Origin of the sequence: Actinokineospora enzanensis DSM 44649, assembly GCF_000374445.1 — a bacterium.
GTDB classification, from domain to species: domain Bacteria; phylum Actinomycetota; class Actinomycetes; order Mycobacteriales; family Pseudonocardiaceae; genus Actinokineospora; species Actinokineospora enzanensis.
In genome coordinates, this window is sequence record NZ_KB894415.1 from 113,214 (window position 1) to 169,873 (window position 56,660).

Annotated in this window: 53 protein-coding genes and 1 tRNA gene (1 of these 54 only partly in view); 26 read left to right on the top strand and 28 right to left on the bottom strand. The window is 71.5% G+C overall.

Annotated elements, in window-relative coordinates; genetic code table 11:
- Together coaA and C503_RS0117285 are read left to right on the top strand one after the other, a co-directional pair.
- On the top strand, nucleotides 1-321 hold the final stretch of the coding sequence (gene coaA / locus C503_RS0117280) for a type I pantothenate kinase (RefSeq protein ID WP_018683473.1). Its footprint begins 615 nt before the window's first position; only the last 321 of its 936 coding nucleotides appear in the window; its start codon lies off the left edge, out of view; it ends in the stop codon at nucleotides 319-321.
- A gap of 6 nt (nucleotides 322-327) precedes the next feature.
- Nucleotides 328-954, top strand: a complete 627-nt coding sequence (locus tag C503_RS0117285; RefSeq protein ID WP_026316405.1) for a response regulator — start codon at nucleotides 328-330, stop codon at nucleotides 952-954.
- A gap of 6 nt (nucleotides 955-960) precedes the next feature.
- On the opposite strand, the gene C503_RS0117290 is transcribed toward C503_RS0117285, so the two are convergent.
- From C503_RS0117290 to C503_RS0117305, 4 genes are all read right to left on the bottom strand, one after another.
- Nucleotides 961-2,091: a GAF domain-containing sensor histidine kinase gene (locus C503_RS0117290; RefSeq protein WP_018683475.1), complete on the bottom strand. Its 1,131-nt coding sequence runs from the start codon at nucleotides 2,089-2,091 to the stop codon at nucleotides 961-963.
- A 145-nt stretch (nucleotides 2,092-2,236) separates the two neighbouring features.
- The gene (gene cydD / locus C503_RS0117295; RefSeq protein WP_018683476.1) at nucleotides 2,237-5,344 is read right to left on the bottom strand and encodes a thiol reductant ABC exporter subunit CydD; all 3,108 of its coding nucleotides are present in this window, start codon (nucleotides 5,342-5,344) and stop codon (nucleotides 2,237-2,239) included.
- Nucleotides 5,345-5,418: 74 nt separating this feature from the next.
- Nucleotides 5,419-6,426 (bottom strand): cytochrome d ubiquinol oxidase subunit II, encoded by a 1,008-nt coding sequence (gene cydB / locus C503_RS0117300; protein ID WP_018683477.1) that lies wholly within the window; start codon nucleotides 6,424-6,426, stop codon nucleotides 5,419-5,421.
- Nucleotides 6,427-6,435: 9 nt separating this feature from the next.
- Entirely contained in the window at nucleotides 6,436-7,911 is a 1,476-nt protein-coding gene (locus C503_RS0117305; RefSeq protein WP_018683478.1) for a cytochrome ubiquinol oxidase subunit I, read from the bottom strand.
- A gap of 320 nt (nucleotides 7,912-8,231) precedes the next feature.
- On the opposite strand from C503_RS0117305, the gene C503_RS0117310 reads away from it, so the two are divergent.
- Together C503_RS0117310 and cutA are read left to right on the top strand one after the other, a co-directional pair.
- Nucleotides 8,232-8,831 (top strand): TMEM165/GDT1 family protein, encoded by a 600-nt coding sequence (locus C503_RS0117310; RefSeq protein WP_245572505.1) that lies wholly within the window; start codon nucleotides 8,232-8,234, stop codon nucleotides 8,829-8,831.
- A 35-nt stretch (nucleotides 8,832-8,866) separates the two neighbouring features.
- Nucleotides 8,867-9,187 carry a divalent-cation tolerance protein CutA gene (cutA, locus tag C503_RS0117315; protein ID WP_018683480.1) on the top strand — a complete coding sequence of 107 codons (321 nt, stop codon included), beginning with the start codon at nucleotides 8,867-8,869 and terminating at the stop codon, nucleotides 9,185-9,187.
- Nucleotides 9,188-9,218: 31 nt separating this feature from the next.
- On the opposite strand, the gene C503_RS0117320 is transcribed toward cutA, so the two are convergent.
- Genes C503_RS0117320 through C503_RS0117330 form a run of 3 tightly spaced genes read right to left on the bottom strand, consistent with a single transcriptional unit; the run spans nucleotide 9,219 to nucleotide 11,957 of the window.
- Nucleotides 9,219-9,896 (bottom strand): helix-turn-helix domain-containing protein, encoded by a 678-nt coding sequence (locus C503_RS0117320; RefSeq protein ID WP_018683481.1) that lies wholly within the window; start codon nucleotides 9,894-9,896, stop codon nucleotides 9,219-9,221.
- 1 nt (nucleotide 9,897) lies between these two features.
- Nucleotides 9,898-11,094: a fumarylacetoacetase gene (gene fahA / locus C503_RS0117325; protein ID WP_018683482.1), complete on the bottom strand. Its 1,197-nt coding sequence runs from the start codon at nucleotides 11,092-11,094 to the stop codon at nucleotides 9,898-9,900.
- Nucleotides 11,091-11,957: a DUF488 family protein gene (locus tag C503_RS0117330; protein ID WP_281170515.1), complete on the bottom strand. Its 867-nt coding sequence runs from the start codon at nucleotides 11,955-11,957 to the stop codon at nucleotides 11,091-11,093. Before C503_RS0117330 ends, fahA begins: the two co-directional genes overlap by 4 nt.
- 70 nt (nucleotides 11,958-12,027) lie before the next feature.
- Here C503_RS0117330 and C503_RS0117335 point away from each other — a divergent pair, with 70 nt between their 5' ends.
- Together C503_RS0117335 and C503_RS43385 are read left to right on the top strand one after the other, a co-directional pair.
- Nucleotides 12,028-13,203 carry a homogentisate 1,2-dioxygenase gene (locus C503_RS0117335; protein WP_018683484.1) on the top strand — a complete coding sequence of 392 codons (1,176 nt, stop codon included), beginning with the start codon at nucleotides 12,028-12,030 and terminating at the stop codon, nucleotides 13,201-13,203.
- A gap of 216 nt (nucleotides 13,204-13,419) precedes the next feature.
- The gene (locus C503_RS43385) at nucleotides 13,420-13,914 is read left to right on the top strand and encodes a hypothetical protein (protein ID WP_018683485.1); all 495 of its coding nucleotides are present in this window, start codon (nucleotides 13,420-13,422) and stop codon (nucleotides 13,912-13,914) included.
- On the opposite strand, the gene ligD (C503_RS0117345) is transcribed toward C503_RS43385, so the two are convergent.
- The gene (gene ligD, locus C503_RS0117345; protein WP_018683486.1) at nucleotides 13,915-14,832 is read right to left on the bottom strand and encodes a non-homologous end-joining DNA ligase; all 918 of its coding nucleotides are present in this window, start codon (nucleotides 14,830-14,832) and stop codon (nucleotides 13,915-13,917) included.
- The gene (ligD, locus tag C503_RS0117350) at nucleotides 14,822-16,273 is read right to left on the bottom strand and encodes a non-homologous end-joining DNA ligase (RefSeq protein ID WP_018683487.1); all 1,452 of its coding nucleotides are present in this window, start codon (nucleotides 16,271-16,273) and stop codon (nucleotides 14,822-14,824) included. Before ligD (C503_RS0117350) ends, ligD (C503_RS0117345) begins: the two co-directional genes overlap by 11 nt.
- Before the next feature lie 81 nt (nucleotides 16,274-16,354).
- Between ligD (C503_RS0117350) and C503_RS0117355 the strand changes: the two genes are divergently transcribed.
- A complete protein-coding gene (locus C503_RS0117355; RefSeq protein ID WP_018683488.1) occupies nucleotides 16,355-16,768 on the top strand; it encodes a hypothetical protein in 414 nt (137 codons plus the stop codon).
- A gap of 5 nt (nucleotides 16,769-16,773) precedes the next feature.
- Here the strand turns inward: C503_RS0117355 and C503_RS0117360 are convergent, their stop codons facing one another.
- The gene (locus C503_RS0117360; RefSeq protein WP_018683489.1) at nucleotides 16,774-17,580 is read right to left on the bottom strand and encodes a CPBP family intramembrane glutamic endopeptidase; all 807 of its coding nucleotides are present in this window, start codon (nucleotides 17,578-17,580) and stop codon (nucleotides 16,774-16,776) included.
- A 42-nt stretch (nucleotides 17,581-17,622) separates the two neighbouring features.
- Nucleotides 17,623-18,429: a DUF2470 domain-containing protein gene (locus C503_RS0117365; protein WP_018683490.1), complete on the bottom strand. Its 807-nt coding sequence runs from the start codon at nucleotides 18,427-18,429 to the stop codon at nucleotides 17,623-17,625.
- A gap of 115 nt (nucleotides 18,430-18,544) precedes the next feature.
- Between C503_RS0117365 and C503_RS0117370 the strand changes: the two genes are divergently transcribed.
- The 3 genes from C503_RS0117370 (at nucleotide 18,545) to C503_RS0117385 (ending at nucleotide 21,970) form a co-directional block, all read left to right on the top strand.
- Nucleotides 18,545-19,660, top strand: a complete 1,116-nt coding sequence (locus C503_RS0117370; RefSeq protein ID WP_018683491.1) for a hypothetical protein — start codon at nucleotides 18,545-18,547, stop codon at nucleotides 19,658-19,660.
- A 236-nt stretch (nucleotides 19,661-19,896) separates the two neighbouring features.
- Entirely contained in the window at nucleotides 19,897-21,081 is a 1,185-nt protein-coding gene (locus C503_RS0117375) for an arginine deiminase (RefSeq protein ID WP_018683492.1), read from the top strand.
- Nucleotides 21,082-21,439: 358 nt separating this feature from the next.
- Entirely contained in the window at nucleotides 21,440-21,970 is a 531-nt protein-coding gene (locus tag C503_RS0117385) for a ferritin (RefSeq protein ID WP_018683494.1), read from the top strand.
- Between the two features lie 59 nt (nucleotides 21,971-22,029).
- Here the strand turns inward: C503_RS0117385 and C503_RS0117390 are convergent, their stop codons facing one another.
- Together C503_RS0117390 and C503_RS0117395 are read right to left on the bottom strand one after the other, a co-directional pair.
- Nucleotides 22,030-22,371, bottom strand: coding sequence for a DUF952 domain-containing protein (locus C503_RS0117390; protein WP_018683495.1), 342 nt, complete (start codon nucleotides 22,369-22,371; stop codon nucleotides 22,030-22,032).
- Entirely contained in the window at nucleotides 22,368-23,324 is a 957-nt protein-coding gene (locus C503_RS0117395) for a DUF5926 family protein (protein WP_026316407.1), read from the bottom strand. Before C503_RS0117395 ends, C503_RS0117390 begins: the two co-directional genes overlap by 4 nt.
- 93 nt (nucleotides 23,325-23,417) lie before the next feature.
- Between C503_RS0117395 and C503_RS0117400 the strand changes: the two genes are divergently transcribed.
- From C503_RS0117400 to C503_RS0117420, 5 genes are all read left to right on the top strand, one after another.
- Nucleotides 23,418-24,626, top strand: a complete 1,209-nt coding sequence (locus C503_RS0117400; RefSeq protein ID WP_033400699.1) for a cytochrome P450 — start codon at nucleotides 23,418-23,420, stop codon at nucleotides 24,624-24,626.
- A 61-nt stretch (nucleotides 24,627-24,687) separates the two neighbouring features.
- Complete coding sequence (locus C503_RS0117405; RefSeq protein ID WP_018683498.1) at nucleotides 24,688-25,182, top strand: SigE family RNA polymerase sigma factor; 495 nt, start codon at nucleotides 24,688-24,690, stop codon at nucleotides 25,180-25,182.
- Nucleotides 25,182-25,970 carry a hypothetical protein gene (locus C503_RS0117410; protein WP_018683499.1) on the top strand — a complete coding sequence of 263 codons (789 nt, stop codon included), beginning with the start codon at nucleotides 25,182-25,184 and terminating at the stop codon, nucleotides 25,968-25,970. The genes C503_RS0117405 and C503_RS0117410 overlap by 1 nt, the downstream gene beginning before the upstream one ends.
- 52 nt (nucleotides 25,971-26,022) lie before the next feature.
- Entirely contained in the window at nucleotides 26,023-26,361 is a 339-nt protein-coding gene (locus tag C503_RS0117415; protein ID WP_018683500.1) for a rhodanese-like domain-containing protein, read from the top strand.
- Nucleotides 26,362-27,258, top strand: coding sequence for a DUF4328 domain-containing protein (locus C503_RS0117420; protein WP_018683501.1), 897 nt, complete (start codon nucleotides 26,362-26,364; stop codon nucleotides 27,256-27,258).
- Between the two features lie 13 nt (nucleotides 27,259-27,271).
- Here the strand turns inward: C503_RS0117420 and C503_RS0117425 are convergent, their stop codons facing one another.
- The 7 genes from C503_RS0117425 to C503_RS0117455 all read right to left on the bottom strand — a co-directional run bounded on the left by C503_RS0117425 (nucleotide 27,272) and on the right by C503_RS0117455 (nucleotide 34,562).
- On the bottom strand, nucleotides 27,272-29,065 hold the full coding sequence (locus C503_RS0117425; RefSeq protein ID WP_018683502.1) for a sodium/solute symporter: 1,794 nt from the start codon (nucleotides 29,063-29,065) through the stop codon (nucleotides 27,272-27,274).
- Between the two features lie 36 nt (nucleotides 29,066-29,101).
- Complete coding sequence (locus tag C503_RS39720; protein WP_018683503.1) at nucleotides 29,102-29,503, bottom strand: hypothetical protein; 402 nt, start codon at nucleotides 29,501-29,503, stop codon at nucleotides 29,102-29,104.
- Entirely contained in the window at nucleotides 29,500-30,309 is an 810-nt protein-coding gene (locus C503_RS0117435) for a LytR/AlgR family response regulator transcription factor (RefSeq protein ID WP_018683504.1), read from the bottom strand. The genes C503_RS39720 and C503_RS0117435 overlap by 4 nt, the downstream gene beginning before the upstream one ends.
- Before the next feature lie 171 nt (nucleotides 30,310-30,480).
- Nucleotides 30,481-31,359 (bottom strand): S49 family peptidase, encoded by an 879-nt coding sequence (locus C503_RS0117440; protein WP_018683505.1) that lies wholly within the window; start codon nucleotides 31,357-31,359, stop codon nucleotides 30,481-30,483.
- Nucleotides 31,360-31,440: 81 nt separating this feature from the next.
- Nucleotides 31,441-32,676, bottom strand: a complete 1,236-nt coding sequence (locus C503_RS39725; RefSeq protein ID WP_018683506.1) for a sensor histidine kinase — start codon at nucleotides 32,674-32,676, stop codon at nucleotides 31,441-31,443.
- A gap of 51 nt (nucleotides 32,677-32,727) precedes the next feature.
- The gene (locus tag C503_RS0117450) at nucleotides 32,728-33,591 is read right to left on the bottom strand and encodes a DNA-formamidopyrimidine glycosylase family protein (RefSeq protein ID WP_018683507.1); all 864 of its coding nucleotides are present in this window, start codon (nucleotides 33,589-33,591) and stop codon (nucleotides 32,728-32,730) included.
- An 895-nt stretch (nucleotides 33,592-34,486) separates the two neighbouring features.
- Nucleotides 34,487-34,562 (bottom strand) — tRNA-Gly (locus tag C503_RS0117455).
- Between the two features lie 254 nt (nucleotides 34,563-34,816).
- Between C503_RS0117455 and C503_RS47315 the strand changes: the two genes are divergently transcribed.
- Nucleotides 34,817-36,493, top strand: coding sequence for a sigma-70 family RNA polymerase sigma factor (locus C503_RS47315; protein WP_051114851.1), 1,677 nt, complete (start codon nucleotides 34,817-34,819; stop codon nucleotides 36,491-36,493).
- Between the two features lie 141 nt (nucleotides 36,494-36,634).
- The gene (locus C503_RS0117465; RefSeq protein WP_026316409.1) at nucleotides 36,635-37,072 is read left to right on the top strand and encodes a hypothetical protein; all 438 of its coding nucleotides are present in this window, start codon (nucleotides 36,635-36,637) and stop codon (nucleotides 37,070-37,072) included.
- Here C503_RS0117465 and C503_RS0117470 read toward each other — a convergent pair.
- Nucleotides 37,042-38,673 (bottom strand): Eco57I restriction-modification methylase domain-containing protein, encoded by a 1,632-nt coding sequence (locus tag C503_RS0117470; RefSeq protein WP_026316410.1) that lies wholly within the window; start codon nucleotides 38,671-38,673, stop codon nucleotides 37,042-37,044. The genes C503_RS0117465 and C503_RS0117470 overlap by 31 nt on opposite strands.
- A gap of 133 nt (nucleotides 38,674-38,806) precedes the next feature.
- Complete coding sequence (locus C503_RS0117475) at nucleotides 38,807-40,162, bottom strand: DUF2252 domain-containing protein (protein WP_018683510.1); 1,356 nt, start codon at nucleotides 40,160-40,162, stop codon at nucleotides 38,807-38,809.
- A gap of 170 nt (nucleotides 40,163-40,332) precedes the next feature.
- Between C503_RS0117475 and C503_RS0117480 the strand changes: the two genes are divergently transcribed.
- Together C503_RS0117480 and C503_RS43395 are read left to right on the top strand one after the other, a co-directional pair.
- Nucleotides 40,333-41,427 carry a UDP-N-acetylglucosamine 2-epimerase gene (locus C503_RS0117480; protein WP_018683511.1) on the top strand — a complete coding sequence of 365 codons (1,095 nt, stop codon included), beginning with the start codon at nucleotides 40,333-40,335 and terminating at the stop codon, nucleotides 41,425-41,427.
- Between the two features lie 46 nt (nucleotides 41,428-41,473).
- The gene (locus tag C503_RS43395) at nucleotides 41,474-41,932 is read left to right on the top strand and encodes a hypothetical protein (protein WP_018683512.1); all 459 of its coding nucleotides are present in this window, start codon (nucleotides 41,474-41,476) and stop codon (nucleotides 41,930-41,932) included.
- Nucleotides 41,933-42,615: 683 nt separating this feature from the next.
- Here the strand turns inward: C503_RS43395 and msrA are convergent.
- Nucleotides 42,616-43,284, bottom strand: coding sequence for a peptide-methionine (S)-S-oxide reductase MsrA (gene msrA, locus C503_RS0117495; RefSeq protein WP_018683514.1), 669 nt, complete (start codon nucleotides 43,282-43,284; stop codon nucleotides 42,616-42,618).
- Nucleotides 43,285-43,371: 87 nt separating this feature from the next.
- Here msrA and C503_RS0117500 point away from each other — a divergent pair, with 87 nt between their 5' ends.
- From C503_RS0117500 to C503_RS0117515, 4 genes are all read left to right on the top strand, one after another.
- Nucleotides 43,372-44,181 carry a hypothetical protein gene (locus C503_RS0117500; RefSeq protein ID WP_018683515.1) on the top strand — a complete coding sequence of 270 codons (810 nt, stop codon included), beginning with the start codon at nucleotides 43,372-43,374 and terminating at the stop codon, nucleotides 44,179-44,181.
- Nucleotides 44,182-44,336: 155 nt separating this feature from the next.
- Nucleotides 44,337-45,323, top strand: a complete 987-nt coding sequence (locus tag C503_RS0117505) for a hypothetical protein (RefSeq protein ID WP_018683516.1) — start codon at nucleotides 44,337-44,339, stop codon at nucleotides 45,321-45,323.
- 55 nt (nucleotides 45,324-45,378) lie between these two features.
- A complete protein-coding gene (locus C503_RS0117510) occupies nucleotides 45,379-46,773 on the top strand; it encodes an MFS transporter (protein ID WP_018683517.1) in 1,395 nt (464 codons plus the stop codon).
- 349 nt (nucleotides 46,774-47,122) lie between these two features.
- A complete protein-coding gene (locus C503_RS0117515) occupies nucleotides 47,123-48,892 on the top strand; it encodes a gamma-glutamyltransferase family protein (protein ID WP_018683518.1) in 1,770 nt (589 codons plus the stop codon).
- Between the two features lies 1 nt (nucleotide 48,893).
- Here the strand turns inward: C503_RS0117515 and C503_RS0117520 are convergent, their stop codons facing one another.
- A complete protein-coding gene (locus C503_RS0117520; protein WP_018683519.1) occupies nucleotides 48,894-49,427 on the bottom strand; it encodes a DUF1697 domain-containing protein in 534 nt (177 codons plus the stop codon).
- 21 nt (nucleotides 49,428-49,448) lie between these two features.
- A complete protein-coding gene (locus C503_RS0117525; RefSeq protein WP_018683520.1) occupies nucleotides 49,449-50,396 on the bottom strand; it encodes an oxidoreductase in 948 nt (315 codons plus the stop codon).
- 126 nt (nucleotides 50,397-50,522) lie between these two features.
- Here C503_RS0117525 and C503_RS0117530 point away from each other — a divergent pair, with 126 nt between their 5' ends.
- Both C503_RS0117530 and C503_RS0117535 read left to right on the top strand, forming a co-directional pair.
- Nucleotides 50,523-51,485, top strand: coding sequence for an aldo/keto reductase (locus tag C503_RS0117530; RefSeq protein WP_018683521.1), 963 nt, complete (start codon nucleotides 50,523-50,525; stop codon nucleotides 51,483-51,485).
- A gap of 70 nt (nucleotides 51,486-51,555) precedes the next feature.
- The gene (locus tag C503_RS0117535; RefSeq protein ID WP_018683522.1) at nucleotides 51,556-52,314 is read left to right on the top strand and encodes an SDR family NAD(P)-dependent oxidoreductase; all 759 of its coding nucleotides are present in this window, start codon (nucleotides 51,556-51,558) and stop codon (nucleotides 52,312-52,314) included.
- Nucleotides 52,315-52,375: 61 nt separating this feature from the next.
- Here the strand turns inward: C503_RS0117535 and C503_RS0117540 are convergent, their stop codons facing one another.
- From C503_RS0117540 to C503_RS0117550, 3 genes are all read right to left on the bottom strand, one after another.
- Nucleotides 52,376-53,002, bottom strand: a complete 627-nt coding sequence (locus C503_RS0117540) for an MBL fold metallo-hydrolase (protein WP_018683523.1) — start codon at nucleotides 53,000-53,002, stop codon at nucleotides 52,376-52,378.
- A complete protein-coding gene (locus C503_RS0117545; protein WP_018683524.1) occupies nucleotides 53,002-54,087 on the bottom strand; it encodes an S-(hydroxymethyl)mycothiol dehydrogenase in 1,086 nt (361 codons plus the stop codon). The genes C503_RS0117540 and C503_RS0117545 overlap by 1 nt, the downstream gene beginning before the upstream one ends.
- Nucleotides 54,088-54,162: 75 nt before the next feature.
- Nucleotides 54,163-55,806, bottom strand: coding sequence for a TM0106 family RecB-like putative nuclease (locus C503_RS0117550; RefSeq protein ID WP_026316412.1), 1,644 nt, complete (start codon nucleotides 55,804-55,806; stop codon nucleotides 54,163-54,165).
- Between the two features lie 94 nt (nucleotides 55,807-55,900).
- On the opposite strand from C503_RS0117550, the gene C503_RS0117555 reads away from it, so the two are divergent.
- Nucleotides 55,901-56,359: a DUF6474 family protein gene (locus C503_RS0117555; RefSeq protein ID WP_018683526.1), complete on the top strand. Its 459-nt coding sequence runs from the start codon at nucleotides 55,901-55,903 to the stop codon at nucleotides 56,357-56,359.
- Nucleotides 56,360-56,660: the final 301 nt, after the last annotated feature.

Below are 56,660 nucleotides of genomic sequence, written 5' to 3' on the forward strand. Positions count from 1 at the left end.
CAACCCGCCACCCGCCTGGCGGTCTCCGACCTGTTCGACTTCTCGATCTACGTCGACGCCCACTCCGACGACATAGAACGCTGGTACATCGACCGCTTCCTCGCCCTACGCGGCACCGCGTTCGCCGACCCGGCCTCACACTTCCACCACTACGCCGAACTGACCGACGAGCAAGCACGGGCCGAGGCGACCCGGCTGTGGCGGCAGATCAACGAGCCGAACCTGGTCAGCAACATCCTGCCCACCCGCCCCCGAGCCACCCTGGTCCTGCGCAAGGGCCCGGACCACCGGATCAGCCGCGTCCGACTCCGTAAGCTCTGACCCGTGATCCGGGTACTGCTGGTCGACGACCACGAGGTCGTCCGCAGAGGCCTGCGCGACCTACTCGACGGCGAGAAGGGCATCGAGGTCACCGCCCAGGCAGGCTCGGTCTCCGAAGCCCTGGTCCGCGCCAACGCCACCCCGATCGACGTGGCAGTGGTGGACGTCCGCCTCCCGGACGGCGACGGCGTATCCCTGTGCCGCTCCCTGCGCGCCCTCCCGACTCCCCCGGCCTGCCTGGTCCTGACCGCCTTCGACGACGAGCAGGCCCTGGTTGAGGCCATCATGGCAGGCGCGGCTGGCTACCTGCTGAAACAGGTACGCGGCCAGGACCTCGTCAACGCGGTCCGTGAGGTGGCGGCGGGTCGTTCCCTGTTGGATCCGGTGACCACGGCCCGGGTGCTGGAACGCATGCGGCGCAAGGATGAACTGGCTTCGTTCACCGAGCGAGAGCGGGAAGTGCTCTCGCTGATCGGCGAGGGATTGTCCAACCGGGAGATCGCGGAACGGATGTTCCTGGCCGAGAAGACAGTGAAGAACTATGTGACGTCGGTCCTCGCCAAACTCGGTCTGGCCCGCCGCACCCAAGCTGTCGCCTGGATCGCCCGCAGACAACAGGGCCAACAACGCTGAGCCCGCTCAACCCGACAGCGGGACCTGCCAGGTGACGGTGGTGCCGCTGCGTGGGGAGGAGCGGACCTCACAGGTCCCACCCGCCTGTTCGGCTCGTTCGTGGAGGTTCTTCAGCCCGCGCTGGGTGACGCCCTGCGGGATCCCGCACCCGTCGTCAGCCACGGTCAGCCGGAGCAGCTTTCCGTCCCGTCTCAGATGGACAGCTACCCGCAGCGCTCCCGCGTGCCTGACCACATTGGACAGGGCTTCCCGAAGCGCGGCGCGGAGGTGATCGGCGACGTCAGCTGGCACATCATCGATATCCGGCGCAAGATCAATAGACGGTTCGAAGCCGAGCAGCTCACGAGCGGTGGCAACCTCAGCGAGTACCGACTCCGCGAGGCCCATCACGGGCTGCACCGGATCAGGATTGCGCAAGGTCCGAACCACCGAGCGAACATCCGCAATAGCGGCATCGAGCTGATCGACGGCGTCGCCGAGACGAGTCGCGTCCGGCTTGGCGAGTTTGCGGGAAGGCCGACGTGCCAACAGGTCCAGCTGCATCCCCGCCGCATAGAGCCGCTGCACGATGACGTCGTGTAGATCGCGAGCGATGCGCTCACGTTCCTCGTACAGATCAACTCGCTGCCGGGCGGTATGCCCCTCAGCCAGCACGAGCATCAACCCGGCCTGAGCCGCGAACGCGGTGAGCACATCAACCGTGGCGCTGGTGAACGCCTTCGCGCCACGTCGGCGATAGACGGTCAATGCACCAAGCCGGGTCTCGCGAGTGCCGAACGGCGCGGCAGCAAAGGGGCCGTAGTGGCGGAGTTCGCGTGGCACATAGGGCGCGGTGCGCGGGTCGGTAGTCACATCGTCCGCGACGATTGGCACCCCACCACGCGCTACCCGAGCGGCAGAGGAACGCGGAGACAGCACGAGACCAAGCGGATCACTGTCACGGGCACCATGAGCAGCCTCAATGGTCAACGAGCCGTCGGGCCCACCAGCCATCACCAACCCAAGATCAGCCTCGGCCAACTCTGCCGCCGCGCGCACGACCAAGTGCAGCACCGCATCCGGGTCTTCCCCGGACAACGCCGCCGTGGCGATCTCGGTAGACGCGGTGAGAGTGCGCGCCGCAAGTGTTGGATCCATAGGCCGCATTCAGCCTAAGCCCCCGTGTCTATTTCCTCCCACCACCCGCCCCCTCATCCCCGCCCGGCATCGTCCCCGACCTGGCAACCGCACCACCACCACACCCCCAGAACCGTCGCGGAAACCGCCGCTATGGTCACGCGGTCTACGCCCTGGTGATCGCCCGTCCAGCGACATGGACGCAGCCGTCGACGACCTCCAGCACCACATCGGCGTCCGCCGCCTCGGCAGGCCGATGGGTCACATGGACCACGACCCGATCGGCAAGCACGGCACGCAGGTTGGTGAGGACGCGGTCCGCTGTTGGCACGTCCAGGTGCGCGGTCGGCTCGTCGAGCAGCACGAGGTCCGCATCGGCGAGCAGCGCGCGGGCCAGTGCGATCCGTTGGGCTTCGCCGCCCGAGGTGGCGGTGGCGCGAGCATCCAGGTCGAGCCCGGACAGACCTGCCGTGACCAGCGCGGCGCGGAGTTCGGCGTCGAGAGCGTCCGGTGCAGCGAGGCGCAGGTTTTCCCGGATGCTCGTCGACACCAGCATCGGGTCCTGCGGGCACCACGCGACCTGGTCCGGACGGCTGATCAAGCCGCGCTCCGGCGTCAGGAAGCCGAGCAGCAACGCGACCAATGTCGACTTACCCGCGCCGGACGGCCCGACCACCGCGACGTGCGTACCCGGAGCAAGCACGAGATCGACCCCGCGCAATGCCGGTGACATCGCCCCTGGCCAGCGCGCATCCACGCCTGCCAACCGGACCTCGCTCGAATGGAGCAGCGGCGTCCCAGTCGGAGTGGGACGAGCCGATTCCAGGGTCATCACGCGGGCGTGCGCCGAGCGCAGGGCCGACAGGTGGGTCACGGCCGGAGGCACCAGCGCCAGCGCCTCTGCCAGGGCCAACGGCACCAGTGCGACGATCGGGACCAGCACCGGGTCCAGGCCCGCCCGGATCGCAACCACCGTGCTGACCAGCGTGGCCATCCCCAGCGCCAGCGTGATCAGGGCGTGGCCCGCGCCTGCTCCGAACGCCTGTCGCCGGGTGCGGCTGGCGAGATCGGCGTCGGCCGCAGCAAGGACTTCCCGATGCGCGGTGTGCTTGCCGAACGCGATCAGGTCGGCCGCGCCCGCCACCAGCGTCAACACCCCGGCCGCCACGGTCCGCTTCCCCTCGGCAAGAGCGAGGCTCGCCCGACGCTCGGCCACCAAGGCCAGCAGCGGAGCGCCCAGTCCGGCAATCACCACCGCCACGGCCAGCACAGCCCCAGCCGCAGGCAGGATCGCGGTCTGGATCGCCACGGCGGCGACGCTCGCGCCCAGTGCCACCAGTGGCGGCACCAGTACCCGGGGCGTCAGGTCGCGCACGGTGTCGACGTCGTCCACCAGCCTGCGCAGGCCCTCACCCCGGCGCAGCCCGAGCGTGCGCGCCGGGCCGAGCCGGACCAGCGCCTCCCACAGCCGAACCCGCAGGTCGGTCGCGGTGCGGAAAGCAGCGTCATGCACGACAAGCCGCTCGCCATAGCGCAGACCGGCGCGGGCGAGGCCGAACGTCCGCACGCCGACGACGGCTACCGACAGGGTCAGGATCGGTGGCTGCTGGGCCGCCTTGGCGATCAACCACGCTGACAGCGCCGACAGCACCACCCCGCACACCAGCGCGGCTGCCCCCAGTGCCGCGCCCGCGAGCAACCGGGGCGTGACGAGCCCGCGCAGGCCTCGAATCGGCGTCTCGCGCTCCCCCGCGACCTCGACCGCCGCCCGCTCCCCGACCGCCCCGGGCACGTCGTCGACGGTCCGGTGGGTGGCCAGCACGACCGCGACCCCCCGGTGCGCGGCGTGCTGGACCACCCCCATCACCCGCGCGGCCGTCGCCGGATCGAGGTGCGCGGTGGGCTCGTCGAGCAACAACAACCTGGTCCCCGGCCTGCACAACGCGCGCAGCAGCGCCACCCGCTGCCGTTCCCCGGCCGAGAGTTCGACGATCCGCCGCCCCAGCAGATGCGCGATCCCCAGGTCGCTCGCCAGCGAATCGTCCAACTGCGGGCCGACCTCCGCAGCGACCGTCTCCTCGGCGAAGGTGGGTCGCTGCGGCACCCAGGTGACAGTTTGTCGCCACGACGACATATCGACATCAGCCAGCGGCACACCGTCGACCAGGACAGAACCGCTGGTCGGGACAACGAACCCGAGCAGCACACCGAAGGCCGTCGACTTGCCGCTGCCGCTCGGCGAGTCCAGCCGGACGATCTCCCCCGGGCGCACGACCAGCGACAACCCGTCTGGCGCGAACCCGTCACGCCGCCGCACCCGCAGGTCAGCGACCCGCAGCTCGGCGAAGCCGTCGACGACCCGACCGCCGGTCGACCCGGCAGGCACGGGCACGTCGGCGATCCGGCGGACCGCCTCCAACCCGTCCTCGCTCGCGTGGTGCGCCGCCCCCGCCGCGCGCAGCGGGAGGTAGCACTCGGGCACCACGATGAGCACGAACAACCCCACCGCCAGCGTCAGGTCACCTGAGACCAGCCGCACCCCGATCACCACCGCGACCAGCGCGACCGACAGCGTGGCGATCAGCTCCAGGGCGAACGCCGAGGAGAACGCCACCCGCAGCACGCCCAGCGTCCCCCGCCGGTGCGCCTCCGACACCGCCCGCACGGTCTCCCCCTGCGTGGACGCCCGCCGGAACGCGGTCAGCACCGGCAGGGCGCGGACCAACTCCAGCAGGTTCCCCGACAGCCGCTCGGTCGCCGCGGCCGCAGGACCCACCTTGTCCTGGGTGTAGCGGCCGATCACGATGGCGAACAACGGGATGAGCGGCACGGTCAAGGCGACCACCACCGCCGACGGCCAGTCCACGAAGAGGATCACCGCACCCACCCCGAGCGGGGTGATCGCGGCGGTCACCAGCGCGGGCAGGTAGGTGCCGAAGTAGGCGTCGAGCGCGTCCAGGCCCTTGGTGGCCAACGCGGTCAGCTCGCCCGGTCCGCGCTCGTCGATCCACTCCGGACCGTTCGCCAGCGATCGGTCCAACAGCAGTCCGCGCAACTCGGCCTTCGCGCAGGCCGCCGCGCGGGCCGCGACCACCTGGGTTGCCCAGCCGAGCAGCGCCCGAGCCACGACCGCCCCGGCCAGGACGGCCAGCGCCGTCCCGGTGAAGTCGGTCAGCGCCTCGGCGAGCGCCCAGGCCTGGACGACGACGGCGAGCGCGGTGGCCGCGGCGAGGAGGCCGCAGCAGGCCAGTGCCCGGCGCGCCGACGGGGACAACCCCGGCAGCGCGCCGAGCGGGCCCCTCCCGGGCCGACTGGCGGGTCGAGACCGCCCGGGAGAGCTTGCGGTGTTCACGGCACCCGCACCGACGGGATGTGCGCACGGCTGATGCGCTTGCGGAACACCCAGTACGTCCAGCCCTGGTAGATCAGCACGGCCGGGGTCCCGAACAGCGCCACCCAGCTCATCACCGTGAGCGTGTACGGGCTCGACGCGGCGCCCGCGACCGTCAGCGAGTTCGCCGGGTCCAGGGTGGACGGCAGGACGTCGGGGTAAAGCGAGCCGAACAAGGTCACCACCGAGGCCGCGACGGCCACGCCGAGCGCCGAGAACGCCTGCCCCTCCCGGCCCGCCGCCAGCCGCCACAACGCCACCGCGGCAGCGACCAGCACCAGCACGAGCGGCACCCACGTCCAGCCCGATCCCGAGCGGAGCTGCACGATCACCAGCAGCGCGGCCAGCGGCGCCAGCGCGACCGGCGCCACCCGCAGCGCGAGTCGGCGGGCACGGACACGCAGGCCACCGTCGGTCTTCAGGGCCGTGAACACCGCGCCGTGCACGAGCGCGAACCCGGCGACGGCCAGCGCGCCGAGCAGCGTCTGCCACCCGATCGCGGCGAACGGCGAGCCGACCCGGTCACCGCGCGCGTCCAGCGGCAGGCCGAGCACGTTCCACGACAGCACCAGGCCGACACCCAGCGCGGCCACCCAGGACGCGCCGCAGATGACGCCGTCCCACCAGCGCCGCCAGCGGTCCGAGTCGACCTTGCCGCGGTACTCGAACGCCACGCCTCGGCCGATGAGCGCCACCACGAACAGCAGCAACGGCAGGTAGGCGGAGCTGAACAGCGACGCGTACCAGCCGGGGAAGGCGGCGAAGGTGGCACCGCCCGCGACCAGCAGCCACACCTCGTTGCCGTCCCAGACCGGGCCGATGGTGTTGACCATGACCCGCCGGTCGGTGTCGTCCTCGGCGAGCACCGGCAACAGCATGCCCACACCGAAGTCGAAACCCTCAAGGAAGAGGTAGCCGAGCCAAAGCGTGGCGATAATGCAGAACCAGAGATCCGCGAGTTCCATTATGGACTCCTAGTACGCGAACGCGAGCTGGTCGGCGGTCTTGGTCTCGTCGGGTTTCTCGTCCGGTGGCATGACCCCGGCGACACCCGCTCGCATGTAGCGGGCGATGAGGAAGACCTCGACGACCGCGAGGGCGCCGTAGACGAGCGTCAGCGTGATCAGCGATGTCCACAGCTCACCGGTGGTCAGCCCGGACACCCCCCGCGCGGTGAACATCCACACCCCGTCCACACCGGACGGGTTGGGTGCCACCACGAACGGCTGACGGCCCATCTCGGTGAAGATCCAGCCGAAGCTGTTGGCCAGGAACGGCGTCACGATGCCGAGCAGCGCCAGCCGCGGGAACCACTTGCCCTTCGGGATCCGCTGCCCGCGGGTCAGCCACAGCACGGCCACCGCGCCCAGCGCCGCCAGCGCGCCGAAGCCGATCATCAGCCGGAAGCCCCAGTAGGTGACCGGCAGGTTGGGCACGTAGTCGATGGGCTGACCGGACAGCTCGCCCAACCGGTCGTCCACCGGGTAGTTGGTGCCGTACTTCTCCTGGTATTGGTGCACGAGATCGTCGACGCCGCGCACCTCGGTGCTGAAGTCGTTGTGCGCCAGGAAGGACAGCAGCGCGGGCACGGTGATCGACTTGACGCTCTCGCAGTCCGCCCGGCCGACGTCACCGATGGCGAACACGGAGAAGCCTGCGGGCGACTCGGTGTGGCACAGCGCCTCGGCGGCGGCCATCTTCATCGGCTGCTGCTCGAACATCAGCTTGCCCTGCATGTCCCCGGTGATCGCCAGGGCGGCGAACGCCACTGCGCCGACCCAGCCGCCCAGCCGCACCGAGGCCCGCCACACCGGTCCGTCGTCGTCCCGTCGACGCCACAGGTGCCACGCGCCGATGCCGACCAGGAAGGTGCCTGCGACCGCGAAGCAGCCCGCGATGGTGTGCGGGATGGCGGTCAGCGCGGTGTTGTTGCCCAGCACCGCCCAGATCGACACCAGCCGTGGCCTGCCGTCGACCAGCTCCGCCCCCACCGGGTGCTGCATCCACGAGTTCGCGGCCAGGATGAAGTACGCCGAGGCGATGGTGGCCAGGCTGAACGCCCACGCGCAGGCCAGGTGCACCCGCTTGGACAGCCGGTCCCAGCCGAAGATCCACAGCCCCAGGAAGGTGGACTCCACGAAGAACGCGACCAGGCCCTCCATCGCCAGCGGCGCGCCGAACACGTCGCCGACGAACCGGGAGTACGCGCTCCAGGCCATGCCGAACTGGAACTCCTGCACGATCCCGGTCACCACGCCCATGGCGAAGTTGATCAGCAGCAGCTTGCCCCAGAACTTGGTCATCCGCAGGTACTTCGGGTTCCCCGTGCGCACCCACGCCGTCTGCATGACGGCCACCAGCACCGCAAGACCGATGGTCAGCGGCACCATCAGGAAGTGGTAGACGGTGGTGATCCCGAACTGCCACCGCGCGAGCTGAAGAACGTCCACGTGGAACAGAATCGGCCCGCGCCGGGCACAAGTGCAGTTGCCCGGGTCCTGTTCGCCCGGGACGTAGGTCCCGTGAGCGGGCCCACGTGTCGGCCGGGCGTTGTCGCGGTTAGGATTGTCGGGCCTGAGGGGAGTAGTTCCGACGGGTCGCGCTGCGACTCCGGCGGGGCCATCGACATACTGACTCCGCAACAACAGCGGCGTCCGGTGCCCCACCCGCGTTTCCCACGCGGGCGAACGAGACCTCCGGCCGGGTTGGCTCATGCCCGGTCGGGGACAAGCTCGCCTTCCTCCGTCCGGGCCCGGACTAGAGGACTGAAGTGGCAACTCCTTTGCTCGCCTTCGCAGGCGCCTTCGCGCTGATCCTGGCCGTGGAACTACCGGACAAGACGCTGGTGGCCACGCTCATCCTGACCACCCGCTACCGCCCGTTGCCGGTGTTCGTCGGCGTCTGCGCCGCCTTCGCGGTCCAGTGCGTGATCGCCGCCGCGTTCGGCCAGGTGCTGACCCTGCTCCCCGACCGGCTGGTCACGGGCGTCGTCGCGGCGTTGTTCGGGCTCGGCGCGTTCCTGCTGCTGAAGGAAGGCTTCAGCAAGCAGGAGGACGAGCTGGGCGCGACGACCGAGACCGCGCCCGCGGTGTCCTTCCGCCGCGCCGCCCTGACCTCCTTCGGCGTCCTGTTCGCCGCCGAATGGGGCGACGCCTCGCAGATCGCCACCGCGGGCCTGACCGCCCGCTACGGCGAGCCGGTCTGGGTCGGCCTCGGCGCGTGGCTGGCCCTGGTGAGCGTCGCCGGGATCGCCGTGCTGATCGGGCGCAAGATCGCCGACCGGATCAAGCCGCACCTGATCCAGCGGGTGGCAGGCGTGGTCTTCGCGGGCTTCGCGCTGTTCGCCCTCTACGAGACGATCAAGGGCTGACGTCCGCGCGACGCCCAGGCGAATAGGATTCGGGTATGGGCGCTGACCATTATCAGGTCGTCACCACCACCGACTCCACCGATGAGGCGCACCGGCTGGCCGAGGGGATCGTGGCGCGGCGGCTCGGGGCGTGTGTGCACATCGTGCCGATCACCAGTGTGTACCGGTGGGCGGGCGAGGTGACCCGCGAGCCCGAGTGGCGGCTGGTCGTGAAGACCGCCGCCGACCGGGTCGGCACGCTGATCGACTACATCCGCGAGCAGCACAGCTACGACCTGCCCCAGGTCGTAGCCGTCCCGATCGCCGCGGGGAGTCCCGAGTACCTGGACTGGGTGACCGCGGAGACCCGCGGCTGACCCGGTCCTGGTCCCGGTTCGCGGAACGGGGTCAGCGCAGGGCTTCGGCGATGGCGTTGGCGGCGATGACGACCCGGGGGCCGACGGCGGCGCCGTCCAGCGGCTCGAAGGTGACGACGCCGACGCTGGCGCGCAGGTCGGTGACGCCGCGGACCGGGGCGGCGATGCCGTAGGCGCCCGGCTGCAGCTCGCCGACGGTGCCGACCCACGCGGGTTCGTCGGCGCGCAGCGCGATGGCCTTGCCAGCGGCGCCCTTGAACAGCGAGTGTCGGGTGCCCACCCGGTAGGCCACGTGGTAGGTCGTCCAGGAGGGCTCGACCACCGCGATCGCCTGGGCCTCGTCACCGTCGGCCACGGTCAGGTGGGCGGTGGCGCCGACCGCCTCGGCCAGTTCGCGCAGCGCGGGCAGGGCGGCCACCCGCAGCTGCGGGGCCACCTTGGCGGCCAGTTGCAACAGGCCAAGACCCAGCCGGACCTTGGAGCCCTCGCGCCGGACCAGACCGCGGGCCTGCAACGGCACCAGCAGCCGGTACACCGCGGCCCGGCTGGCGCCGATGGCCGTGGCCAGGTCGCTGATCGTGGGGGCCTCGGTGTCCGAGTCGGCCACCGCCTGCAGCAGCGCCAGGCCCCGGTCCAGGGTCAGCGAGCTCTCCTTGGCGACCGTGGGTGACTGGCGCGTCAGTGGGCCGGTCGACCGTATGCCGGGCACCTCAGTCCACCGCCGCCACGATCGTGCCGACGACCTCGGACAGGCCGACCACCGTGCCGTCCGGGCCGGGCGCGGTCGCGGTGATCACGACCGTGTCGCCGTCCTCCAGGAACGTGCGCTCGGTGCCGTCGTCCAGGGTCAGTGGCTCCTTGCCGCTCCAGCTCAGCTCCAGGAACGAACCGCGCTGCCGCTTGTCCGGGCCGGAGACGGTGCCGGAGGCGAACAGGTCGCCGGGGCGCACGGTGGCGCCGTTGACCGTCATGTGCGCCAGCTGCTGGGCACAGGAGAACGACATCTGGGTGAAGTCGGGCCGGGACACCATGGTGCCGTTCCAGACCACCTCCAGCCGGATGTCCAGCCCCCAGTGCGCGTCTTCGACCAGGTAGTCCAGCCGCGGGTGGTCCGGTTCGACGACCGGGACGCGGGCCGCGGCGAACGCCTCCAGCGGGGTGATCCAGGCGCCGATCGAGGTGGCGAAGGACTTGCCGAGGTGCGGGCCGAGCGGCACGTACTCCCAGGCCTGGATGTCGCGGGCGGACCAGTCGTTGACCAGCGCCACGCCGAAGATGTGCTCGGCGGCCGCGGAGGTGGACACCCGGCGGGCGGGCGGGCCGCCGCAGACGAAGCCGACCTCGGCCTCGATGTCCAGCCGCACGCTCGGGCCGAACACCGGGCCCGCGTCGCCCTTGCGCTGGCCGTGCGGGCGCGGGATGTCGGTGCCGGAGACCACGACGGTGCCCGCGCGGCCGTGGTAGCCGACCGGCAGGTGGGTCCAGTTCGGCAACAGCGGCTCGCCGTCCGGGCGGAAGATCCGGCCGACGTTCTCCGCGTGGTGCCGCGAGGAGTAGAAGTCGACGTAGTCGCCGACGGTGAACGGGAGCCGCACCTGTGCGTCCGCCAGCGGCAGCAGCACCGCGCCGTCCGGGGCGGCGGTGGCCGTGACCAGCTCGCGCAGCCGGGCGCGCAGCGCCGACCAGGCGGGCCTGCCCGCGGCCAGCAGCGCGTCCAGCGACTCCGCCGAGACCAGGTCGGCCAGCTCACCGGTGAACTCGTCGGCGATCGGGCGCAGCGGCAGCGCGTGGTCGCCCACCCGCACGGCCACCGACGGGCCGTCGGCGGTCTCCACGACGCCGTAGGGCAGCGTCTGCGGGCCGAACGGGCGGTCGGCGGCGAACGCGGGGTCGTCGATCCAGCTCACAGCAGGCCCAGCCCTTCCAGGTCTTCCACCGGTTCGCTCAGCGAGCACGAGCCGTACGAGCCGAACACCGCGCGCACCGCGTGCGCGGCCTGGTCGGACAGGCCCTTGACCTCCTCGGCCAGCACCGTCCCGTCGGTCTCGGACAGCGCGGCGCGCACGTCGCCGCCCGCGAGCAGCCGGGCGGTGGCGACCAGCAGGTTGAGGAACCCGTGGTGTTCGAAGCCGGTCTCGTGGTCGGTGTGCCGGACCGCGTTGTGCAGGCCCGCGGTGGCCTTGAACGAGGCCTCCCCGGAGCTGATCACCGACAGGAAGTCGGCGACCTCGGCCACGCTGGGGAACGCCTCCCGGCTCAGCCCGCCGCAGCGGATCTTGGGCCAGCTGCCGTGGTCGACCACCCGGCGCACGCCGTCGAGCCACTCCTTGCCGCCCCGGCGCGGCTCCACGACCCGGATGACGTCCTCGGGGACGAACTCGTTGACCCGCTCCAGCCACACGTCGTCGACGTCGCCGGGGGCGGGCATCTCGACCATCCGCAGGGCCAGCAGCTCGGCCCGGGACTCGACGATGGACAGCGCCTTGGGCACACCGCCCAGCCCCGTATCGATCACCAGGGAGAGCGCCACCGGCTTGGCGGGTTTCGCCTTGACCAGTTCGGTGATGAGCTCGGGCAGACGGGACGCCTGGCACAGGAACAGACCCATGACACCCGCGCGGTCGCCCTCCCGGCCTTCGAGGTGCATGCGCACCGCGTCGGGCATGGGCGCGTTGCCGGGCGGGAACAGGGCCGCATCGTCGACAAGCCGCGCGAACAGCGGCGGGATGCCGCGCGGACCGGGCGCTGGGAGGGGAGCTGCGCTTGACACGGCTGACACGCTAGTAGCGTACCGCCAACTGAACAAAGATGTCCGCTGTCCGGACATTTTCGGAGGAGCAATGCCGCACTACCGCGCCGTCGGGGAGATACCCCGCAAACGGCATACCCAGTTCCGCTCACCGGAGGGCAAGCTCTACGCCGAAGAGCTGATGGGCGTGGAAGGCTTCTCCTCCGACTCCGCTCTGCTCTACCACCGCCACCTGCCGACCGCGATCGTGGACGCCCAGGTCGTGGCCGACTTCCGCGGCCCGTTCACGCCCAACCACCCGCTCAAGCCGCGGCACTTCCGCACCCAGGAGCTCAAGTTCGCCGCCGACACCGACGCGGTCACCGGCCGCCGGACGCTGTTCGGCAACGCGGACGTGGTGATCGGCTTCGCGGTGGCCACCGAGCCCAGCCCGCTCTACCGCAACGCGGTCGGCGACGAGCTGTTCTACGTCCAAGGCGGCAGCGGCACGGTGGAGACCGTCTACGGCGCGCTGCGCGTCACCGACGGCGACTACCTGGTGATCCCGACCTCCACCACCTACCGCGTGGTGCCGGACGGCGAGCTCCGGCTCTACATCGTGGAGGCGTCCGGGCACATCGGCCCGCCCAAGCGGTACCTGTCGGCGAAGGGCCAGTTCCTGGAGCACTCGCCGTACTGCGAGCGCGACCAGCGTGGGCCGACCGAGCCGCTGCTGGTCGACGGCGAGGACGTGGACGTGCTGGTCCGGCACCGCGCCGGGCTGACCAGGTTCACCTACGCCAACCACCCGTTCGACGTGGTCGGCTGGGACGGCTGCCTGTACCCGTGGGCGTTCCACATCAGCGACTTCGAGCCGATCACCGGCCGGGTGCACCAGCCGCCGCCGGTACACCAGACGTTCGAGGGCCCGAACTTCGTGGTGTGCTCGTTCATGCCGCGCAAGGTCGACTACCACCCGGACTCGATCCCGGTGCCCTACAACCACGCCAACGTGGACTCGGACGAGCTGATGTTCTACGTCGGTGGAAACTACGAGGCCCGCAAGGGCTCGGGCATCGGCGTCGGCTCGCTGTCACTGCACCCGTCCGGCTTCACGCACGGCCCGCAGCCGGGCGCGGCGGAGGCTTCGATCGGCGCCGACTTCTTCGACGAGACCGCCGTCATGGTGGACACGTTCCGCCCGCTTGAGCTGGGCGAGGCCGCGACGGACAGCGAGGACCCGCGCTACGCGTGGACCTGGAGCAGGCGCGGCCCGGACTGGTCGTGACCGGCGCCCCCGGCGGGGGTCGACCCGCCGGGGGCGTTTCGCCCGAATCCGCCCGGGAATTCAGACTGGTGTCCGAAAGGGATTCACCAACACAATGCGCCACGAGTAGGCATCGGTGTCAGAACGGCAACATCCGGGCGGTGAGGTGATTGATTCCCAATAGGATCCCATTAGGATAACCCGTCGTCATCCCCCACGGCCGCGGGAGAAACGGGCATGAGCTACGCGAGAGAACTGGCGAACCCGTGGGGCGTGCTGCTCGCGGGCAGCTCCACCGCGGTGGCTTTCGCGATTCAGTTGCCCTCCGCGCTGGCGGTCGGGGTCGGCGTGGCCGTCCTCTTGGGCCGGGCGTGGTTCGCCGGGCTGGCTCGGTCCGGGAGTCCGGGCGCCGAGTGGGTGGCGCGGGCGGACGCGGCGGAACAGGAGCTCACCGCGGTCGCCGCCGATTTACCCGACGGGTTGCTGGCCGAGCAGGTGGCGCTGTTGGCGGGCGGGGTGGACGCGGTCGTGCGGACGCTGCGCGAGCTGGCGGTCTACGAGAAGCTGGCCGGGGAGCTGGAGATCGGCGTGGTCGGGTTGGAGAACCTGGTCGCGCGGGTGTGCGAGCTGGCCGCGGTGGACGACCCGGCGTTCGACGACATCATCGACCTGGCCGACCGGCTCGACGACATCCGCGCGGGCGTCGCGCACGCGGCATCGAGCAGCCGCTGATCACCGCTTGGCGGGCAGCCGGGGTCCCTTGGCCAGCAGCGGCGCGAACAGGTCGCCCGGCCCGTCCAACCGGTCCAGCACGTCGTCCGCAGTGAACGTCAGGTCCGCGACGGCGCGGCAGCCAGCCACCTCGGCCCAGGACACCGGGGTCGACACGGTCGGCAGCGGGCGGGCGCGCAGCGAGTACGGCGCGATGGTCGTCTTGTTGGGGCTGTTCTGGCTCCAGTCGATGAAGACTTTCCCAGGACGAAGGTTTTTTGCCATTCTGGACACGACCAGCCTCGGCATTTCCGATTCCAGCCGCTCGGCCAGTTCCTTCGCGTATTCCGAGGTGCGGTCGGGCGATCGGGTGGTGACCGCGGCGTAGAGCTGCATCCCTTTCGAGCCACTGGTTTTCGCGACCGGGTCGAGCCCGTCCGCGGTCAGCAGCTCGCGCAACCGGCAGGCCACCTCGCAGCATTCGACGATCGAGGCGGGCGCGCCCGGGTCAAGGTCGAACACCAGCCGGTCCGGGGGCTGCTTGCCGCCCCGCGGCCCGACTGTCCACTGTGGCACGTGCAGTTCCAGGCCCGCCAGGTTGGCCGCCCAGACCAACGATGGCAGGTCCGGCAGCAGCGCGAAATCCAGCGACTCGGCGCCGGTACTGCTGCCCGGCGTCTCGATGGTGACCGTGCGGATCCACGCGGGCGCGTGCCGGGAGGCGTTCTTCTCGAAGAAGCCGGGTTTGGCGACACCGTCCGGAAAGCGGCGGAAGGTGACCGGCCGGTCTTTCAGGTGCGGTGCGAGCATGGGCGCGACCCGGCGGTAGTAGTCGATCACGTCGGCCTTGGTGAACTCGTCGTCCGGGTAGAGGACCTTGTCCAGGTTGGTGAGGCGGAGGCGTTGGCCCTCGACCTCCACCAGGACCTCATCGGCCATCGTCGGTCCACCCTTCGACATCGGACGGGGACTTGTCGGGGCGCAGGCCGCGCCAGGAGGGGGCGCGCAGCCTGCCGTCCGGGGTCCAGTCGCGGAACACGACCTCCCCGACCAGCGTCGGGCGGACCCAGTGGGCACCGCGGGCGCGTTCGCGGGGAACCTCGTTGTGGAACGGCGGCGTCTTGCGGGCCAGGCGGCGCAGCTTCGCCATGATCGTGTCGAGCATGTCGTCGGTGAACCCGGTGCCGACCTGGCCGACGTAGCGCAGGCCTGCCGGGGACGGGATGCCGAGCATCAGCGAGCCGAACACGCCGCTGCGCCTGCCCTCGCCGGGCCGCCAGCCACCGATGACCACCTCGGCGGCCCGCAGATCGGCGATCTTGACCCACTCCTGGCTGCGGCGGCCGGGGTAGTAGCGGGAGGTCAGGCGCTTGGCGATGATCCCTTCCAACTCCTGCTCGCGCGCGGTCTCCAGCACCGCCGGGCCCTCGCCGGGGTAGCTCGGCGAGGTGTTCCAGTGCGCGCCGCGCAGGGCGAGGTCGACCAGGAGCACGCGGCGCTCGGTGTAGGGGAGGTTCGCGCAGGGGCGGCCGTCGAGGTGCAGCACGTCGAAAACCACGTAGGTGACCGGGAAATCGGCCGCCAAGCGGCGGGTCAGGCGTTCGTCGTCCACGTGCATGCGCTTCTGTAGCGCGGGGAACGAGGGTTTGCCGTTGACGAAGGCGACGATCTCACCGTCCAGCCACACCTGCGTGCTGCCCAGTTCCTCACCGAGCATGCGCAGCTCCGGGTAGGTCGCGGTGATGTCGTTACCCTTGCGGGAGAACAGCCGCAGCCGCCCACCGTCCACGCGGGCCAGTGCGCGGACACCGTCCCATTTGAACTCGTACGCCCAGTCGTCGTCGTCTTCGAGCCGGGGCAACGCGCCCGGACTGGCCAGCATGGGCTCGACGGTGTCGGGCAGCGACACCCAGTCCGAGCGCTGGGGCGGATCGGAGCGGCGGACCATCCAGTCCTTGGCGGACTTGCCGCCGTGGAAGAACGTGTACTTGCCCTGTACGCGCGTGCCCGCGAACACGACGGCCACCTCGCGGTCGCTCCACTTGACCGTCGCGTAGGTGCCGCGGTCCCAGATGACCATCCGGCCGCCGCCGTACTCACCCTTGGGGATCTCGCCCTCGAAGTCGGCGTACTCCATCGGGTGGTCCTCGGTGTGCACGGCCAGCCGGATGTCACCGGGCTCGGTCGGCAGCCCCTTGGGCACCGCCCAGCTGACCAGCACGCCGTCACGCTCCAGCCGCACATCCCAGTGCAGGCGGCTGGCGTGGTGCTCCTGGATCACGAAGGTGTTGTCGGCGCCGCGTGCGGGGTCTTCGGCTGGCACCGGCTCCGGCGTGCGCGCGGCGTCGCGCTTGCGTCGGTACTCACCCAGCCCTGCCATCCGCCCTTGCTACCCGGACCAGCGCGGATCCGCTAGCCCAAGCTATTGAAACGCTGTTACGTAACACTGTAACCTTTCGCCATGCTCACTCTCTCCGACCCCAGCCGCCACCTCGCGGGCGCCGTCCTGCTCACCGTCGTCGGCATCGAGTTCGGCGGCTGGTTCCTCATACGCGTCGCGGGCGGGCAGCAGAAGCTCAGCCCGTTCCAGCAGAAGTTCGCCCGCGCGGGCCACGCGCACGCGGGCGTCCTGGTCACCCTGGGCCTGGTCTGCCTCGTCTTGGCCGACGCCGCCGGACTCACCGGCGCGATCGGGTGGATCTCCCGTATCGGCGTGCCACTGGCCGCCGCGCTGATCTCCGCCGGGTTCTTCTTCTCGTCGATGGGGCGCGGCGAGGTCACCCGGCCGAACAAGCTCATCGCGCTGATCTGGCTCGGCGCGGTGTCACTCGCCGTCGGCGTGGTCTCGATCGGGATCGGCTTGCTCGCTGGCTAGTGGTCCTAGGGCAGCCAGGAGACCTTGCCGCGGAGCAGGGAGTAGCCGACGAAGGCGATGAAGTCGAGCAGGGTGTGCGCGAGGACCAGCGGCCACAGCCGGTTGGTGCGCTGCCACACCCGCCCGAACACCAGACCCATCACCACGTTGCCGATGAACCCGCCGAAGCCCTGGTACAGGTGGTACGAACCGCGCAGGACGGCCGCGCTGAACAGCGACGCGTTCTCGCGCATGCCCAACTGCCGCAGCCTGCTGATCAGGTAGCCGACGACCAGCATCTCCTCGGCCCACGCGTTGGCGGCGGCGAGCAGGGTCAGCACCAGCGGGCGCCACCAGGTGTCGTCCAGTGTGGACGGGGCGACCGCCAGGTTGATCCCGATGGCATGGCTGACCAGGTAGAGCCCGAGGCCCGGCAGGCCGATCAGCGCGGCTAGGCCGACGCCGAGCGCGGCGTCGCGGCCCTTGCGGCGGCCGTCGAGGCCGATGGTCGCCAGGCGCATGCCCGCGCGGTAGAGCAGGTACAGGCCGAGCGCGCCCCACGCGGTCAGCCGCAGCACGCCGACCAGCTGCTTGAGCAGGTCGAGCACGTCCACGTCGGCCTGCGGCACGTTGATCGCCACCGACTGCTGGCTCAGCGCGGTCGGCTGGGCCAGCGCGTCGAGCAGGGACAGCAGGCTGCTCAGCCCGGACAGGCCGAGCGTCACGGTGAAGACGACCAGCAGCTCCAGCCGCACCAACCGCCGCTCGGCCGGGTCGGTGATCAGGTCAGCGCCGGGTGGGGTCGGCGCGAGCCAGGCCCGGAGGTTCACCACCTGCGGAAAGCTACCCGGTCGGCGGGCCACCCGGTCGCACCACTACCCGGTGCGGCGTGCTGCCAGGAACGGGCAGCCGACCAGGCGGCGCAGTTCGGCGCTCAGCTCGGTCGGGGTGTGCACCGGGCGGGAGAACGCCAGCCGCACGTCGTGGTCGGCGTCGATGGCCTCGACGCGCAGCCGCAGGCCGTAGCGGTCCAGGCCGAGTGGGCGCACGTGGCCGCCGCGCAGCTCCTCCGGCAGGTGCCGGACCAGCGCGCCGACCACGTCGGTGTGCGACAGCTCCAGGTGCCGCAGCCAGCCCGCCTCGAACTCGGCGAACGGGTCCGGCCGGGCGGCGGTGAACGCGGGCAGCGCTACCGAGTGCGAGCCCTCGGCGTCGGCCAGCACCAGCGAGGCCGGGTCGAGGCGGAGCAGTTCGGCGCCGTGGCCCACGTCCAGCAGCCGGGGGTCGGGCCGCTCCTCGGCGACCAGCACGGCCAGCGCACGGGCCTCGTCCGCGGCCAGCGCGCGCAGCCAGCCGGTGAGCCACAGCAGGCCGCGGATGGGCTCGCGCAGCGGCACCGGCGCCGGGTCGGCCAGCTCCAGCATCGCCGCCAGCTCGCCGCGCGGGGCCTGCCAGGCGCCCGCGACCAGCTCGTGGTTCGCGGGCAGCAGCACGGCGACGGAGCCGTCGTCGAGCACGTGGTGCAGCAGCGGGTGCACCCGGTCGGTGCGCGCCGACTCCAGGTCCGCGTGGCCGCGGTCGGCGGCGGGCACCAGGGTGGCGCGCCCGCCGAGGGCCGCGATGGTGCGGGCCCGTTCGGCCGGGTGCGGCGCGGGCGGCCGCGGCGCGTCCGATCTGCTCACCGGTCACCTCCTGACTTAGGTCACCCTAACTTGCACCCGCGGTCCGGGGGAAGGCGGCGCGGGCGGATCCCACGAACTGGCTACGCTGCCGGACGGGTCGGACCCGGGAGGGCACATGAGCAAGTCCAGTCAGCGCGAGGCACCGGTCGTCGAACCGCCCACCACGGGCCCGGCGATCGACGACCCCGCCACCACTCGCGCGCTCACCGCGTTGCGCGCGCCCCTGCTCGTCCTCCCCCTCGCCACGGTGGCGCTGGGCGTCCCGGCCATCCTGCTCGCGGTCGCGGACGCGGGCTGGCCGGGTATCGCGGTGCTGACCATAGCGGCCCTGGCCTTCCTGATCACCGCCATGCTCGCGATCTGGCTGTCCGGCCGGTGGATCGGCCCGGCGGGCCGACTGCTCCGCGCCGAGCCGTGGCGACGTGCGTCGGTGCAGGTCTTCCGCGCGGGACGGCGCGGGCTGCCGCGGGCCACGCTGCTGGTGCGCGAGGACGGCAAGCCCCCGCTGCGGCTGGTCGCCACAGCCCTGCCGTGGGCGGCCCAGCAGGTGCTCGCCCGCACCGGCACGGTCTGGTTGGTCGGCCCGGACGACCGCGGCTGGGCGGCGGTCCGCGCGCCCGGCCTGGCGCTGCCGCTGGGACAGGCCCAGGTCGTACCCGGGGAGTCCCGAGGCGAGAACGAGATCACCGTCGAGCAGACCGCCCCGGTGCGGATCCCGCTCGCCGCGGGTGACGCCGTGCTGTCCCGGGTGATCGCGGCTCCGCGCAAGCGTTCGCGCACCGATGTGGTGGCGCCCGGCCTGTTGTTCCTGTTCGCCGTCGTGGTGACCGTCGACCTGATCCGCCGGGGCGTGCAGTCCGATCAGGTGGTGCTGGCCGTCTGCACGTTCGCCGGAACGCTGGCCATCGCGGGCTACCTCGCCTGGCGCGTCGGCAAGCTCCGCTACTGGATCAAGGCCGACCGGCTGCTCGCGGCGGGCCCGTGGACACCGGTGAAAGCCGATTTCCCGAAACCGGCGAAGGTCGGCAAGGTAACCGTCACCGGGCGGGCCACTTTGCCCGGCGGCGATACGGTCGGGGTGACGCTGCCGCGTGCCGGGCACGCTTTGCGCAGCAATATCGCCGCGACCGGGACGCTCTGGGTCGCGGGCCAACCCGGCCCAGGGAAACCGGCGGCGGTGGGAATTCCCGGCTATCCGTTCCTGAATATCGCCACCTTCGATTCGAAATAATTACCGGCCTGCCGGAACCTCGACCGACGAGGCGACACCGCCGCGGACCACTTTGCCGCAACGGATCGCCACTCGGTCGCGGATCTCGGTTAACGAATCATCGGTCCAGGCGGCGATCTATGGCTTTCTTCGCCGTGCGAGCCGCGCACGCACGGCGTTTTCCTTACCCAGTGGCTACCCTCAAGCGCGTGACAGCCCACATCCCCGATGCCGAGCAGCCCGCGCCCGCGCCACGGGTGGACAGCGAGGTCGGACCGCTGCGCACGGTGCTGCTGCACCGGCCGGGCAACGAGCTCAAGCGGCTCACCCCGCGCAACAACGACCAGCTGCTCTTCGACAGCATCCCGTGGGTCGACCGGGCCCAGGACGAGCACGACGCGTTCGCCGACGTGCTCACCGGCCGCGGCGTCGAGGTCATGCGGCTGGCCGACAGCCTGGTGGTGGCGCTGGCCGACGAGCGCGCACACGCCGCCGCGGCGGACACCGCGGTCGACCGGCGCAGGCTGGGCACCGAACTGGCCGACGCACTCCGCGGCTACCTGTCCACCGTGGATGCCAAGGGCCTGGCGGACGTGCTGATGGGCGGCATGACCTTCGAGGAGCTGCCCGCCGCCGAGGGCGCCTCGCTGGTGCGCAAGATGCACCACCCGCATGACTTCGTGGTCGACCCGCTGCCCAACCTGCTGTTCACCCGCGACTCGTCGGTATGGATCGGCGACCGGGTGGCGATCGCCTCGCTGGCCATGCCCGCGCGCGCCAGGGAGACGGCCCTGCTCGACCTGATCTACGCCTACCATCCGCGGTTCCGCTCCGCGGGCCGCGCCTACGGGGCACACTCGGCCCCGGTCGAGGGCGGCGACGTGCTGCTGCTGGCCCCCGGCGTGATCGCCATCGGGGTCGGCGAGCGGACCACCCCGGCAGGCGCGGAGTCGCTGGCCCGCTCGGCGTTCCGGGACGGCCTCGCGCACACCGTGCTGGCCGTGCCGATCGCGCAGGACCGGGCGACCATGCACCTGGACACCGTGTGCACCATGGTCGACCGGGACGCGGTGGTCATGTACCCGGCGGTGCGCGACACCCTGCGCGCCTACGCGCTGCGCCCGGACGCGATGGGCGGCGTGGTGGTCGACGGCCCGGCACCGTTCCTGGAGGCCGCCGCAACGGCGATGGGCATCGACCGGCTGCGCGTGATCGACACCGGCCTGGACCCGGTCACCGCCGAGCGCGAGCAGTGGGACGACGGCAACAACACGCTCGCCGTCGCGCCCGGCGTGGTCGTCGCCTACGAGCGCAACGTGGAGACCAACGCGCGGCTGGAGGACGCGGGCGTCGAGGTGCTCCGGATCAGTGGCTCCGAGCTGGGCACCGGCCGCGGCGGCCCGCGCTGCATGTCCTGCCCGGTCCGCCGGGACGCGCTGTAGCGGGCGTCAAGACAGCAACCAACAGAGGGTGACGAACGCCAACGTGCCGAACGCGATCAGCAACACCGCCGCGGCGGCCGCAGGCCACCGCCAGTCGGACTCCATCCTTGCCACACCTGCCCGTATCCAGATCGAGATGACCGGACGATCCTGCCACCCCTGTCCACCCCGCGCCGGACGAACTCGGTAGCCCGATGCGGTGAATACGAGGGCGATGCGCGCTTAGGAATGCCTAACGACAGTTAGGGGTGCCTAACCTGAAAAAGCATTTCCTAGGCTTGCCTAACGTGATCAAAAGTATCGGATAATCGGGGGAAGAAATGCGCGATCACGGTCCGCTCGGGGTACCTTCACCAGCATGACCTCCAAGTTCCACAAACTCCTCCAGGTGCAGATCCGCAACGAGTTCACGGCCTCGCAGCAGTACGTCGCACTGGCGGTGTGGTTCGACGGGCAAGACCTGCCCCGACTGGCGTCGCACTTCTACCGGCAGTCGCTGGAGGAGCGCAACCACGCCATGATGATCACCCAGTACCTGCTGGACAGCGATGTCCCGGTGACCGTCCCGGGGGTCGACGAGGTCCGCAACGAGTTCGCCGACGCGGTCGAGCTGATCACGCTCGCGCTCCAGCAGGAGCGCGCGGTCACCGACGAGATCGTCAACCTCGCCAAGACCGCCCGCGACGAGGAGGACTACAAGGGCGAGCAGTTCATGCAGTGGTTCCTCAAGGAACAGGTCGAGGAAGTCGCCTCGATGCGCACCCTGCTCAATGTCATCAAGCGGTCCAACGGGAATCTCTTCGACGTGGAGGCGTACCTGGCCCGCGAAAGTGTCGGCGACGAGGGTTCCGACCCGACCGCCCCGCGCGCGGCGGGTGGAACGCTCTAACGCAGCGAACGAAAGGGGGACGGACCACTGTGGTCCGTCCCCCTTTCGTGTCGGCTCAGTCAGCGGTGCGCGAGCGAGTCCGGGAGGGTGAAGGTGTCGTCCGGGTTCGGCGGGAAGTCGTGCACCGCCACCACGGCCGCGGCCGGGATCGGGCCGTACACGTGCGGGAACCACGGTCCACCCGGGACCGGTGGCGCGCCGGGCTCCCAGCGCACCGGCGCGTCCACTTTGGACGGATCAATCTCCAGTAGCACCAGGTCCGCGCGGCCCGCGTAGATACGGTCGGCGGGCAGGTGCACGGTACCCGGGTCGGAGCAGTGCACGAAGCCCTCGGTGGCCAGGCTCGGCGGGCGCACCTCGGCCGCGGGCCAGTCCGACCGGGCCAGGATGTGCAGGATCACCGGATCGTGATCTGCCGACCGAGCAGGCCGTCCCTGGCCCGCCGCTCCTCGCCGGTCAGCGGCTCGTCGGCGAGCGAGGCCAGGGCCGCGTCCAGCCGGGTGCCGAGCTGCTCGACGGCCTCGGTCCATTCCCGGGCGTGCGACTCGCGGTCGAGGTCCCACACCGGGACGAGCAGGCCGTGCGCGCGGAATGAGCCCGCGTAGCGGGAGCCCTCGCCAAGGCCGAGCTCGCCGCGGGCGTGCAGCCGGGCCAGCGCGGCCAGCAGCTGCTCCTCCGGCTCCGGGCGGACCCAGCGCAGGTGCGCCCGCTCGCCCGCGTCCACCCAGTAGGCGGCCGGGCCGATGCGCTCGGTAGGCAGGATGGCGCTGTTCGCCCGTTCGAGGGACACCGCCACCTCGCCGCTCGGCTCGCTGCCCTCCGGCATCCACCAGGCGAAGTCGTCGTGCACCAGCACGTCCAGATCGGCGTCGAGGTCCACCAGGTCCTGCAGCCGCTCCGGCTTGTCACCCGGATCGGTGTCCGGGCCGACCACGCCGAGCACGTCGCCCGGCTTCGCGGTCAGCGCCCAGCGCACCGCGCGGGCCAAGTCCCGGCTGACGTCGCTGGACCTGGTCTGGACCTGCAGGCCGACATAGGCGACGCCGTCGGCACGGATCAGCGCGGCGGCCGCCATCGGCAGCACGGTGGCCAGCGTGATCTCGCGGTCGCCACTGGTCAGCGGCAGCACGGCGGTGCCGGACGGCACGAACTCGCGCAGCGCGATCAGCTCCCGCTCGGCGGCCAGGCCGTCGAACGGCCGGGCGACCGGGATGTCCACCGCGCCGTCGGCCGACCCGTGGCAGGCCTTGTAGCGCTTGCCCGACCCGCACGGGCAGGGCTGGCGCGGGCCGATGCCGGAGGCGTCCGCGGGCTTGGCCTTGCGGGCGTGCTTCACAGCGGATCGCCTGGACATCTGCGAACTCCTCACTCGGTGCCGAGAGCGGTGCGGACGAACGCTACCCATTCGGACGCCATCCGGTTTCACCACCCCCGCGTCCGGCCCAGAATGGGCACCGCTGGCGGAAGGAGAGCCGTGACCTTCGATCCCACCGACCCGGCGTTCATCGCCGACCCCTATCCCGCCTTCGCCGAGCTGCGCGCCCAAGGCGGGGTCCACTGGCACGAGAAACTCGGCCTGCCGGTCGCGGTATCGCACGCGGCCTGCTCGGCCGTGCTCCGCGAACGGGGCCTGGGCAGGCTGTGGCGCGACAAGGAACCGGTGACCGCGTTCGCCGCGTTCAACGCCCTGCACCGCGACTCACTGCTGGAGAACGAGCCACCCAAACACACCCGACTGCGCAAGCTGATCTCCGCCGCGTTCGGCCGCGGGCACACCGAGCGGCTGCGGCCCCGGGTGCAGGAACTGGCCCATCGCATGGTGGCGGACCTGGCGGCGGGTATCGCCGCGGACGGGTCAGCCGACCTGCTCGCCCATGTGGCAGGCCCACTGCCGGTCGAGGTGATCGGCGAGCTGCTGGGCGTCCCGGAGGAAGATCGGCCGCGGTTGCAGCCGTGGTCCAACACGATCGTGAAGATGTACGAGTACGGCCTGCCCCCGGACCGTGCCGCGGCGGCCGAGAACGCGGCCCGGGAGTTCGCCGACTACCTGCGCGAACTCGCCGCCCGCCGGGCCGTGGAACCGGGTGCGGACCTGATCACCGACCTGGTCGCGGTCCGCGACGGCACCGACCGCCTGACCGCGGACGAACTGGTGGCCACCGGCGTGCTGCTGCTGATGGCGGGGCACGAGGCGACGGTGAACGTGATCGGCAACGGCGTCCTCGCCCTGCTCCACCACCGCGACCAGTGGGACCGCCTGGCCGCCGATCCCGGGCTGCTGCCCACCGCCGTCGAGGAGCTGATCCGCTTCGACGCACCCCTGCAGCTGTTCGAGCGCACCGCCACCGCCCGGGTGGAGATCTCGGGTCATGTCGTCGAACCCGGCACCAAGATCGCCGCCCTGCTCGGTGCCGCCGCCCGCGACCCGCTGGCCTTCCCCGACCCCGACCGCCTGGACCTGGCCCGCTCCCCCAACCCCCATCTCGGCTTCGGCGCGGGCATCCATTACTGCGTCGGCGCCCCGCTGGCCAGGGTGGAGGTGGCGGCGGCGTTGCGTGCCCTGACCGAACGGCTCCCCGATCTCCGCCTCGCCACCGAACCCGAACGCAGACCCGAGTTCGTCATCCGCGGTCTCCGGGCACTGCCGGTCGGCTGACCGTGCAACCCCCGTCCCGGGAAGTGCGTAGAAGGGGCGACAACCAGGGGAGGGCGCCAGGGTGGTGCGGGCACGCGACGAGGAGTTCGCCGAGTTCTTCGCGGCGCGCTTCGACACCTACCGGCGGATCGCGCACGCGATGTGCGGGGACTGGGCAGTGGCGGAGGAGATCACGCAGGACTCCTTCGTGAAGGTCTACGCGCGCTGGTCGAAGGTGCGGCGGGACACCGCCGACGCCTATCTGCGCACCGTGTTGACCAGGTCGTTCCTGGACACGCGGCGGCGCGGGCGGGCGCGCGAACGGGTGGTCGCGGAGGTTCCGGACTCGCCGGTCGGAGGGGAGTCGACGATTCCGGACCAGGAGGTGCTGCGCAGCGCGCTGCTCAGCGTGCCTCCTGGGCAGCGGGCCGTGCTGGTGTTGCGGTTCGTCGCCGACCTGTCCGTCGAGCAGGCGGCCGCCGCGCTGTCCTGCTCGACGGGCACGGTCAAAAGCCAGACCGCCCGCGGCCTGGCCACCCTGCGCGCGGCCTACCCCGAGAACGTGAGGAGCGTGTGATGTCCGTGGAAGAGCAGCGGGCGCTGCACGCCCTGCTGGTGGGACCCGCGCCCGCCCCGAGCACGACCCTCGACCTGGTGATCCGCCGCGGGCGGCGCACCCGGGCGGCCCGCGTGGGCACGTCCACGCTGGCGGTCCTGCTCTTCATCGGGTTGGTCGGGGTGGCCATCACCTGCCTCCGCACGCCATCGGAGCTGGAGGTCGCGAACAGCAGACTGGTGGGCGAGCAGGTCGACTGGCCGCGAGTACCCGGGGACGGGCGCGAGCCGAGCGGGCCGCAGGCCCTCGTGACGCGGAACGGTGTCCTGGTCTACCAGTGCGGGATACCGCAGGACCTGGGCGTCGCGACGCAGGAGACGTCGGGCTCGTTCCGCGACGCGCTGCGGTCGGCGCTGGCGGAGCGCGGCGCGCACGTCGGTTACTGGGGCGAGGACCCGGCGTCCAGGTACCTCATCGACATCCCGGTCTCGGTCGACGGTGACGGCTCCGCGAGCGTGGCGGTGTCCACCGGCGACTACCAGGGCACGGCCGCCCAGGAGGCCGACGTGCTCATGTTCGCCGCCGGGAACTGCCTGCCCCCGAAGCGGCAGCGGCTGGGCGACGGCACGACGGCGCAGCTGTACCCGGCGGTGCCCGACCCGGGCGGGATCGGCATCGTGATGCACGCCCTGCTCCTGCGTGCCGACGGACAGCGAGTCCTGGTCTCCGTGCGCAGCGGCGACCAGCCCGCCCTGCCGATCAGCGAGGCAGACCTGGCACGCGCGCTGACGCGGGTGGCGAGCGGTTGACCGGGTGCTTCACCCGCGCGCAACGGGCGGGCGTGGCAGCATCGTCGGTGTGATGCCGAACAGCGTGCCCAGCGTGCCCGCCAGCGACCTGGGGTCCCTGCCCGAGGGGGCGACCCTGCTCGACGTGCGCGAGCAGGAGGAGTGGGACGCGGGCCACGCGCCGGACGCCCTGCACATCCCGATGGGCGAGATCGCGGGCAGGCTGGCCGAGCTGCCCGCGGACGGCCCGGTGTACGTGATCTGCCGAATGGGCGGCCGGTCCGCGCGAGTCACCGAGTATCTCAACGGCAACGGCTGGGACGCCACCAATGTCGACGGCGGCATGCAGTCGTGGGCCGCGCTCGGCCACCCGGTCATCTGCGACTCCGGCGCGGAACCGCAGGTCATCTAGGTGCGACCAGGTCCGGGGTACGAGTGGGTGGCGACCCCGCCGCCCGGTTCGAGCACGCCCGCGCCGCGCAGGCACCGCACCCGCTACCTCGGCCCGCCCGCCTACCGCACGCCGCCGCGCTGGGGTTTCCCGGCGTTGGCGTGGCGGTGGCCGACCTCGGTGGCCGGGGTCGACGAGGACGAGCACGCCCCGGTCGAGCGCGTCCGCGCGCGGGCCCGGCTGGCGGTCACGGCGCTGTGGGTGCTCGCGGTCGTCGCCGCGGTGGCCACGGGTGCGGAGATCTGGCGGTACGCACTGCTGCTGGCGAGCCGCACGGGTGCGTTGAACCGCGGCACGGTGCAGCTGTCCGACAGCCTGGTGGTCACGGGGGCGGTGCTGTCGATCGCGGCAGGCTTGATCGCGGCGACCAGCTGCGTGTGGTGGATCAAGTCCGCGCGGCACGCGGCCGCCGAGACCGTGGGCTACCTGCCCGCGCGCCCGGACTGGCAGCTGTTGCCCGGACTGTTCATCCCCGGGGCAAACCTGGTGATCCCCGGCGCGGTGCTGGCGGAACTGGAGCACGCGGTGCTGCGCCGCGATGTCGATTCCCGGCCGCGGCCGACGCCGTTGCTGCGGGCCTGGTGGATCGTGTGGGCGGGTAGCGCTGTCTTGTTCTTGGCGACCTTGCTGTGGCGGCTGCGTGATTCCGTGCAGGCGCAGGCGGACGGCGTGGTGCTGTCCGCGGTGACAGACCTGGTGGCGGTCGCGGTCGCGGTGATCACCGCGCGCGTGGTCACCAGGTTGACCACTCTGCTGGCGCCGATAGACCCCACCTCGGTGCGCCTGCTGCGCGTCGTTCGCGTACCGGACGCCCCCAAGGCCGAGCGCATCGACCGCCCCGCGACCGCGCGCCGCTGACTCCCCCGCAGGGTCAGCGGCGGTGGCGGCCGTTGGCCAGCCGGGCGCGTTCGGCCGCCGTGCCGAAGCGGGCGATGTCGCGGTCGCGGATGAAACCGAGCCGGTCGGGGGCGTGCATGCGCATCCGGATCCGGTTGGTGTCCGCCGGGATCCGGCTCGGCGTGGCCTTGCTGGTGATCACCACGACCAGGAACGCGATCGGCACCGTGGCCAGCGCGGGCTGCTGCAGGAACGTCGGCGCCCAGTGCCCGGTGTAGTCGCTGACCGTCGTGACCACCAGCGATACCAGCACCAGTACGCCGCCGACCAGCATGCCTGCCACCGCACCGACCCAGGTGATCTTGCGCCACCAGATGCCGAGCAGCAGTACCGGGCAGAACGTGGACGCGGCCAGCGCGAACGACATGCCGACGCTCAGCGAGATGTCGCTGGGCCGCAACAGCATGGCCAGCACCAGCGGCAGGCTGCCCGCCAGCGCGGCGCCGAACCGGAAGTCCCGGATGCGGCCGCGCAGCACGTCCGTGGACAGCACCCCGGCCACGCTTACCACCAGCCCGGACGAGGTCGACAGGAACGCGGCGAACGCGCCGGCGGCGGTGATCGCGCCGAGGATCTCGCCCAGCGTGTTCGGCGCGATCTTCATCGGCAGCGCCAGCACGGCGGCGTCGGTGCGACCGCTGACCAGCAGCTCCGGCGCGTAGACCCGGGACAGCGCGCCCAGCATGATCGGGAAGACGTAGAACAGCCCGAGCAGCGTCAACACGTGCAGCGTGGTGCGCCGGGCCGCGCGGCCGTCCGGGTTGGTGTAGAAGCGGACCAGCACGTGCGGCAGGCCCATCGTGCCCAGGAACAGCGCGATGATCAGCGAGTACGTGGTGAACAGGTCGTTCGAGCCGGTGATCGGGCGCAGCCAGTCGATGTTGGCGACCGTCGCGCCCTCGATCACCGGGGTGGCCGAGCCCTCGCTGAACTCCAGTACCGTGCCCTCGCTCGCGGTGTGCCAGCCAGGCCCCCAGAAGACGATCTGGTCTCTGGTGTAGCCGCCGTCGACGACACCGGTGGCACGCAGCTGCACCGACTCCGCCACGGACAGCCGCACATCGGTCTCCACGGTGACCGTCGCGTCGCTGAGGAACCGCGGTGGCGCGGGCTGGGACAACCCGGTGGCACCGATGCCGTCGACCCCGCCGTTGCTGAAGAACAGCGCGCACAGCACGAACGTGGGCGCGGCGATGGCGAACAGCTTGAGCCAGTACTGGAAGGCCTGCACCACGGTCACCGCGCGCATGCCGCCGCCGAACACGTTGACGATCACCAGCACCGCGACCAGGCCGACACCGGTCCACCCAGGCACCGACGGCAGGATCTGGTGCACCGCCAACCCGGCACCCTGGAACTGCGGCACCAGGTAGAGCATCCCGATGAAGACCACGAACGCCGTCGACAGCCTGCGCAGGGCGGGCGAGCCCAGCCGAGCCTCGCAGAAGTCGGACAGCGTGTAGGCACCAGAGCGACGCAGCGGCGCGGCCACGAACAGCATCAACGCCAGGTAGCCGCCGGTGAAGCCGATCGGGTACCAGAGCGCGTCGGCCCCGTCCTTGAGCACCAGCCCGGCCACGCCCATGAACGACGCCGCCGACAGGTACTCCCCGGACACCGCCGCCGCGTTCCGCCGAGACCGCACCGTGCGCCGGGCGACCAGGAAGTCCTGCGTCGTGCTGGCCTGCCGGGAGCTGCGGAAACCGAGCGAGAAGGTCGCCAGGCCGACGAGCAGGATCGCCGCCACCGCCCAGAGGTTCAGTTCCACCGCGTTCGGGTTCCGCTCGTTCGCAAGTCCGTCCGGCTACTTCTCGACCAGGTCGACGAAGTCGCGCTCGTGCCCATCGGCCAGCCGGTTGTACCAGTACCCGACGCCGAACAACAGGGGGAATGGCAGCACACCCAGCAGCAACCAGGGCAGGGACACGCCCGCGAGGGTCACTTCGGACAAACCGGGGGCGAGGAAGAAGACCAGCGGCAGCGCGCCGAACACCGCGATCACGATGAGCGCCAGCCGCACCGCGGTCCAGAACTGGGTGCGGATGAACCCGCGCACGACCTCCTCGGCCCAGCTGGTCTGTTCCTCCAGCTCGACCACGGTGCGCAGCTTGGTCACCGGCGCGCGCGAGTCGGCCAGGATCACCTTCTTGCGGCGCGGGCGCGGTGGCGGTGGATCGCCCGGCGTGCCGCCCGGGATGAGGTTCACGCCCCGCCGCCGCGGACCAGCCGGTCCTTGAGCTCCCGGGTGTGCCTGCGGCTGACCGGCAGCACCTTCTCCTCATGCCCGATCACCACCGAGTAGCCGGAGCCGCCCATCCGCAGCTCGGTGATCAGCGAGATGGGCACCAGGTAGGAGCGGTGGATGCGCACGAACCCGGCCTTCTCCCAGCGCTCCTCCAGCTGCGCGAGCGGGATGCGCACCAGGTGCGAGCCGTCCGAGGTGTAGAGCCGGGCGTAGTCGCCCTGCGCCTCCACCCAGCGCACCGAGGCACGCGAGACCAGCTTGGTGGTGCCCGCCAGCTCGACCGGGATCACCTCGTCGTCGCGCTGCTCGGGCACCGCGGCCTGGCTGCCGCCGCCATTCTGGTGGATCTTGGCCAAGACCCGTTCCATGGCCTTGTCCAGGCGCGGCTGCTCGGCGGGTTTGAGCAGGTAGTCGACCGCGCCGAGCTCGAAGGCGGCGACCGCCTCGTGGCTGTGCGCGGTGACGAAGACCAGCACCGGCGCGGGCTTGAACCCGGCCAGCACCTTGGCCAGCTCCATCCCGGTGAGGCCGGGCATGTCCAGGTCGGCGAACACCGCGTCGACGACCGACAGGCCCTGCTCCTTGCGGGTGGCCAGCTCCGGGTCGTCGCCGGAGAGCAGCAGCAGGGCCTCGGTGGCGTCGAACGCCTGGATGACCCGGCGCACGTGCCGGTTGCCGTTGAGCCGTTCGGTCAGCACGTCCATGCCTGCCTTCTCGTCGTCCACGGCGAGGACGACCAGGCCCGGGGTGTTGTTCGCTGTACTCACGGTGCGCGCAATCTTGCCGAGTGGTCAGGGCGCGTGTCCAGGGGCGGTGGGCGGTCGGCGTTCGTGGGCCGATCCGACGCCCCACCCGAGGGGTGACGCGTTCCGCGCGATTGTGACAGCACGTTCACCGTTCGCGCACCCCTGGGCGGACATTGGTCTAGTGGGACCCGGTCAGAGACCGAACCGGGACCAGGCGGCGCGGTTCTCCACCGCCTCCAGCAGCGCACTCACGCGGTCCGAAGTGGACAATCCAAGGCCGAGTCCAGGGCCGCCCGCCAGGCCGAGCCGGGCCAGCAGCGGCCGCTTCGGCTCGGCCACCGCGATCTCCGCGTCCGGGTACCGCCGCGCCACCACCGAGCGCAGGCTGCCCAGCCCGTCCACCAGGCCCAGCTCCACCGCCTTGGCGCCGGTCCACACCTCACCGGAGAACAGGTCGGCGTCGGCGCCCTTGAGCCGGTCGCCGCGCCGGTCGCGCACCCAGCCCGCGAACTGGTCGTGCAGCTCGCCGAGCTGGGTGTGCAACCAGGCCACGTCCTCGTCCTTCTGCGGCTGGAACGGGTCCAGCCGGACCTTGTTCGCGCCTGCGGTGTACAGCCGCCGCTCCACCCCGAACCGCTCCAGCAGCCCGGTCAACCCGAACCCGGAGGACACCACGCCGATCGAGCCGACCAGCGACGACGAGTGCGCGAAGATCTCGTCCCCGGCACAGGCCAGCAGGTAGCCGCCGGAGGCCGCCAGGTCCTCGCAGAAGGCCAGCACCGGCACGCTCTTCTTCGCCGCCAGCTCGCGCACCCGCTCGGCCACCAGCGCCGACTGGGTGGGAGCACCGCCAGGGGAGTTCACCGCGAGCGCGACCGCGACCAGCCGGTCGTGGTCGAACGCCCTGGTCAGCGCCGACTCCACGGTGTTGACGTTGATGGCGCCCCGGGCGATCGGGGACGGCGTCGGGGTGATCACCCCGTGCAGCCGCACCACCGCGACCACCGGCGCGCGGTCACCGCGCTCGCCGATGCGGGGCAGGCGGGCGGCCAGCTTCTCGGTCACGCTCATGAGAGGAAACCCTACGTCCGCGGACCTCAGAACGGCGTTTACCCGACCCGCCCACCGGCGCGTTTCAGCCGACGGCCGAAATCAAGCCCCGTCGTCATCGGGGTCGACGGAGAAGTCGGGCAGGTCGGGGCGCACGCCGGGGAAGAACTTGGGCACCCGCAGGGTGATCTTCATGCCCGCGCCGGGGGCGGTCTCCACCATCAGCGCGTAGTCGTCGCCGAAGACCTGCCGCATCCGGTGGTTGATGTTGCCGACGCCCACGTGCGAGCCGGTCTTGTGCGCGTCCCGCAGGTCCTCGAACAGCCGGTCGGCGTCCATGCCGACACCGTCGTCCTCCACGGTGATCAGCGCCTCGTTGCCGTTGTCGTGCGCGAACACGCTCACCGTGCCGCCGCCGGGCTTCTTGGCGATGCCGTGCCGGACCGCGTTCTCCACCAGCGGCTGCAGCACCAGGAACGGCACCACGACCGACTGCACCTCGGGGGCGATGCGCAGCCGCACGCTGAGCCGCTCCCCGTAGCGGGCGCACTCGATGGTCAGGTAGCGGTCGATGTTGCTCAGCTCGTCGGCGAGTGTGGCGAACAGGCCGGAGGAGCGGAACGAGTAGCGGGTGAACGCGGCGAAGTCCTGCAATAGCTCGCGGGACTGCTCGGGATCGGTGCGGATCAGCGAGGAGATCGTGTTCAGCGTGTTGTAGATGAAGTGCGGCGAGATCTGCGCGCGCAGCGCCCGGGTCTCGGCCTGCGCCAGCGCCTGCTTCGACTCGTCCAGCTTCGCCAGCTCCAGCTGGATGCACAGGAAGCGGGCCACCTCGTCGGCCGCGGGCAGCAACCGCTTGCTGTCCACCCCGCCGACCACGATCAGCGCGCCCTCCACCTGGCCGTCGGTGATCAGCGGCACGATCACCGCCTGCCGCATGGGGCAGCTGCCCCGCCTGCGGCACTGCAGGTTCTCGTGCTGCAGGTGCGCGCGGTGGCCGAGCCGGATCGACTCGTCGATCTTGTCGACCAGGTCGACGTAGTGCTCGTTGGCCGCGCCGTCCCAGGACAGCAGCCTGCCGTCACCGTCGGAAATGCCGACCGCCACGCATTTCAGCATGGCGAGGAGATTCGCGGTGGCCTGGTCGGCGGCCTGCTCGGTCAGCCCGTTGCGCAATTCCGGGGCAGCCTGCGACAACCGGCGGACGGTGTCCAGCACGGCCTCGTGCACCGAACCGGACTTACGCGGACGGCACAGGTAGACGAACAGTCCCAGCACCACGAGCGTGGCGGCCACACCCACCAGCGCGCGCTCGGTCAACCAGCCCACCTGTTTCATGCTCCTGTTCACCGGCAGGTGTGACACGACGCGCCCACGGTACCCGCTGGGTCACTTGAGCAGGCGGGACATCCGCCGATCGGCGAGCGGTTTTCCCCCGGTCTGGCAGGTCGCGCAGTACTGGAACGCTTTGTCGGCGAACGACACCTCACGCACGGTGTCCCCGCAGACCGGGCACGGCAGCCCGGTGCGGGCGTGAACCCGCAGGCCGGAGCGCTTCTCGCCCTTGAGCCGGGCGGCAGCCTGGCCGACCGAGCGGGCCACCGCGTCGGTGAGCACCGATCGGGTGGCCTCGAACAGGCGATCCACGGCCTCGGCGTCCAGCCGGGCGGGCGTGGCGTAGGGCGAGAGGCGGGCCACGTGCATGATCTCGTCGGAGTAGGCGTTGCCGATGCCCGCGATGACCCGCTGGCTGGTCAGGGCCGTCTTCAGCCGCTCGGTGCGGTCGCCGAACAGGGCACCGAACTCGTCCCGCGAGAGGGCCAGCGCGTCCGGGCCGAGGGTGGCGATCTGCTCGATCTGCCGCGGGTCCTCGGTGATCCACACCGCCAGGCCCTTCTTGGTGCCCGCCTCGGTGAGGTCGAACCCGGGCCCCTGACCGGGCGGGCCGAGGTGCACGCGCAGGGCGAGCGGCCCCTTGCCCGGCCGCGGCGGCACGGCGGACATGGTGTCGGCCCAGCGCAGCCAGCCCGCGCGGGCCAGGTGGGTGACCAGGTGCAGGCCGTCGGCCTCCAGGTCCAGGTACTTGCCGTGCCGGTGGGCGCCGGTGACCTCCCGGCCGTGCAGCGCGGTCCACGGCGGGCTGGCGGTCTTGAGCACGCTCAACGAGGCCACGTCCACCCTGGCGACGGTCCGCCCGACGGCGTGCTCGCGCAGGTGGTGGGCCAGGGCTTCGACCTCGGGCAATTCCGGCACGGCACCAGTCTCACCCGCGCGCGGCGGCTTGTCATGCCCGGTCGCACCGCATTCACCTGCCGTCACGGAACGTGTTCGGTTTCCGTTCCCGGATCAGGAACCCGACGCGGTGAATTCACATTACTCCGAATTCCCGCACCCCATGCATAGACTCGATCACGGCGGGCCACACGCCCCGCTGACCGCGCTTTTCGCGCATTCTCGCCACAGTGTGGCGCTTTGTTGCATTCATTGATCATGACAGCTTCCGGCCGTCCGAAATTCCCCACGCGCCACCGCGACGAGCGCCGCGCGTGACCGTACCGCCGACGATCACGCGCCGGGCCACACGGATATCGAGGCTGTATGTGCGCGACCAGCCACCTGGCTGAATGCCACCTATCTCCGATGCCATCGGTGTTTTCGTGACCGTCCTATCCGGACTATCAAGCCGGGGACGCGATCCGGGATGCCGGGATGCCGTTGCCGTTCCACAGCAAGGAAGCGCGGTAGGTCAACGAGCGTCGACCGATCGCCGTACAAAACGGCCATACGGCGCTCCGACCTCGCATTTTCTCGCGATGACACCCATTTTCACACCCGTCGAGAATTCGCCCGGAAACCCACTGAATCCCCCGATCGGACGCATCTGGTGATCCTTGTGTCGCATTGTCCACCGATGATCATGGTCGACAAGTCCGAAGTGGATCGCGAAAACCAGGAGGCGGTCACAGGCCGGTAACGCGCATGAGACGCGTTCACGTTGTTCGATGATCGAAACCGGGAAGGGGTGAATTACGGGGCGCGAAAGGCGGACAGCGGACCGCTGTGACGGAACACACAGACCTTCGGCAGTGGCGGTCTCCCGGACCGGTCCCGGATAGCGAAAAGGCCCCCTGGGCAGGGGGCCTTTCGATGGAGCGGATGACGAGACTCGAACTCGCGACCCTCACCTTGGCAAGGTGATGCGCTACCAACTGCGCTACATCCGCGTGCGCCGGTTTCCCGGTGCGGACGGAACTATAGCCTAGCCCCGACGGGCGCCGCGCCGCGGGGTGGCTTCCCGCCGTCTCACCTACACCGAAGGGGTGCCGATGGTCGAGTTGACCACCTCTGGACGGTCTAGTACGGATGCACGGGTCCTCTTAACGTTATTCACGTTTATCGACCGCGCGCCAACCGCCTGTGGCATCTTGTTCACCATTGTCACGAAGGTTTCCACGGCTTGGAGGAGGTACCGGGCCGGATGACCGGGACGCACCGGCCTGCCTCCGGCGGGCGCCGCGAGACCGACGAGGACACCGACCCGTCGGCCGCCGCCCGCGAGGACCTGGCACTCCTGCAACGCCTTCGCTCCGGTGAGGACGCCGCCTTCGGCGAGCTGTTCTCCCGGCACGCCGACGCCGTGCGCAGGCTCGCGCTCGGCCTGGTCGCCGACCGCGCGGAAGCCGAGGACCTGGCCGCCGAGGCGTTCTTCCGGGTGCTGCAGGCGGTCCGCCGCGGCGCGGGCCCGGTGGACAACGTGCGCGGCTACCTGTTGATCGTCACCCGCCGGGTGGCCTGGGAGTGGAACGCGCGCAAGCGCGACGTCCCGGTCAGCGACGAGGAGCTGAACAACCGGGTGGGCGCCGGGCCGGACAACACCGGCCAGTCCACCGAACGGACGCTGATCACCCGGGCGTTCACCAGCCTGCCCGAGCGCTGGCGCAGCGTGCTGTGGAAGGTCGAGGTGGAGGGCGAGCGCCCGGCCGTGGTGGCGGGCAACTTCGGGCTCAGCCCGAACGCCACCGCCGCGCTGGCCCGCCGCGCCCGCCAGGGCCTGCGCGCCGCCTACCTGCAGGCACACCTGACCGTGGACCGCGGCTCCACCGGCTGCCGGTCGGTGCTGGAGAAGCTGGGCGCCTACACCGCGGGCAGCATCAAGGGCACCGAGCGGCGCAAGATCCGCGCGCACCTGGCCACCTGCCCGTCCTGCACCACCATGCAGGCGGAGCTGCAGGACGTGTGCTCCGGACTGCGCGCGCACGCGGCCTTCCTCGCCGCCCCGGTCGCGGGAATCGCGCTGTGGCAGCAGATCGGCCTGGTCAGCGCCGCCGCCGCGACGACGAAGGGCGGCACCGCCGGGCTGATCGCGCTCAAGGGCCTGGTGTCCAGCGCCAAGGTGCAGGTCACGCTCGCCGCCACCTCGGCGGCCGCGGTCGGCGTGTTCGGTCTGGCCCTGGTGCCCTGGGGCACCGGCGACCCGGTCGCCTACAACGACCTCGACGGCACCGGGCCCGCCCCGCTGCTGATCACCCCGGACCCGTCCGGCGCGGCCGACGTCGCCCCGGTGCCCGGTTCCGGCGCGCCCGTCCCGGCGCGGCCTACCGGGAACAAGGGCCCGAACGCCGACCTGCCCAACGGCGGCGCGATGCAGACCCCGGTGGCACCCCCGGCCGCCCCGCCCGCCGCCGCGCAGCCACCCGCCCAGGCCGCGGCCAGCCAGGTCGTCGGCGCGCCCGCGAGCCCGCACACCCAGCCCGCCAACCCGCCGGTCACCACCGCCGCGCCGCCCGCCGCGGGCAAGTCCGGCAGGCAGAACACGGGCGGGCCGCGCAGGCACCAGCAGGACCCGCAGCCCGGGATGGACTGGGCGCCGGACTCGGACTGGTCGCCGGAGATGGACTGGGCGCCGAACGCCGCGGACGACTTCGACGAGTCGCTGCCGCTGGTGTCCGAGTCGTATAGCTACCAGACGGTCTACGCGTACTACGACGGCTACTACGTGCTCACCACCGCGCGGGTCACCACCAAGGTCAACTCCGCCAGGCAGACCACGGTCGTCATCGCCCCGCCCAGCGGCTACCAGCCACCGCGCTACGGCGGCGGTGGCCACTCGAACGGCAGGCAGTCGCCCTACGGGGGCGGTGGCAGGCGCCGCTAGTTGATCAACCCCGGGGCCGGTGCGAGAATCGCCAGGGACCGCAGGTCGGGCATTTCACCCGTTGGGCGCAGTGCCCAGGCGGTAACGTTGAGCCTCGGTGCTGATCGCGCCAAGGTGTGCCACCGCGCCGGAGGGCAGGAGATGACGCGTCAGGTACGTGACGTGAACGGCCGACTGTGGACCGTGGACGGCACGCTGGAGTGGCGCACCCCGGCCACCGAGGACGACTTCGAGCACGATGTCGCGGCGGGCTACATCCCCGGCGTGGTGATGCTGGTGCTGATCGGGGCCCTGGTCATCGCGCTGGTGTCGTGGATGCCCACGGATGTCGTGGTGCCCTTCTGGCTGATCCTGATCCTGACCGCGCTGGTGCTGTTCTTCCCGGTCCGCTGGGCGGCGCGCAGGCCGTGGACGCTGATCGCGGAGACCGGCGACGACGGTGAGGGCGAGCCGACCGAGCGGTGGATGGGCACCGTGCGCGGCTACTTCACCGCGCGCAACGAGATCGCCCGGATCACCAAGGAGCTCAGCCAGAACACCCAACCCGGCTACGAGGGCGTGCTCAAACCGATCACCTGAGCCGCGGGCTGCCCGAAAGCGACGCCGACCAGCTCGTCCACCTCGGCGACCAGCGCCGGGTCCACGCCACCGGCCAGCTCTCGGGCCAGCCGGACGATCTCCCTGGCGACCGGGGTGGTCGGGTCGGGCAGCGGGAGCAGGCCGACGTACTGGGTGATCCACCGGCGGCGGCCCGCGTACAGACGGTTGCCACAGACCTCGTCGTAGAAGCGGGCCCCGAAGCCGGAGTTGGCCACCGCGAGCACCAGGTGGGCCAGGTCGTCGGGGTGCTCATCGGTCCGGCTCGCCAGCTCCGGGACGCTGATCCAGTAGCAGTCGCCATTGACCACGGCGCCGTCCCGGTCGATGGTGAACCGCGGCTCCGGGCTGATGTCCGGGAACACGATCTTCGGCGGCCGCCAGAGCGTGGGCCGCTGCGGCACCCAGATCTCGAACCACTCCCGCCCGGCCGCGGTCAGGTACCGGCGGCCTGCCAGCCGCTCCCGGTGTTCGCCCAGGTAGGCGGCCGCGCGGGGGTGCTCGGCGAGGTCGACGACGGCACGGGTCGGCAGATCCTGGTACGGGTAGAGCACGCGCGCCCGCGGCGGGCCGGGAGGCAGCCACGCGCGGATGTCCTCGTGGGTGAGCAGCGGGCGCAGCAGCTCCGGCTCCGGCACCCGGGCCGCGGGCAGCTCTTCCCAGTGCTCGCGGATGAACACCGGGTCGGCGGTGGTCTTGATGCCGACCCGGATCTTGGCCAGGTCACCGAGGACCCGCCAGGTGCGGTCGCGGATGTCGGTATGCCTGCGCTCCCGCTCGGGCGTGGTCAACCGCCATGGGCGGTCCGGCTCGCCCCGGGCGAGCGTGCCCACCGAGACGGCGAACGTCCGCGTGCCGACGCGGACGGCGGAGTCATCGGCCGCGGTCAACGCGTCGAAGAGATCGCCTGCCGCCGCTTCCTCGGCAATCTGATACGCGCTCGCGTAGCGGGCCACCTCCGCGTCACCGTTGACCGCCACCACCACGGCAGGCAACACAGCGGCCTCGAACAGCCGCGTGTCCCCGAGGTCGAATACCTCCCGCACCCCCAGCCGCTCCCCCAGCAGCGCGCGCACGTTCATCCCCGCGCGCGTGGTGAGGAACCGGTTGGAGCACAACAAACCCAGCACCCCACCCGGCCGCAGCAACCGGGGGATCATGGCGACGAACGGGTGCGTGAGGTCTATGCGACCACGCAGTCCGAACTTCGCCGACAGCCGTGCCGCCGCCGCGCCACCGAGCACCTGCGTACGCACGTATGGCGGGTTGGTGATCACCAGGTCGAACGCGGACGCGGCGAGCGCGGCACCGACCTCGGTGAAATCCGCCTGCTCGATCCGCGCCCCGGGCAACCGCGCCCGGCTCGTGGCCACCGCGTCGGCGTCCAGGTCGAACCCGACCAGCTCGGCATCCGGCCGCAACCGGGCCACGGCCGCCAACAGCTCGCCGTCGCCACACGCCGGGTCCAGCACGGTGATCGGCCCGGTCGCGGCCAGGCCGCACAGTGCTTGCCTGGCAAGAAAACCGGCGAGCGCCACAGGCGTGTAGTGCACGCCATGGCGCTTACGAACGTCCGTGGTCACGACGCAGTGTCCCTCTTCTCCCACCACCCGCCCCCTCATCCCCGCCCGGCATCGTCCCCAACCTGGCAGTCACACCGCCGCCTGGGCACCGAAAACGTCGGGGAACGGGCTACGGCAGGCCGCTAGGACACCACTAGTCGTCCTCCTCGATGATGGCGGTCAATCGACCCGAGTCGACGGCGGCCTGGAGGTCGGTGTGGTCGCGTTCGGTCTGGTCGGCGTAGTCCACGGCGAAGCGGGCGAATGCCTCGTCCAGGTCTTCACCGCAGTAGCCGGACAGCAGGCGCGGGTCGACCGAGCGGGTGTGCGCGCGGGCGAGCAGGGCGCCTGCGAAGCGGCCGTAGTCGTCGAGGTGGTCGCGCTCCAGCGTGGTCGGGTCGATCTCGCCCTTGCGGTTGCGGAACTGGCGCACGATGTAGTGCCTGCCCTCGACCGTGGTCCAGCCCAGCAGGATGTCGGACTCGGCCTGCACCAGCCGCGCCCCGTGCACCACTCGCTTACCCTCGTGCTTGGCGGGAGCCAGACCGAGATGCACGGCCAGCGCCGACGTCTGCGCCTCCTTGACCTGCAACACCAGCGCCTCGTCGCCGTTGCCGTGCAACAGCACCAGGTAGTTGCGCAGGCCGACGCTGCCGGTGCCGACCACGCGGAACGCCACGTCCGACACCGCGTACCGCATGATCAGGTTCCGCCGGGACTCGCGCAGCGTCTCCACGTACGCGGGCAGCGCGCCCACCACCGCGGCGGCCACCTCGTCGGACACCGAGGTCAACACCGGCGGGTCGGTGACGAACCGCCAGCCGTCCACCCCACGCTGCGTCCACTTCGCGGCGACCCGGGCACTGGTGTTCTTGCGCGCCTTCTTGGCCGCGCGGGCGAAGTCGTCCTCCAGCGCGTGCGCGGACGCCTTGGTCAGGATCGACTCGTCGCCGAGCGCGGACCAGGAGTCGAGGAACGGCTGTTCGGCCAGGTGGTCGATGGTGCGGCGGTAGGAGCGGACCACGTCCTCGGCCGCCTCCCGGCAGCCCTTGTCGGACACCCCGCCCTCGCGGCCCGCCAGCACGATGCTGGTGGCCAGCCGCTTCAGGTCCCACTCCCACGGGCCGGGCACGGTCTCGTCGAAGTCGTTGATGTCCATCACGATCTGGCCATCCGGCGTGCCGTAGAGGCCGAAGTTGGCGGCGTGCGCGTCCCCGCACAGCTGCGCGTGCAGCCCGATGTCCGGGGTCGACGCCAGGTCGGCGGCCATCAGCCCGGCACTGCCGCGGAAGAACGCGAACGGCGAGGCCAGCATCCGACCGATGCGCAGCGGCACCAGCTCGGGCACCCGCCCGCGGTTGCTGGCGTCCACGAAGTCCGGGATCGACGGCCGGTCAGGAGCGAGCCGCACCGGTCCGTGATCAGCGTGCCCGACCCGCTCCCGCAACGCCTTCCCCCCGGCGCGCACCTCCCGCGGCTCCACCCATTGCCCCAGCACCTGATCACCCATGGGCACATCATGCCTGGTCGGGCGGTTCGTCCGGCCGACCTGGCGGCTACCGGCCAGGGAAACCGGACATTCCCGGCGGACGCCCGGCGCGGGCGCGACCGGGCCGAGTGGTACTTTCGATCGGCCGCCCGCGCGGGTTCACCCCGCCCCCGAGCAGAAGAGGCGACCCAGTGATCTCCTTCATCGTCGGTACCACCGCGGAGCTCATCAAGATCGCGCCGGTCTACCACGCGATCGCCGAACGCGGCACCCGACCGAGGATCTGGTTCACCGCCCAGCACGTCGACGAGGTCGCCGACGTCCTCACCGACCTCCGCCTGCCGGAACCGGACGTCTGGCTGGTGCCCAGGGAGAGCGCGCACAACCTGGAGACTCCCGCCCAGGTCCCCGGCTGGGCCACCGCCGTCGCCCGCACCGCCTGGCGCAGGCGCGTCGAGCTCAAGGCCACCCTCGCAGAAGACGGCCGTCCCCCCTTGGTCATGGTGCACGGCGACACCTTCACCACCCCCTACGGCGCCTTCATCGGCAAGCGCGTCCTTGGCGCCCGGGTCGCCCACATCGAGGCGGGCGCCCGCTCCGGCAGCCTGCTCAGCCCGCTGCCGGAAGAGCTGAACCGCAAGATCGCCGCCAAACTGGTCGACATCCACTTCGCCCCCACCGCCCGCGAGGTCCACAACCTCCGCACGGCCCGCGGCATCGTGGTCGACACCGAGGCGAACACCGCCATCGACGCGATGCGCCAGGCCATCAACGAGCCGATCATGCCCGGCCTGCCGGACCGCTTCGGCCTGGCGACCCTGCACCGGTTCGAGCTGCTGTCCCGCCCGGACAAGTACCGGGAAGCACTGGAAATCCTGCGCGAGGAAAGCCGGAAACTGCCGGTGCTGTACATGGCGGGCGCGCCGGAGCGCGAGAAGATCGAGCGGCTGGGACTGCACGACCTGTTCGATGACAGCTTCCAGATCCGGCCGAAGCAGCGATACCTGAAGTTCCTGCCCCTGATCGCCCGCGCGGAGTACGTGGTCACGGACTCCGGCGGCCTACAGGAGGAGTGCGGGTACCTGGGCACACCGTGCGCCATCCACCGGCACCGGACGGAACGGCACGTGGGAATCGGCCAGAACATCATCCTGACCGAGATGCGCGGGGACACGCTGCGGTCGTTCCTGGCTGACTACCCGAGTCGGCGGGGGGTGTCGCTGATGGAGAAGTACCACCCCAGCGAGGTCATCGCCGACACCCTCGCCCGCCTCGGCTTCTGCTGACGCACCCACGGTTGCGGCCACTTCTGAAAAAGTTCAGAATGGCGGCATGGTGACCGAGGTGCAGTGGAGCGAACTCCAACGTGACCCCAAGGGCGTCGCGGCCCTCGCGGACCAAGGCGATGTCATCGTCCGCCGTCGGGACGGCGCAGCCCTGCTACTGATCCGCGAGGACCACGCGCGATCGTCCGCCGCGGGCGCGGTCACCGCTGCCCGAGGGCTTCGCGGCATGTTCACCCACCTGCCACCACACATCGTGGTCGAGGCACTGCTGGACGAGTTCCCCTGGGTGGACGTGCTCCCGGAGCCCGAACAGCAGCAGTTCGCCCACGACTTCGTCCGCGCCTTCCAGGCGTCAGCCGAACTGGGCCACTGGGCGACGCTGGAACAGACCGTCCATGAATGGCGCAACACAGCGATCATCTACGCCGACCCGGAACTATTGGCGAGACTCACCGAGCCGGTCGTCGACGACCTCGGTCCGGTCCCAGCCCCCATGGACGACTGAACCCCATGCCCGCCAAACGCGGAGACCGCGTCACACCACCCGCCCGCCCAGGCGGTTGGGAAGCCAGATTCGGCACCTCCGAGGCCGCGAAGGGCTGGGAGCATCTCTGCCAGACAGCCCGCTCCAGCACCTGGGAAGCGTGGATCGTCCTCAGTGAACGGCCCACCAACCCGGAGAACCGAGCCCGACAGCACCGGTTGCACGGGGCGCTGAGCACGCGGGACGTGCACGGTCAGCTTCTGGATCAATGGCAGTACGAGGTCACCGGCGCAGGTCGAATCTGGTATTGCCCCGACCCTGACCGCCGCATCGTCTGGATCGTCCACGCAGGCCCGGGACATCCCAAGCAGACCGACTAGGCGCTGTCCTGTAAGTCTGGTGCGCGGGATCCGTGATCCGCTTGGTCTCTGGGCGTGCGGGCGGGAAGCCGCGCGGGCGCGGATAGCGCGTGCCGGACTTGCAGGACAGCGCCTAGGCCGAGGCTCTGCTAACCCGAGCCGCCTGCGCGTGGGGTGGTCATGAATGCCTCCCACACGGCGATGGCCTGGCCGAGTTCGAGGGCGGCGACTTGTTCAGCGGGCATGCCCACGTTGTGCATGAGCCGGGTCGCGAGCCAGTCCGGCACGGGCTCGCTCGGCGGCGCGGCCTGCGGGCTGTTCTCGGTCGTCAGCTGCCCGAGTCTGCTAGGCGTCGGGGATGTTCAGGCCGATGGGGCAGGAGAGGCCGGTGCCGCCCATGCCGCAGTAGCCGTTCGGGTTCTTGGCGTCGCTGAGGTACTGCTGGTGGTAGTCCTCGGCGTAGTAGAACGGCCCGACCGGACCGACCTCCGTCGTGATCTGTCCATAGCCCGCGCCGCTGATGACCTGCTGGTACGCGGCCAGCGACGACTCGATGGCGGACTTCTGGGCGTCGTCCGCGTAGTACACCGCAGAGCGGTACTGGCTGCCGATGTCGTTGCCCTGGCGCAGGCCCTGGGTCGGGTCGTGGCCCTCCCAGAAGACCTTGAGCAGGTCCGTGTAGCCCGTCTTGGTCGGGTCGTAGACCACCAGCACCGCCTCGGTGTGGCCGGTCAGGCCCGAGCAGACCTCCTCGTACGTCGGGTTGGGCGTGTAGCCACCGGTGTAGCCGACCGCCGTCGAGTACACCCCCGGGAGCTGCCAGTAGACGCGTTCGGGGCCCCAGAAGCAGCCCATGGCGAGGACCGCGGTGCGCAGGCCGTCGGGGAAGGGTGGCAGGATCCGCCGGTCGGGGTGGACCGCGTGGGTCGGGGACACCGGGAGCGGGTCCGGCCTGCCGGGCAGCGCCTCCTCGGGGGTGACGAGGCGGCTCTTGTTCCGACCGAACAGCGACATGACTCCACTGTATCCGCCGCGCGGCGGTGCGACCTTGCGCGAGGATGGACGCCCGGCACCGCGGGCTCGACACGGGAGGATGACCGCATGGCCTGGCAGGACACCCTCCGTGACCTCGATGATCGGCTCGCCGACGGGGACATCACCAGTACCGAGCACCGGCGGCTGCGTGATGAGGCGTTGGCCGAGGCGTCCGGGGAGACACGGCGGATCGCTGCGGACTCGCCGGTGTTTCTCGCTCGGGAAGAGTTGCCGGAGCCGGTGTGGCATTACGAGCCGCGGTTTGTGGACGGGGAGGCGCTGTTCGCGGGCGGGGGCCCGGTCAAGCGGTCGCGGGTGCTGGTCGGGGCGATGGCCGTGGCCGCCGTGGGGGTGGGCGTCTGGTGGCTGCTGTCCCCCTCGGACAGCGAGCCGGTCGCCGCGCCGGTCGCGCCGCCGGTGAGTGCGGCCGAGGAGTTGATGGGCAAGCTGCCTGCGTTACCGGGCACGGTCGTGTCGCCGCCCGCCGTGCTGCCCACGTCGCTCGGTCCACAACTCGGTCTGTACAGCCGGGAGATTCCGGATCCGACCAGCTCAGGCCTGGTCAACACGTCCGCGATGGACGGGCCGCGGTCGTTGGCGGTCAACGTCCTGGACAACGGCACCGGCCCGGACCACACCCAGGCGCTGCTCTCGTTCGCCACCACCACGGGCTGGGCGGACGCACCCGCAAGCGCCACCGACGGGGTACACGTGGTGGGCGCGGCCGACCACGGTGCGCAACGACTACGCGCGGTATACCGGTCCGGGCGGTGGACCGTCTCGATCACCGTGAGCGGACCGGAGGCGGACCAACTCCTCCGCCCCTACCTGGACGCGTTCGTGAGCCGGACTCGCATTGCCCTACCGGCAGGCTGAACGGTGTTCGCCCCCGGTTCCGGGGCGCAACCCGGCGGACCGTGACATTGGGTAGGGTACCGACACGCGGTGGGAGGCACGTTTCTCTTCCCCGCGCACAGCGGCCACTGGGCGGCCATCGGTGCGCGAACCTGTGATGGGTGAAGGGCTCGGCGATGACCTGGCAAGAAGAATTAAGGCAACTGGACGCCGACCTGGCCGCAGGCAGGCTGTCCTCCGACGACTACCGGGTCCGGCGGGACGCGGTGCTGGCCAAGGCGGCGGGTGGCGATCCGGGCACCCCGGCGCTGCTGCAGCCGGTCACTCCCCAGCCCGCCCCGGTCGCCACCCAGCAGATCACCCCGCCGCCCGCGATCGGCCAGTCGCCCGGGTTGCAGACGCAGCAGGTGGTGACCCAGCAGGTCGTGCCGCCGCAGCCTGCCCAGCCGCAGCCGGTCGCCCAGACTCCGCAGGCTCAGCCGACCTCGCCGACCGCGCCTCCGGCACAGCCCGCCCAGGCTCAGCCGACCCCGACCGAGCCGGGGCAGGCCACGCAGGTCACCGGTGGTCCGTTCCCGCCCGCGTTCCGCTGGAAGGACGACACTCCGGCGGTCGAGGCGACCAGCATCATCCCGCCGATCACCGACGACACCCCGCGCCCGGCCGAGCTGGGCGTGGACCGGACGCAGGCGGTGCGCCGCGACGACCAGCCGGAACGCACCCAGGTCGTGCGCAACGCCGCGCAGATGGGGCAGGGCGCCGAGCAGTCCGAGCGCACCCAGGTGGTGACCGACAGCCAGCTGCGGGCGGTGGTCTCCGGCGGCTACCCGGCCCAGCCACAGCTCCAACCCCAACCGCAACAGCCGCCGCAGCCGCGGCCGGTGCCGAGCGGGTGGAACCAGCCGCAGGTGGAGAGCGCGCCGCCGTGGTGGCAGGCCGAGGACCCGGTGCCCGAGCTGGGGAACGCGAGCTGGCACCAGGGGTCGGAGCTGTTCACCTCGCCGCAGAAGTCCGCCGGGCGCGGCAAGATCGTGCTGTGGATCGTGCTGGCGGTGTTGGTGCTGGCAGGAGTGGCGGCGGGCGCGTTCTTCCTGGGCAAGAGCGTCGGTGAGAAGCGGAGCTCCGCGGCGGCCTCGACCGTCGTGCACGTCCGCACGTTGTAGACGTCACGGCGGTCAGACTCTTCCCAGTTGTTCGTCGTAAGACGAAACTAGCGGGGTGCGGAACAACCAAGCGGTCACCTTGGCCACGCTCCTGCTCGCCGTCCTGATGTTCCCGATCACGCTCACCGGCGCCTCGATCGCCCTGCCCGAGATCCGGGACGCGCTGCACGGCGATCTCGCCTCGGTGCAGTGGGTGGTCAACGCCTACAACACGACCTTCGCCGGGTTCATGCTCGCCGCGGGCGGCCTGGCCGACACCATCGGCAGGCGCCGGGTGTTCGCCGCCGGGACCACGATCTTCGCGGTGGGCGGCCTGCTCAGCGCGGTCGCGCCGAACCTGCCGCTGCTCGACGTGCTGCGCGGTGTCGCCGGGGTGGGCGCGTCGGCCGCGGCCACGGCCGCCATCGCGATCATGGCCGGCGCGTTCGAGGGAGCGGCTCGCACCCGGGCGTTCAGCCTGTTCGGCACGACGATCGGGTTCGGCCTGGCGTTCGGCCCGTCGGTGTCCAGCCTGTTGATGGAGGCACTGGGCTGGCAGGCGGTGTTCTGGTTGCCCGCGGCGGTCGGCGTCGCCGCGTTGCTGCTGGTTCCGACGCTGCCGGAGTCACGCAACCCGGAGGCGGCTGGCGTGGACTGGCCGGGCACGATCACCTTCACCACCGGGTTGCTGCTGCTCATCACCGGTTTCATCGAGGGCCCGGCGCTGGGCTGGGCACACCCGCTGGTGCTCGGCGGCTTCATCGGCGCGGTCCTGCTGCTAGTCGGGTTCGTGCTGGTGGAGCGGCGGGTGGCGCACCCGATGTTCGACTTCGAGCTGCTCCGCGCCCCCGGCTTCCTGGCGGCCGCGATGGCGGCGGCCACGTTCGTGATGGTGATGGTTCCGCTGCTGGTCTACCTGCCGTCCTACTTCACCGCCGTGATGGGGCAGACCGCCCCGGAGGCGGGCGTGACGCTGATCTTCATGACCGCCCCGGTCCTGGTGTTGCCGCTGGTCGCGGGCGTGTTGGCACGTCGGGTCGCGGCGAGCAGCTTGCTGCTGGTCGCGCTGGTGCTGCTCGGTCTCGGCGCGCTCTGGCTGACCACGATCGACGCGGACAGCACCACGCTGTCGCTGGCCGGACCGCTGCTCACCATCGGGCTCGCCATCGGCCTGTCGACCGGGCTGGTGGACAACATGGCGCTGGCCAACGCGGGACCGGGCCGCGCCGGGACCGCCTCCGGCATGTTCGGCACCTCGCGGCTGGCGTTCGAGACGATCGCCATCGCGGTGATCGGGTCGATCGTGGCGAGCGGTACCGACGGCGCGCTCGCCGGGCCCGGCTACACCGGGTCGCTGCGGCTGTCGCTGGTGCTGCTGGCCGTCGTCGTGGCCGGGGTGGTGGTCGCGTTCACCGTCCTCACCCGCCGCCGGGTCCGGCCAGCCGCCGCGCTGAGCGAGCTGGCCGCCTGAGGACAACTGTTGTCCCCACCTGTGGATAACTTCGCAACCGAAGGGGACCTCCGAGCCGCCCGGATATCACCCGGATGGGGTGTGGATGGTTGGACATCCGAGCGTTCGCGGGCTAAGAAACGCCCAGCTCGGAGCACATGCTGTGGTCGCGCGGACGTACCAACGGACGATGTGGGGTCCACCCGGGGCGGAGGATGCGCTGTCCACACCTGTGGACAACTCCGGAAGTTATCCACAGGAGTTATCCACAGTGTGCACAGGTGTTCGAATGGCTCGATTCGAGCCTGGGTATGGACCTGTGGACAACTTGTGGGTGAACAGCCGCCCGGATAGCCGCTAGGTTGGCTGGGTGTTCACCACCAGGCCCGAGCTAGTGGGCACCCACGGCATGGTCGCGTCCACCCACTGGCTCGCCTCGGCGGCCGGGATGGCGGTGCTGGAGGACGGCGGCAACGCGTTCGACGCCGCGGTGGCCACAGGCTTCGTGCTCCAGGTGGTGGAGCCGCACCTGAACGGGCCGGGCGGCGAGGTGCCCGCGGTGTTCGCCACCGCGGGCGATCCGACCCCGCGCGTGCTGTGCGGCCAGGGCGTCGCGCCCGCCGGGGCGACCGTGGCGCACTACCGAGATCTGGGACTGGACCTGGTGCCCGGCAGCGGTCTGCTGGCCACGACCATCCCCGGCGCGTGGGACGGCTGGCTGCTCCTGCTGCGCGACCACGGCACCAAACGCCTGCACGACGTGCTGTCCTACGCCATCGGCTACGCCCGGTCCGGCTTCCCGCTGTCCGCACGGGTCCCGGCGGTGATCGACACCGTGCGGCAGCTGTTCACCGACCACTGGCCCACCTCCGGCGCGCAGTGGTTCGGCGCCACCGGCGAGCGGTTCGCCAACCCGGCACTGGCCGACACCTGGGAGCGGCTGCTGGCCGAGGCCACCGGCCCGACCCGGGAGGCCGAGATCGACGCCGCCCGGCGCGCCTGGTCGCAGGGGTTCGTCGCGGCGGCCGTGGACGCCTTCTGCCGGACGCCGGTCCGCGACGACTCCGGCCGGGACCACGCGGGCGTGCTCACCGGCCAGGACATGGCCATCTGGTCGGCGAGCTACGAGCCTGCCGTGACCGCCGATTTCGGTGCGTGGACCCTGGCCAAGTGCGGCGCCTGGACGCAGGGCCCGGTGCTGTTGCAGCAGCTGCGCCTGCTGGCCGACCGCCCACTGTCCTATGTGGACGGACTGGCCAGCGCGGACACCGTGCACTGGGCCCTGGAGGCGACCAAGCTGGCCTTCGCCGACCGCGAGGCCTGGTACGGCGACTCCGGCGATAGCGGCGATAGCACAGTCCCGCTCGACACCCTGCTCTCCCGCGAGTATGCGGCCCAGCGCGCCCGGCTCATCGGCGACACGGCCTCGTTCGAGTTACGCCCCGGCTCCCCCGACGGCCGCGCCCCGCGCCTGCCCGCGACCCTGTACTCGCCGGTCAAGGCCACCCCGCGCACCGGGGCGATCGGCGAGCCCACGGTCCGCGCGGATGGCACCACCCGGGGCGACACCGTGCACATCGACGTAGTCGACCGCTGGGGAAACCTGGTCTCGGCCACCCCGTCCGGCGGCTGGTTGCAGTCCAGCCCCACGATCCCCGAACTCGGCTTCTGCCTGGGCAGCCGCGCGCAGATGTTCTGGCTGGAGGACGGGCTACCCAACTCGCTGGCCCCGGGCAAGCGCCCGCGGATCACCCTGAGCCCGAGCCTGGCCCTGCGCGATGGCACGCCCACGCTGGCGTTCGGCACCCCCGGCGGCGACGGCCAGGACCAGTGGCAGCTGTGCTTCTGGCTGGCGCACACCGTCGGCGGCCTGAACCTCCAGGCCGCGATCGACGCCCCAGCCTGGCACTCCAACGCGGTGCCCAGCTCGTTCTACCCGCGCACCTTCGTGCCGGGCGAGGCGCACGTCGAGTCCCGGCTGGGTGAGCGGACGCTGGCCGAGTTGCGCGACCGCGGCCACCTGGTGGTCGACACCGGCCCCTGGTCGCTGGGCAGGCTCTCCGCGGTGTCGCGTCGGGACGGGCTGCTGCGCGCGGCCGCCAACCCGCGCGGCATGCAGGGCTACGCGGTCGGCCGCTGACTCACGCCATGGCGGCGAGCTTGGTGGTGGTGTTCCAGTTCCGGACCGTCGCCGCGATCTTCCACTTGCGTTCGAGGAACGGCCCGAGGAACGGCGGCTTGCTGAGCCCGTCCGGGCACCACTGGTAGATCACCCGGTCGCCGACCCGGATGTTGTCCGGATCGACCGTGACCGGGTCGTGCTCGGCGGCCAACGCCGGATCCGGCTCGGTGGCCAGGAACGCGATGGCGAACTTGGAGCCGTTGTCCGCGATGTCGGCCAGCGGGTTGGCCGCGACCACCGCGCGCATCTCGTCGCCGGTCCGGATCAGGCAGCGGGTGGTCAGCCCCAGCTCGGCCGCCAAGGCCGCCTCGATGGTCGACTCAAGCTCGGCGGGATCGACCTCGGGCGCGGTGAACACGGCGTTGCCGCTCTGCAGCAGGGTGCGCACGTCGCCGCAGCCGAGGCCGGTCAGCACCGCGCGCAGGTCGGCCATGGCGATCTTGGCCCGGCCGCCGACGTTGACCCCGCGCAGCAGGGCGATGTAGGAGGTCACGGCGTGATCCTGCCCGGCCGGTCAGCGCGCGGCCAGGCCGAACGACACGCCGGTCAGCTCCTCGCTGGCGTCCCAGAGCCGCTTGGCCAGCTCCCGGTCGCGGGCCGCCTCCAGCGGCTGCACGACCGTCGGGTAGCCCTTCTGTTCCCGGCGCCCGTCCGGGCCGATGAACTGGCCGCTCTCCGCGGTGGCCGCGGTGGCCGCGAACAGCTGCGGCAGCGCGCCGGTGGCGGCGTCCTGGGCCAGTACCCGGGTGGCCAGCTTGAGCATCAACTTGGCCGGGCCGGTCGGGCCGCTGGCCTGCAGGTTGGTGGCCGAGTAGCCGGGGTGCGCGAGCAGGCTCGCGAGTGCGAAGCCGCCTGCCCGCAGCCGCCGGTGCAGCTCCAGTCCGAACACCACGTTGGCCAGCTTGGACTGCGAGTAGTAGCCGGAGCGGGAGTACTTGTGCTCGCCGTGCAGGTCGTCGAAGTGCACCCGGCCGCGGCGGTGCAGGAACGAGCTGACGGTCACCACGCGCGGGTCGGTGCTCTGGGCGAGCACCTCCAGCAGCCGCCCGGTGAGCGCGAAGTGGGCCAGGTGGTTGACCGCGAACTGCAGCTCGAACCCCTGGGCGCTGAGCGTGCGCGGCGGCATCATCACGCCCGCGTTGTTCACCAGCACGTCCACCTGGGTCACGCCCGCTGCGAACTCCGCGACACTGTCCAGGTCGGCCAGGTCGAGCAGCCGGGTCTCCACCGATGCCTCGGGGTGCTCAGCGGTGATCCGCTCGACCGCGTCCCGCCCCTTCTCCGGGTCCCGCGCGGTGAGGATCACGTGTCCCCCGTGCGCGGCCAGCTGCCTGCAGGTCTCGAAGCCCAGGCCGCTGTTCCCGCCGGTCACGACGAAGGTCCGACCGGCCAGGTCGGGGATGTCGTCGGCGGTCCACCCGGGTGAGGCCGCCCCGGTGTCACCCTCTGGTGTCGTGCTCATGGGCCATAGCCTGCCCTACGGTCAACTCGCCGACCCACCACCCGGCACCGATCACCCACACCGGGGATGCCACCGGATCGTTCCGATGTCTGGATCACAGCGTGTACCCCGCCTTATCGTCACCTTGTGGAACTGCGGCACCTGGGCGACTCCGGACTGGTGGTCAGTGCGGTGGGCCTGGGTTGCAACAACCTGGGCAGGCCAGGCACGGCCGCCGAGTCGCTGGCGGGCTCGCGCGAGCTGGTCAGCGCCGCGCTGGCCGCCGGGGTGACCCTGTTCGACGTCGCCGACGTGTACGGGGCCCCGCGCGGGCGCAGCGAGGAGCTGCTTGGCCAGGCCCTGGCGGGGCGGCGCGACCAGGCGGTGATCGCCACCAAGTTCGGCCTGGACATGCAGGGCAGCAACGGTCCGGACTTCGGCGCCCGCGGCTCCCGCCGGTACGTGCGGCTGGCTGCCGAGGCGTCGCTGCGCAGGCTCAACACCGACTGGATCGACCTCTACCAGCTGCACCGGCCGGACCCGGGCACGCCGCTGGTGGAGACGCTGTCCGCGCTGGACGACCTGGTGCGCGACGGGCTGGTCCGCTATGCCGGGGTGTGCAACCTGGCCGCGTGGCAGATCGTCGACGTCGGCTGGACCACCCGGACCGAGCGGGTCGGGCCGATGGTGTCCACGCAGAACCACTACTCGCTGCTGGAGCGCGCGATCGAGCGCGAGGTCATCCCGGCCGCGCAGCGGTTCGCGATGAGCGTGCTGCCGTACTTCCCGCTGGCCAACGGCCTGCTCACGGGCAAGTACGCGCGCGGCGAGGCCGCCCCCGATGGCAGCAGGCTGGCGGGCAGGCAGCGGATGCTGGCCGACGCGCCGTGGGACCGGATCGAGAAGCTGGCCGCGCTGGCCGAGGACCGCGGCGTGGACCTGACCACGCTGGCGATCGGCTGGCTGGCGTCCCGGCCCGCGGTCGGCTCGGTGATCGCGGGCGCCACCACCCCGGACCAGGTGAGCGCGAACGCCAAGGCGGCCACGTGGCGGCCGAGCGCGGACGACCTGGTGGCCATCGACGCCATCTCCCCGCCACCGCGGCGCTGAGTCGACTGGGACACGGGGCTGAACGAGCGTTAACCTCGTGCCGACACACGGGACGGGGAAGGGAACGCACATGCAGATCGACGGGACCGCGGCCATCGTCACCGGGGGCGCCTCCGGCCTCGGCGGGGCCACCGCGCGGGCGCTGGCGGCCCAGGGCGCGGCGGTATTCGCCCTCGACCTGCCTGCCGCGGTCGAGCAGGCCCCGGCCGTCGACGGGGTCACCTACCTGGGCACCGATGTCACCGACCCGGCCCAGGTCGAGGCTTCGGTGGCGACCGCTGCGGCCAGCGGGAAGCCGCTGCGGGTCGTGGTGAACTGCGCGGGCATCGGCCCGTCGGCGCGCATCCTGTCCCGCAAGGGGCCGCACGACCTCGGGCTGTTCCGCAAGGTCGTCGAGGTCAACCTGATCGGCACGTTCAACGTGGTCACGCTGGCCGCCATCGAGATGGCCAAGGCCGAGCCGCTGGACAACGACCAGCGCGGTGTGATCATCAACACCGCCTCGATCGCCGCGTTCGACGGCCAGATCGGGCAGGCCGCCTACGCCGCGTCCAAGGGCGGGGTGGTCGGCCTGACCCTGCCAGCCGCCCGCGACCTGGCCGGTTCCGGCATCCGGGTGCTGACCATCGCGCCGGGGATCATCGACACCCCGATGCTGGCCACGGTCAGCGACGAGTTCCGGGCCGGTCTGGCCGAGGGCGTCCCATTCCCCAAGCGACTGGGCAAGCCAGAGGAGTACGCCCGCCTGGCCCTGTCGATCATCGACCAGGACTACCTGAACGGCGAGGTCATCCGCTTGGACGGCGCCCTCCGCATGGCGCCCCGCTGAGAGCACGGCGGAATAGGTCCTCGGGGGAGGCCCGTCCCGACGACGGGCCTCCCCCTCCGGATCAATGACCGCGGGCGATCCACTCGTCCAGGTGCGGTGCCTCGGCACCGATGGAGGTGGAGTCGCCGTGGCCGGTGTGCACCACGGTGTCCGGCGGCAGGGTCAACAGGCGCTCGCGGATCGAGTCGATGATCGTCGGGAAGTCGCTGAACGACCGGCCGGTCGCCCCCGGGCCGCCCGCGAACAGCGTGTCGCCGGTGAACACCGCCTTCAGCTGCGGCGCGTACAGCGACACCGCGCCCGGCGCGTGCCCCGGCGTGTGCAGCACCTGCAGGAACGTGCCTGCCACCTCGAACTGCTGGCCGTCGTGCAGCGGCTCGAAGTCGGCGTCCGGGTAGACCTGCCGCCACAGCTCGTCGTCGGCCGGGTGCAGGTACACCAGCGCGTCGGTGGCGGTGGCCAGGTCCTCGGCGGCGTTGATGTGGTCGTCGTGCGCGTGCGTGCAGACGATCGCGACCACCCGCCGGTCGTCGACCGCGGCGAGGATCTCGTCCGGGTCGTGCGCGGCGTCGATGATCAGGACCTCGTCGTCGTCACCGATCAGCCAGACGTTGTTGTCCACTTCCCAGGTGCCGCCGTCCAGGCTGAACGTGCCGGAGGTGACCACGTGGTCGGCGCGGGCGCCCATCAGAACACCACCACCGAGCGCAGCACGTCCCCGTGGTGCATCTTGGTGAACGCCTCCTCGACCTGGTCGAGCGCGATGGTCTCGGAGACGAACGCGTCGAGGTCGAGGCGGCCCTGCCGGTAGAGGTCGACCAGGTACGGGAAGTCGCGCGAGGGCAGGCAATCGCCGTACCAGCTGGACTTCAGCGCGCCACCGCGGCCGAAGAAGTCGATCAGCGGCAGCTCGATCCGCATGTCCGGTGTCGGAACACCCACCAACACCACGGTGCCCGCGAGGTCGCGCGCGTAGAAGGCCTGCTTCCAGGTCTCCGGGCGGCCGACCGCGTCGATCACCACGTCCGCGCCGAAGCCGCCGGTGAGCTCCTGGATGGCCGCGACCGGGTCGGCGGACTTGGCGTTCACGGTGTGCGTGGCGCCGATTCCCTTGGCCCACTGGAGTTTCCGGTCGTCCACATCGACCGCGATGATCGTGGTGGCCCCGGCGAGCCTGGACCCGGCGATGGCCGCGTCGCCGACACCGCCGCAGCCGATGACCGCCACGCTGTCGCCCCGACCGACACCGCCGGTGTTGACCGCCGCGCCGATACCCGCCATGACACCGCACCCCAACAGGCCGACCGCGGCGGGCGAGGCCGTCGGGTCCACCTTGGTGCACTGTCCACTATGGACGAGCGTCTTCTCGACGAACGCGCCGATCCCCAACGCGTTCGACAGCTTCGTGCCGTCCTCCAGCGTCATCGGCTGCGCGGCGTTGTGCGTGTTGAAGCAGTACCAAGGCTTGCCCTTCAGGCACGCGCGGCAGGTCCCACACACCGCGCGCCAGTTGAGGATCACGAAGTCCCCCGGCGCCACATCGGTCACGCCATCGCCCACGGTCTCCACGATCCCGGCGGCCTCATGGCCGAGCAGGAACGGGAACTCGTCGTTGATGCCGCCCTCCCGGTAGTGCAGGTCGGTGTGGCAGACCCCGCAGGACTGGACCCGCACCACCACCTCGCCCGGCCCGGGATCGGGCACCACGATCGTCTCCACGCTGACCGGCTGCCCCTTGGCGCGGGCCACCACGCCCCGGACCTGCTGCGGCATACGCTTGCTCCTCACCTAGCCGACCGACTCTCGCCGCCACCGTAGGCGAGAGCGGACGCGTGGGCGAGCGCACGGCTACAGGTCGCCGACGTACGGGATGTCGTTCACCGCGGGCGAGGTCATCCACCCGCGCAGCGCCGCCGTGGCGCGCACGTCGTCCTCGTTGTACTCCAGCAACCGCCTGCGCTGGGCCGCGTCCGGCGCGCCGCCGTCCATCCCGACCGCGTCCCGGTACCAGCGCATGGAGTTCTCGCCGCCCGCCTCCGGGTCGCGCCACTTGAACCCGGCCACCGGCGCGATCGTCTTGAGCCCCTTGCCCTGCGAGCACAGGAAGTACTCGCGCACGCTGCCGAACAGGTCGACCCACTCGTCGGACTCGATGAACCGCAGCACCTCGCGCCTGCGCGGCACGCCCGGCTGCTCGCCGAACCGCTTCACCGAGGCCAGCAGCCACCGGTTCTCGGCCAGCTCGTTGTAGCAGTAGGCGCGGAAGCTCAGCCCGCGCTCGGCCGCGGCCCGGCGCACCTCGCTCAGCCACGACCAGAACTCGGCGAACGAGCGGCCCTCGTCCTCGGTGGGCAGCGGCTCCCAGGTGGCGAACGCCCGGTAGCCGTGCTCGACCCCGATGTCGGCCCCGGACAGCAGCACGCCCCACAGGTAGGCGCCCGCGTCGCCGAAGCTCTCCATGTCCACGTCGACCTCGACGTCCGCGCGCGGCACCACCACCGACTCGGTGCGTCGCACCAGGGTCAGGTCGGCCAGCCACGCCCGCGCCAGGCCCACCGCGTCCGCGGGCGGCATGCCCACCAGCACCGGCATGTCGTCCATGTCCGGATCGGCCAGGGCCAGCTCGTCGACTGTGGTCATGCCCGCCGCGCGCAGCATGCCCGCGTCCTCGCCGCGCACCACCAGGCTGACATCGCGGGCCTCCAGCAACGCGGCCTCGCACACCGGCCACCACGGACAGCTGCGGCACTCCACGATCCGCGACGGCGCGGCCAGCGGCGGCGCGCCGGTGGCGGCCGCGGTGGCCACCGCGACCCGGTCGGCGAACCGCGAGTCGTACTCGGCCAGCGCGGTGCGCCCGCCCGGCCAGGTCGGTGCCTCCAGGTCGTGCCAGACCACCGCGTCGCCGTCCATGCCGACCACGCCAGCGAACGCGGTGCGCTCGTCGGCGTACCCGGCCGCTTGCAGCAGCCTGCGGGTGTGCGCGAGGCGCAGCTGGTCGCGCGGCTGCGGGCGGATCTTGCGGGCGGTGTCCGGGCTGCCACCCACCTCGGCCAGACCGGTCAGCGGCGAGGTGCGCGCGCCGGACCCGGGGTCGGTGACCTTGTGCCGGACCACCAGCACCGGCACGTACCCGGCCTCGGTGCGGACCAGCAGGTCGATGGTGCCGCGCCTGCCCCCGTCCGGATCGCGCGGCAGCTGGGCGGCCCAGATGAAGGCGCGGCCCTCGGCCAGCGCGCCATGGGTGATCGCCTCGCGCTCGCTCGCCCGCAGGTCAGGGCCCGTGGGGACCTCGAACCAGGCAGCGCCGTAGTGCGCGGCGAGCCGGTCGGCGACCGCCCGCCGGTGCGCCGCAGCGTCGGCCTTGCGCAGCTCGGCGGTGGGATCGGGGGCCCCGCGCGGGACGTCGCGCATGGCCTGGTCGTGCTCCAGGTGCACGCGACGCCTGCAGCGGCTCACCACGCCGGCGTCGAGCAGCACCGTAGTAGTCACACTGTGCAGCTTAGTTGCGCGGGCGGACAATATTGATATGACCCGACCGGACGGCCGACGTGCTCGGGCCGATCACCGCAAGTAGGTTCTAGTCATGGCGCGCAAGCAGGGGCCGGAGTCGGCCCGGATCACCCCGGCGAAGGCCAGGAACGCGATCGCCGTGGCGAAGGTGCTCGCTCCGGCGGTGCTCCCGGTGGTCACGCCGTATCTGGTCAAGTCCGCGGCCGCGGTGCGTGACCAGTGGGAACGGCGCAAGGCCCGGCGGCTCGGCATCGCCGTGGCGGACCTGGGCAGCTACAGCGGCCGCGGTGGCGCGCTGCACGCCCGGATCGCGGGCGCGGCCACCGGCCTCGGCGAGCTGCGCGGCAAGCCGGACCTGACGCCGGAGGACCGGGCATTCGCCGACGAAGCCGAGGTCACGCTGCGCAAGCTGGCCGCTGCCGTGCGAGCCGCCGAGCGGATGCCGACGCCGCGCAGACGAGCCGCGCACCGGGCGGTCGCGACCGAGCTGGACCGCGTCGAGGAACGGTTGCTCACCGCGTTGGGGGTCTAGGCGCTGTCCGGCAAGTCCGGCACACGCTATCCGCGCCCGCGCGGCCTCCGGCCGCACGGGCGGAAAGCCCAAGTACAACCCGGTACGTGCGGCTTCCCGCCCGCACGCCCAGAGACCACGCGGATCACGAATCCCGCGCACCAGACTTACCGGACAGCGCCTAGGCGCTCGCGTCTGATCAGGTTCTTCCCGGCGCCCATGCTCGAAGGGGCTGGACAGCGCCGCATACCCTGTTGGGTTGTGCCCCCCGGTCGAGTGACACCGCCTCGCGCTCCGCGCGTGCTGCGCGGTGTCCTGCTGG

Excerpts from the sequence above, each read along its gene's own strand:
- C503_RS0117475 (WP_018683510.1), bottom strand. The coding sequence starts at position 40,162 with ATGGGTGATCAGGTGCTGGGGCAATGGGTGGAGCCGCGGGAGGTGCGC.
- C503_RS0117440 (WP_018683505.1), bottom strand. The coding sequence starts at position 31,359 with ATGAGCGTGACCGAGAAGCTGGCCGCCCGCCTGCCCCGCATCGGCGAG.
- C503_RS0117535 (WP_018683522.1), top strand. The coding sequence starts at position 51,556 with ATGCAGATCGACGGGACCGCGGCCATCGTCACCGGGGGCGCCTCCGGC.
- C503_RS0117545 (WP_018683524.1), bottom strand. The coding sequence starts at position 54,087 with ATGCCGCAGCAGGTCCGGGGCGTGGTGGCCCGCGCCAAGGGGCAGCCG.
- ligD (WP_018683486.1), bottom strand. The coding sequence starts at position 14,832 with ATGGCCGATGAGGTCCTGGTGGAGGTCGAGGGCCAACGCCTCCGCCTC.
- C503_RS0117555 (WP_018683526.1), top strand. The coding sequence starts at position 55,901 with ATGGCGCGCAAGCAGGGGCCGGAGTCGGCCCGGATCACCCCGGCGAAG.
- cutA (WP_018683480.1), top strand. The coding sequence starts at position 8,867 with ATGGGCGCTGACCATTATCAGGTCGTCACCACCACCGACTCCACCGAT.
- C503_RS0117465 (WP_026316409.1), top strand. The coding sequence starts at position 36,635 with ATGACGCGTCAGGTACGTGACGTGAACGGCCGACTGTGGACCGTGGAC.
- C503_RS39725 (WP_018683506.1), bottom strand. The coding sequence starts at position 32,676 with ATGAAACAGGTGGGCTGGTTGACCGAGCGCGCGCTGGTGGGTGTGGCC.
- cydB (WP_018683477.1), bottom strand. The coding sequence starts at position 6,426 with ATGGAACTCGCGGATCTCTGGTTCTGCATTATCGCCACGCTTTGGCTC.
- C503_RS47315 (WP_051114851.1), top strand. The coding sequence starts at position 34,817 with ATGACCGGGACGCACCGGCCTGCCTCCGGCGGGCGCCGCGAGACCGAC.
- C503_RS0117540 (WP_018683523.1), bottom strand. The coding sequence starts at position 53,002 with ATGGGCGCCCGCGCCGACCACGTGGTCACCTCCGGCACGTTCAGCCTG.
- C503_RS0117505 (WP_018683516.1), top strand. The coding sequence starts at position 44,337 with ATGACCTGGCAAGAAGAATTAAGGCAACTGGACGCCGACCTGGCCGCA.
- C503_RS0117335 (WP_018683484.1), top strand. The coding sequence starts at position 12,028 with ATGCCGCACTACCGCGCCGTCGGGGAGATACCCCGCAAACGGCATACC.
- C503_RS43385 (WP_018683485.1), top strand. The coding sequence starts at position 13,420 with ATGAGCTACGCGAGAGAACTGGCGAACCCGTGGGGCGTGCTGCTCGCG.
- C503_RS0117525 (WP_018683520.1), bottom strand. The coding sequence starts at position 50,396 with ATGAGCACGACACCAGAGGGTGACACCGGGGCGGCCTCACCCGGGTGG.
- C503_RS0117370 (WP_018683491.1), top strand. The coding sequence starts at position 18,545 with ATGAGCAAGTCCAGTCAGCGCGAGGCACCGGTCGTCGAACCGCCCACC.
- C503_RS0117415 (WP_018683500.1), top strand. The coding sequence starts at position 26,023 with ATGCCGAACAGCGTGCCCAGCGTGCCCGCCAGCGACCTGGGGTCCCTG.
- C503_RS0117500 (WP_018683515.1), top strand. The coding sequence starts at position 43,372 with ATGGCCTGGCAGGACACCCTCCGTGACCTCGATGATCGGCTCGCCGAC.
- C503_RS0117410 (WP_018683499.1), top strand. The coding sequence starts at position 25,182 with ATGTCCGTGGAAGAGCAGCGGGCGCTGCACGCCCTGCTGGTGGGACCC.
- msrA (WP_018683514.1), bottom strand. The coding sequence starts at position 43,284 with ATGTCGCTGTTCGGTCGGAACAAGAGCCGCCTCGTCACCCCCGAGGAG.
- C503_RS43395 (WP_018683512.1), top strand. The coding sequence starts at position 41,474 with ATGGTGACCGAGGTGCAGTGGAGCGAACTCCAACGTGACCCCAAGGGC.
- C503_RS0117355 (WP_018683488.1), top strand. The coding sequence starts at position 16,355 with ATGCTCACTCTCTCCGACCCCAGCCGCCACCTCGCGGGCGCCGTCCTG.
- C503_RS0117385 (WP_018683494.1), top strand. The coding sequence starts at position 21,440 with ATGACCTCCAAGTTCCACAAACTCCTCCAGGTGCAGATCCGCAACGAG.
- C503_RS0117290 (WP_018683475.1), bottom strand. The coding sequence starts at position 2,091 with ATGGATCCAACACTTGCGGCGCGCACTCTCACCGCGTCTACCGAGATC.
- C503_RS0117395 (WP_026316407.1), bottom strand. The coding sequence starts at position 23,324 with ATGTCCAGGCGATCCGCTGTGAAGCACGCCCGCAAGGCCAAGCCCGCG.
- ligD (WP_018683487.1), bottom strand. The coding sequence starts at position 16,273 with ATGGCAGGGCTGGGTGAGTACCGACGCAAGCGCGACGCCGCGCGCACG.
- C503_RS0117400 (WP_033400699.1), top strand. The coding sequence starts at position 23,418 with ATGGGCACCGCTGGCGGAAGGAGAGCCGTGACCTTCGATCCCACCGAC.